General features: G+C 36.6%; 51 protein-coding genes, 3 pseudogenes and 1 riboswitch (2 of these 55 only partly in view). Of the genes and pseudogenes, 32 read left to right on the top strand and 22 right to left on the bottom strand.

Annotation, left to right across the window (positions count from 1 at the left end; genetic code table 11):
• From purL to purD, 6 genes are all read left to right on the top strand, one after another.
• On the top strand, positions 1-781 hold the 3' portion of the coding sequence (gene purL, locus WAZ07_RS14145) for a phosphoribosylformylglycinamidine synthase subunit PurL (RefSeq protein ID WP_336472962.1). 1,439 nt of this gene lie to the left of the window's left edge; only the last 781 of its 2,220 coding nucleotides appear in the window; the start codon falls outside the window, past its left edge; its stop codon occupies positions 779-781.
• The gene (gene purF / locus WAZ07_RS14140) at positions 766-2,181 is read left to right on the top strand and encodes an amidophosphoribosyltransferase (protein ID WP_336472961.1); all 1,416 of its coding nucleotides are present in this window, start codon (positions 766-768) and stop codon (positions 2,179-2,181) included. The genes purL and purF overlap by 16 nt, the downstream gene beginning before the upstream one ends.
• A gap of 328 nt (positions 2,182-2,509) precedes the next feature.
• A complete protein-coding gene (gene purM, locus WAZ07_RS14135; protein ID WP_336472960.1) occupies positions 2,510-3,550 on the top strand; it encodes a phosphoribosylformylglycinamidine cyclo-ligase in 1,041 nt (346 codons plus the stop codon).
• Positions 3,547-4,125, top strand: a complete 579-nt coding sequence (purN, locus tag WAZ07_RS14130) for a phosphoribosylglycinamide formyltransferase (RefSeq protein WP_336472959.1) — start codon at positions 3,547-3,549, stop codon at positions 4,123-4,125. The genes purM and purN overlap by 4 nt, the downstream gene beginning before the upstream one ends.
• 36 nt (positions 4,126-4,161) lie before the next feature.
• Entirely contained in the window at positions 4,162-5,697 is a 1,536-nt protein-coding gene (gene purH / locus WAZ07_RS14125; RefSeq protein WP_336472958.1) for a bifunctional phosphoribosylaminoimidazolecarboxamide formyltransferase/IMP cyclohydrolase, read from the top strand.
• Positions 5,698-5,939: 242 nt separating this feature from the next.
• Positions 5,940-7,202, top strand: a complete 1,263-nt coding sequence (purD, locus tag WAZ07_RS14120) for a phosphoribosylamine--glycine ligase (protein ID WP_336472957.1) — start codon at positions 5,940-5,942, stop codon at positions 7,200-7,202.
• A gap of 97 nt (positions 7,203-7,299) precedes the next feature.
• Here the strand turns inward: purD and WAZ07_RS14115 are convergent, their stop codons facing one another.
• The 3 genes from WAZ07_RS14115 to WAZ07_RS14105 form a co-directional block, all read right to left on the bottom strand.
• Positions 7,300-7,458 carry a type II toxin-antitoxin system antitoxin gene (locus WAZ07_RS14115; protein ID WP_336472956.1) on the bottom strand — a complete coding sequence of 53 codons (159 nt, stop codon included), beginning with the start codon at positions 7,456-7,458 and terminating at the stop codon, positions 7,300-7,302.
• Between the two features lie 15 nt (positions 7,459-7,473).
• Entirely contained in the window at positions 7,474-8,319 is an 846-nt protein-coding gene (locus WAZ07_RS14110) for an SPFH domain-containing protein (RefSeq protein WP_335514984.1), read from the bottom strand.
• A gap of 199 nt (positions 8,320-8,518) precedes the next feature.
• Entirely contained in the window at positions 8,519-8,902 is a 384-nt protein-coding gene (locus WAZ07_RS14105) for a YgaP family membrane protein (RefSeq protein ID WP_336472955.1), read from the bottom strand.
• Between the two features lie 195 nt (positions 8,903-9,097).
• Between WAZ07_RS14105 and pcrB the strand changes: the two genes are divergently transcribed.
• The 6 genes from pcrB (at position 9,098) to pruA (ending at position 17,996) form a co-directional block, all read left to right on the top strand.
• Entirely contained in the window at positions 9,098-9,787 is a 690-nt protein-coding gene (pcrB, locus tag WAZ07_RS14100; protein WP_336472954.1) for a heptaprenylglyceryl phosphate synthase, read from the top strand.
• Entirely contained in the window at positions 9,788-12,028 is a 2,241-nt protein-coding gene (pcrA, locus tag WAZ07_RS14095) for a DNA helicase PcrA (RefSeq protein ID WP_336472953.1), read from the top strand.
• A gap of 15 nt (positions 12,029-12,043) precedes the next feature.
• Positions 12,044-14,053, top strand: coding sequence for an NAD-dependent DNA ligase LigA (gene ligA, locus WAZ07_RS14090; protein ID WP_336472952.1), 2,010 nt, complete (start codon positions 12,044-12,046; stop codon positions 14,051-14,053).
• A 16-nt stretch (positions 14,054-14,069) separates the two neighbouring features.
• Positions 14,070-15,248 (top strand): CamS family sex pheromone protein, encoded by a 1,179-nt coding sequence (locus tag WAZ07_RS14085; protein ID WP_336472951.1) that lies wholly within the window; start codon positions 14,070-14,072, stop codon positions 15,246-15,248.
• Between the two features lie 270 nt (positions 15,249-15,518).
• Positions 15,519-16,289: a TSUP family transporter gene (locus tag WAZ07_RS14080; protein ID WP_336472982.1), complete on the top strand. Its 771-nt coding sequence runs from the start codon at positions 15,519-15,521 to the stop codon at positions 16,287-16,289.
• Between the two features lie 159 nt (positions 16,290-16,448).
• Positions 16,449-17,996 (top strand): L-glutamate gamma-semialdehyde dehydrogenase, encoded by a 1,548-nt coding sequence (pruA, locus tag WAZ07_RS14075; protein WP_336472950.1) that lies wholly within the window; start codon positions 16,449-16,451, stop codon positions 17,994-17,996.
• A gap of 302 nt (positions 17,997-18,298) precedes the next feature.
• On the opposite strand, the gene WAZ07_RS14070 is transcribed toward pruA, so the two are convergent.
• The 6 genes from WAZ07_RS14070 to WAZ07_RS14045 form a co-directional block, all read right to left on the bottom strand.
• Positions 18,299-18,715, bottom strand: coding sequence for a PH domain-containing protein (locus WAZ07_RS14070; protein ID WP_336472949.1), 417 nt, complete (start codon positions 18,713-18,715; stop codon positions 18,299-18,301).
• 253 nt (positions 18,716-18,968) lie between these two features.
• A complete protein-coding gene (locus tag WAZ07_RS14065; RefSeq protein WP_090917447.1) occupies positions 18,969-19,532 on the bottom strand; it encodes a cysteine hydrolase family protein in 564 nt (187 codons plus the stop codon).
• A gap of 132 nt (positions 19,533-19,664) precedes the next feature.
• A complete protein-coding gene (locus tag WAZ07_RS14060; protein ID WP_336472948.1) occupies positions 19,665-20,150 on the bottom strand; it encodes an HXXEE domain-containing protein in 486 nt (161 codons plus the stop codon).
• Positions 20,151-20,510: 360 nt separating this feature from the next.
• Positions 20,511-20,705, bottom strand: a complete 195-nt coding sequence (locus WAZ07_RS14055) for a DUF3926 domain-containing protein (RefSeq protein WP_090917451.1) — start codon at positions 20,703-20,705, stop codon at positions 20,511-20,513.
• Positions 20,698-21,879 (bottom strand): ArsA family ATPase, encoded by a 1,182-nt coding sequence (locus WAZ07_RS14050; protein WP_336472981.1) that lies wholly within the window; start codon positions 21,877-21,879, stop codon positions 20,698-20,700. The genes WAZ07_RS14055 and WAZ07_RS14050 overlap by 8 nt, the downstream gene beginning before the upstream one ends.
• 185 nt (positions 21,880-22,064) lie before the next feature.
• Complete coding sequence (locus tag WAZ07_RS14045; RefSeq protein ID WP_336472947.1) at positions 22,065-22,547, bottom strand: MarR family winged helix-turn-helix transcriptional regulator; 483 nt, start codon at positions 22,545-22,547, stop codon at positions 22,065-22,067.
• Positions 22,548-22,779: 232 nt separating this feature from the next.
• Here WAZ07_RS14045 and WAZ07_RS14040 point away from each other — a divergent pair, with 232 nt between their 5' ends.
• The 8 genes from WAZ07_RS14040 to WAZ07_RS14005 all read left to right on the top strand — a co-directional run bounded on the left by WAZ07_RS14040 (position 22,780) and on the right by WAZ07_RS14005 (position 33,576).
• On the top strand, positions 22,780-23,013 hold the full coding sequence (locus WAZ07_RS14040) for a YiaA/YiaB family inner membrane protein (RefSeq protein ID WP_336472946.1): 234 nt from the start codon (positions 22,780-22,782) through the stop codon (positions 23,011-23,013).
• A gap of 144 nt (positions 23,014-23,157) precedes the next feature.
• On the top strand, positions 23,158-23,448 hold the full coding sequence (gene gatC / locus WAZ07_RS14035) for an Asp-tRNA(Asn)/Glu-tRNA(Gln) amidotransferase subunit GatC (protein WP_020062440.1): 291 nt from the start codon (positions 23,158-23,160) through the stop codon (positions 23,446-23,448).
• Between the two features lie 15 nt (positions 23,449-23,463).
• Positions 23,464-24,921: an Asp-tRNA(Asn)/Glu-tRNA(Gln) amidotransferase subunit GatA gene (gene gatA / locus WAZ07_RS14030; protein ID WP_336472945.1), complete on the top strand. Its 1,458-nt coding sequence runs from the start codon at positions 23,464-23,466 to the stop codon at positions 24,919-24,921.
• 14 nt (positions 24,922-24,935) lie between these two features.
• Positions 24,936-26,366, top strand: a complete 1,431-nt coding sequence (gene gatB, locus WAZ07_RS14025; protein ID WP_336472944.1) for an Asp-tRNA(Asn)/Glu-tRNA(Gln) amidotransferase subunit GatB — start codon at positions 24,936-24,938, stop codon at positions 26,364-26,366.
• Between the two features lie 694 nt (positions 26,367-27,060).
• On the top strand, positions 27,061-27,963 hold the full coding sequence (locus WAZ07_RS14020; protein WP_090917462.1) for a diacylglycerol kinase: 903 nt from the start codon (positions 27,061-27,063) through the stop codon (positions 27,961-27,963).
• 475 nt (positions 27,964-28,438) lie between these two features.
• A complete protein-coding gene (gene gabT / locus WAZ07_RS14015) occupies positions 28,439-29,800 on the top strand; it encodes a 4-aminobutyrate--2-oxoglutarate transaminase (RefSeq protein ID WP_336472943.1) in 1,362 nt (453 codons plus the stop codon).
• A 396-nt stretch (positions 29,801-30,196) separates the two neighbouring features.
• The gene (locus tag WAZ07_RS14010; RefSeq protein ID WP_336472942.1) at positions 30,197-31,573 is read left to right on the top strand and encodes a sigma-54 interaction domain-containing protein; all 1,377 of its coding nucleotides are present in this window, start codon (positions 30,197-30,199) and stop codon (positions 31,571-31,573) included.
• A gap of 593 nt (positions 31,574-32,166) precedes the next feature.
• Positions 32,167-33,576, top strand: a complete 1,410-nt coding sequence (locus WAZ07_RS14005) for an NAD-dependent succinate-semialdehyde dehydrogenase (RefSeq protein WP_413788890.1) — start codon at positions 32,167-32,169, stop codon at positions 33,574-33,576.
• Between the two features lie 93 nt (positions 33,577-33,669).
• On the opposite strand, the gene WAZ07_RS14000 is transcribed toward WAZ07_RS14005, so the two are convergent.
• The 6 genes and pseudogenes from WAZ07_RS14000 to WAZ07_RS13975 form a co-directional block, all read right to left on the bottom strand.
• Positions 33,670-34,899: an aminopeptidase gene (locus tag WAZ07_RS14000; RefSeq protein ID WP_336472940.1), complete on the bottom strand. Its 1,230-nt coding sequence runs from the start codon at positions 34,897-34,899 to the stop codon at positions 33,670-33,672.
• A 95-nt stretch (positions 34,900-34,994) separates the two neighbouring features.
• Positions 34,995-36,086, bottom strand: a complete 1,092-nt coding sequence (locus WAZ07_RS13995; RefSeq protein ID WP_336472939.1) for a polysaccharide deacetylase family protein — start codon at positions 36,084-36,086, stop codon at positions 34,995-34,997.
• 134 nt (positions 36,087-36,220) lie between these two features.
• A complete protein-coding gene (locus WAZ07_RS13990; RefSeq protein WP_336472980.1) occupies positions 36,221-37,327 on the bottom strand; it encodes a polysaccharide deacetylase family protein in 1,107 nt (368 codons plus the stop codon).
• 410 nt (positions 37,328-37,737) lie between these two features.
• Complete coding sequence (locus WAZ07_RS13985; protein ID WP_336472938.1) at positions 37,738-38,649, bottom strand: sigma factor regulator N-terminal domain-containing protein; 912 nt, start codon at positions 38,647-38,649, stop codon at positions 37,738-37,740.
• Positions 38,649-38,825: pseudogene (locus tag WAZ07_RS13980) on the bottom strand (RNA polymerase sigma factor); the annotation flags it as partial. The gene WAZ07_RS13985 and the pseudogene WAZ07_RS13980, both read right to left, overlap by 1 nt.
• Before the next feature lie 257 nt (positions 38,826-39,082).
• A complete protein-coding gene (locus tag WAZ07_RS13975) occupies positions 39,083-40,279 on the bottom strand; it encodes a NupC/NupG family nucleoside CNT transporter (protein WP_336472937.1) in 1,197 nt (398 codons plus the stop codon).
• Between the two features lie 179 nt (positions 40,280-40,458).
• A riboswitch (purine riboswitch) is annotated at positions 40,459-40,560 on the bottom strand.
• Positions 40,561-40,681: 121 nt separating this feature from the next.
• On the opposite strand from WAZ07_RS13975, the gene rlmD reads away from it, so the two are divergent.
• The 4 genes from rlmD to WAZ07_RS13955 all read left to right on the top strand — a co-directional run bounded on the left by rlmD (position 40,682) and on the right by WAZ07_RS13955 (position 45,336).
• Positions 40,682-42,058 carry a 23S rRNA (uracil(1939)-C(5))-methyltransferase RlmD gene (rlmD, locus tag WAZ07_RS13970; protein ID WP_336472936.1) on the top strand — a complete coding sequence of 459 codons (1,377 nt, stop codon included), beginning with the start codon at positions 40,682-40,684 and terminating at the stop codon, positions 42,056-42,058.
• Positions 42,059-42,286: 228 nt separating this feature from the next.
• Entirely contained in the window at positions 42,287-43,249 is a 963-nt protein-coding gene (locus tag WAZ07_RS13965; protein ID WP_336472935.1) for a tRNA dihydrouridine synthase, read from the top strand.
• Between the two features lie 598 nt (positions 43,250-43,847).
• Positions 43,848-44,381, top strand: coding sequence for a YehS family protein (locus WAZ07_RS13960; protein WP_336472934.1), 534 nt, complete (start codon positions 43,848-43,850; stop codon positions 44,379-44,381).
• A gap of 247 nt (positions 44,382-44,628) precedes the next feature.
• Positions 44,629-45,336, top strand: coding sequence for a M48 family metallopeptidase (locus WAZ07_RS13955; protein WP_336472933.1), 708 nt, complete (start codon positions 44,629-44,631; stop codon positions 45,334-45,336).
• A 455-nt stretch (positions 45,337-45,791) separates the two neighbouring features.
• On the opposite strand, the gene WAZ07_RS13950 is transcribed toward WAZ07_RS13955, so the two are convergent.
• Positions 45,792-47,537 carry a sensor histidine kinase gene (locus WAZ07_RS13950; RefSeq protein ID WP_336472932.1) on the bottom strand — a complete coding sequence of 582 codons (1,746 nt, stop codon included), beginning with the start codon at positions 47,535-47,537 and terminating at the stop codon, positions 45,792-45,794.
• Position 47,538: 1 nt separating this feature from the next.
• Positions 47,539-48,246, bottom strand: coding sequence for a response regulator transcription factor (locus WAZ07_RS13945; RefSeq protein WP_336472931.1), 708 nt, complete (start codon positions 48,244-48,246; stop codon positions 47,539-47,541).
• Between the two features lie 153 nt (positions 48,247-48,399).
• On the opposite strand from WAZ07_RS13945, the gene WAZ07_RS13940 reads away from it, so the two are divergent.
• Both WAZ07_RS13940 and WAZ07_RS13935 read left to right on the top strand, forming a co-directional pair.
• Entirely contained in the window at positions 48,400-49,602 is a 1,203-nt protein-coding gene (locus WAZ07_RS13940) for a DUF418 domain-containing protein (RefSeq protein WP_336472930.1), read from the top strand.
• Between the two features lie 111 nt (positions 49,603-49,713).
• Complete coding sequence (locus WAZ07_RS13935) at positions 49,714-50,478, top strand: HD domain-containing protein (RefSeq protein ID WP_336472929.1); 765 nt, start codon at positions 49,714-49,716, stop codon at positions 50,476-50,478.
• 258 nt (positions 50,479-50,736) lie between these two features.
• Here the strand turns inward: WAZ07_RS13935 and WAZ07_RS13930 are convergent.
• Positions 50,737-51,210: pseudogene (locus tag WAZ07_RS13930) on the bottom strand (N-acetyltransferase); the annotation flags it as partial.
• Positions 51,211-51,524: 314 nt separating this feature from the next.
• Between WAZ07_RS13930 and WAZ07_RS13925 the strand changes: the two are divergent.
• Positions 51,525-52,631 (top strand): M20 peptidase aminoacylase family protein, encoded by a 1,107-nt coding sequence (locus WAZ07_RS13925; RefSeq protein WP_336472928.1) that lies wholly within the window; start codon positions 51,525-51,527, stop codon positions 52,629-52,631.
• Between the two features lie 8 nt (positions 52,632-52,639).
• On the opposite strand, the gene WAZ07_RS13920 is transcribed toward WAZ07_RS13925, so the two are convergent.
• On the bottom strand, positions 52,640-52,696 hold the full coding sequence (locus tag WAZ07_RS13920; protein WP_336472979.1) for a hypothetical protein: 57 nt from the start codon (positions 52,694-52,696) through the stop codon (positions 52,640-52,642).
• An 87-nt stretch (positions 52,697-52,783) separates the two neighbouring features.
• On the opposite strand from WAZ07_RS13920, the pseudogene WAZ07_RS13915 reads away from it, so the two are divergent.
• A pseudogene (locus WAZ07_RS13915) lies at positions 52,784-53,350 on the top strand (tyrosine-type recombinase/integrase); the annotation flags it as partial.
• A 66-nt stretch (positions 53,351-53,416) separates the two neighbouring features.
• Here the strand turns inward: WAZ07_RS13915 and WAZ07_RS13910 are convergent.
• Together WAZ07_RS13910 and WAZ07_RS13905 are read right to left on the bottom strand one after the other, a co-directional pair.
• Positions 53,417-53,650 (bottom strand): hypothetical protein, encoded by a 234-nt coding sequence (locus WAZ07_RS13910; protein WP_336472927.1) that lies wholly within the window; start codon positions 53,648-53,650, stop codon positions 53,417-53,419.
• A 12-nt stretch (positions 53,651-53,662) separates the two neighbouring features.
• On the bottom strand, positions 53,663-54,256 hold the full coding sequence (locus WAZ07_RS13905; RefSeq protein ID WP_336472926.1) for a sigma-70 family RNA polymerase sigma factor: 594 nt from the start codon (positions 54,254-54,256) through the stop codon (positions 53,663-53,665).
• A gap of 305 nt (positions 54,257-54,561) precedes the next feature.
• Here WAZ07_RS13905 and WAZ07_RS13900 point away from each other — a divergent pair, with 305 nt between their 5' ends.
• The 3 genes from WAZ07_RS13900 to WAZ07_RS13890 all read left to right on the top strand — a co-directional run bounded on the left by WAZ07_RS13900 (position 54,562) and on the right by WAZ07_RS13890 (position 55,992).
• Positions 54,562-54,810, top strand: a complete 249-nt coding sequence (locus WAZ07_RS13900; protein ID WP_336472925.1) for a glutaredoxin family protein — start codon at positions 54,562-54,564, stop codon at positions 54,808-54,810.
• An 83-nt stretch (positions 54,811-54,893) separates the two neighbouring features.
• A complete protein-coding gene (locus tag WAZ07_RS13895; RefSeq protein ID WP_336472924.1) occupies positions 54,894-55,811 on the top strand; it encodes a S8 family peptidase in 918 nt (305 codons plus the stop codon).
• Between the two features lie 22 nt (positions 55,812-55,833).
• Complete coding sequence (locus tag WAZ07_RS13890; protein ID WP_336472923.1) at positions 55,834-55,992, top strand: YvrJ family protein; 159 nt, start codon at positions 55,834-55,836, stop codon at positions 55,990-55,992.
• A 657-nt stretch (positions 55,993-56,649) separates the two neighbouring features.
• Here the strand turns inward: WAZ07_RS13890 and WAZ07_RS13885 are convergent.
• Complete coding sequence (locus tag WAZ07_RS13885) at positions 56,650-57,396, bottom strand: hypothetical protein (protein WP_336472922.1); 747 nt, start codon at positions 57,394-57,396, stop codon at positions 56,650-56,652.
• Between the two features lie 166 nt (positions 57,397-57,562).
• Between WAZ07_RS13885 and WAZ07_RS13880 the strand changes: the two genes are divergently transcribed.
• Positions 57,563-57,671, top strand: the start of a protein-coding gene (locus tag WAZ07_RS13880) for a glutaredoxin family protein (protein ID WP_336472921.1). 140 nt of this gene lie beyond the right edge of the window; the window shows 109 of its 249 coding nt (coding positions 1-109); its start codon is at positions 57,563-57,565; its stop codon lies off the right edge, out of view.

Here is a 57,671-nt window from a genome sequence, read left to right as displayed (position 1 = left end):
TGTAGCAGAAGCAGCTCGTAATATTGTATGTTCTGGCGGTGAGCCACTTGCAATTACAGATTGCTTAAACTTTGGTAACCCTGAAAAGCCAGAAATCTTCTGGCAAATTGAGAAGTCAGTAGATGGTATGAGCGAAGCGTGCCGCACGTTACATACACCTGTTATTGGTGGAAACGTATCAATGTACAATGAGCGCAGTGGGGAAGCAGTATACCCAACACCAACTGTTGGTATGGTTGGTCTTGTACATGACGTAAAGCATGTAACAACGCAAGAGTTTAAGCAAGCTGGTGATCTCGTTTATATAATCGGTGAAACGAAAGCGGAGTTTGGTGGTAGTGAATTACAAAAAATGGTGTATGGAAAAATTTTCGGTCAAGCACCAAGCATCGATTTAGAAGTAGAAGAAAAACGTCAAAAGCAATTACTAGCAGCGGTTCAAGAAGGTCTTGTCCAATCAGCACATGACGTTGCAGAAGGCGGATTAGCAGTTGCTTTCGCAGAAAGTGCAATGGGAACAAGCGGATTAGGCGCAGATGTGAAGTTAGCTGGAGAAGCGACAGCGATGTTATTTGCAGAATCACAATCTCGCTTTATTGTTACAGTAAAACGCGAGCAAAAAGAAGCGTTTGAAAATATGGTAGATGCACTTTGTGTTGGGGAAGTAACAAATACAAATCAATTAACAATTCGTAATGAAGAAAAGGAAGTATTGCTTACAGCGGATGTTGATGAAATGAGAACGGCTTGGAAAGGGGCTATTCCATGCTTAATGAAATAAAGGGGCTAAATGAAGAATGCGGCGTTTTCGGAATTTGGGGGCATGAAAATGCAGCACAAGTTACGTATTATGGATTGCATAGCTTGCAGCACCGTGGTCAAGAAGGCGCTGGCATTGTTGTAAATAATGGGGAGAAAATCACTGGTCATAGAGGGCTTGGTTTAATATCAGAAGTGTTTTCACGCGGTGAGTTAGATGATTTAAACGGAAAATCAGCGATTGGGCACGTTCGTTATGCGACAGCAGGCGGCGCTGAAGTTGCGAATGTTCAACCACTGTTATTTCGCTTTTCAGACCATAGTATGGCATTAGCTCATAACGGTAATTTAATTAACGCAAAAATGCTTCGCCGTGAATTAGAGGCAGAGGGAAGTATTTTTCAAACAAGTTCGGATACAGAAGTATTGCTTCATTTAATTAAACGCAATACAAAAGGTACATTAATTGAAAGTGTAAAAGATGCATTAAACAAAGTAAAAGGTGCTTTTGCTTATTTATTATTAACAGGAAATGAAATGATTGTTGCATTAGATCCAAATGGATTCCGTCCGCTTTCGATTGGAAAGATGGGAGATGCATACGTTGTAGCATCTGAAACATGTGCTTTTGATGTAGTAGGAGCAACATACATTCGTGATGTAGAACCTGGAGAATTACTTATCATTAATGATGAAGGAATTCAGATAGATCGTTTTACAAATGATGTAGAACATGCCATTTGCAGCATGGAGTACATTTACTTTGCTCGCCCTGATTCAAACATTGCTGGTGTTAACGTCCATGCAGCGCGTAAAAATATGGGGAAGTTGTTAGCAAAGGAAGCTCCGGTTGAAGCAGATGTTGTAACAGGTGTACCTGATTCTAGTATTTCGGCAGCGATCGGCTATGCAGAAGCAACTGGAATTCCTTATGAGTTAGGCTTAATTAAAAATCGTTATGTTGGACGTACGTTTATTCAACCTTCTCAAGAATTGCGTGAACAAGGGGTAAAAATGAAACTTTCAGCAGTACGAGGTGTTGTTGAAGGAAAACGTGTTGTTATGATTGACGATTCTATCGTACGTGGTACAACAAGCAAGCGAATTGTTCGTATGCTTCGCGAGGCTGGGGCAACAGAAGTGCATGTAAGAATTGCTTCGCCGCCTCTTAAGTATCCGTGCTTCTATGGAATTGACATTCAAACAAGAAAAGAATTAATCGCAGCAAATCATTCAATAGAAGAAATTCGTGAAATCATTGGAGCAGACTCTTTAACATTTTTAAGTGAAGAGGGTTTAATTAATGCAATTGGCCGTCCGTACGAAGGGAAATATGGCGGTTTATGTATGGCTTACTTTAATGGCGATTATCCGACGGCTCTTTATGATTATGAGCAAGAACTTTTAGCAAGTATGAAATAAGGCAAAGATATATAAGTTAAAAAACGACATAAAAAACCTTTTCTTTTTAGGGAGGGGCGAGAGCATCTGGCCGTGCATAGAAGCGGTCAGGGCCTTTTTCTACCACATGCAAGGTTTAAAACACAGGGAGCAAAAGAGTGTAAGTCATTTTTTGTCTGCACAGCATCGACCTATATGTCGGGAATTTAAAATAGATTTATATAGAGCACGATAAGAAAGCATAGCAGCTTCTACTATATGCTGTGTAGAAGCTCGCTTTTTCTTACAGTTACTACCCAGTAGACGGGAGAAATTCTTTCAGTATAAAAAGACGAGGTGTATAGAAACGATGGCGAATGCATATAAGCAAGCAGGAGTAGATATTGAAGCTGGATATGAAGCGGTATCTCGCATGAAAAAACACGTGCAAACAACGATGAGAAAAGAAGTGCTAGGCGGGTTAGGCGGTTTTGGAGGGATGTTTGATCTTTCAAAATTCGCATTAGAAGAGCCAGTATTAGTATCTGGAACAGATGGTGTAGGGACAAAGTTAATGCTCGCTTTCATGATGGACAAACATGACACAATCGGTATCGATGCAGTTGCAATGTGTGTAAATGACATTGTTGTTCAAGGAGCAGAGCCACTCTTTTTCCTTGATTATATTGCTTGCGGTAAAGCAGAACCTAGTAAAATTGAAGACATCGTCAAAGGAATTGCAGAAGGATGCCGTCAGGCTGGTTGTTCATTAATCGGCGGAGAAACAGCTGAAATGCCAGGGATGTATTCTGAGGAAGAATATGATTTAGCAGGATTTACGGTTGGTATTGTTGATAAAAAGAAAATTGTTACAGGACAATCTATTGAAGAGAATCAAGTATTAATTGGACTTGCTTCTAGCGGAATTCATAGTAATGGTTATTCTCTTGTACGTAAAGTGTTGGTAGAGGATGGACAACTTTCACTTGATCGTATTTATGGTCGTTTAGAACTACCACTTGGTGAAGAATTATTAAAACCAACGAAAATTTACGTCAAACCTATTTTAGAACTATTGAAGAAATATAACGTAACTGGCATGGCTCATATTACTGGCGGTGGATTTATTGAAAATATTCCACGTATGTTGCCAGAAGGTATCGGAGCACAAATTGAACTCGGTTCTTGGACAGTTCATCCAATCTTTGATTTACTGCAAGAAGTTGGTCAATTAAAGAAAGAAGAAATGTTCAATATTTTTAACATGGGTATTGGTATGGTAGTAGCGGTCAAAGAAGAAGATGCAGAAGGTGCTATGAACCTTTTAGAAGAACAAGGGGAAACAGCTCGTATCATCGGACGCACTGTGAAAGGTTCAGGTGTTACATTTGATGGAGGCGCGGTATCATGAGCCGATTAGCAATTTTTGCTTCAGGAAGCGGTTCTAATTTCCAAGCACTTGTGGACGCGGTAGAGGCTGGAAGATTAGATGCAAAGCTTAGTTTGCTCGTATGTGATCAGCCGGGCGCACGTGTTATAGAGCGCGCAAATAATCATCATGTTCCTTGCTTTTCCTTTTCAGCGAAAGCGTATGAATCAAAGGAAGCATTCGAACAAGAAATAGTAAAGAAATTGCAAGAGTACGAGATTGATTGGATTATTCTAGCGGGGTATATGCGTTTAATTGGTCCGACATTGCTAGCTGCTTATGGAGGGAGAATCGTTAACATTCACCCTTCACTATTGCCAAGCTTTCCTGGAAAAGATGCAGTTGGGCAAGCAATTGAAGCTGGTGTGAAAGTAACAGGTGTAACGATCCATTACGTTGATGCAGGTATGGACACTGGGCCAATTATCGCTCAAGAAGCAGTAACAGTTTCTGAAAATGATACACGAGAAAGTTTACAAAAGAAAATTCAACTTGTCGAACATAGATTGTACGTAGATACGGTGAAATCTTTATTACATTCTGAAGTGAAGTTATAAGAGCGGCAATTTAATACAACTAGGGGTGGAGAATAAATGAAAAAGCGTGCATTAGTCAGTGTTTCAAATAAAGCTGGAGTTGTAGAATTTGTAAAAGGATTACTTGAGCAAGGGATTGAAGTGATTTCAACAGGTGGGACGAAAAAGTTACTAGAAGAAAACGGCTTACAAGTAATTGGAATTTCTGAAGTAACAGGTTTTCCAGAGATTATGGATGGTCGTGTGAAAACATTACATCCAAACATCCATGGTGGACTTCTTGCTGTACGTGATAACGAAACGCATATGTCCCAAATGAATGAACTTGACATTCAGCCGATTGACTTTGTTGTTGTAAACCTGTATCCATTTAAAGAAACGATTGCAAAACCAGATGTGACATTTGCTGATGCGATTGAAAATATTGATATCGGCGGCCCGACAATGATTCGATCTGCTGCGAAAAACCACGAGTTTGTAACGGTTGTCGTGGATCCAACAGATTACGATGTTGTATTAGCAGAATTAAAGGAAAGTGGAGAAGTTTCAAAAGAAGCAAAACGTAAATTAGCAGCAAAAGTATTCCGTCATACAGCGGCATATGATGCATTAATTTCAAACTATTTAACAGAACAAACAGGAGAAGAAAGCCCTGAAACGTTAACTGTTACGTTTGAGAAAAAACAAGATTTACGTTACGGCGAAAATCCACATCAAAAAGCAGCGTTCTATAAGGCACCGTTTGCAGCAACTTCTTCTGTTGCATATGCAGAACAATTACATGGTAAAGAGTTATCTTATAATAACATCAATGACGCAGATGCAGCGCTTAGCATCGTGAAAGAATTTACAGAACCAGCAGTTGTAGCGATAAAACATATGAATCCATGCGGCGTTGGTGTTGGAGCTGATATTCATGAAGCATATGCACGTGCTTACGAAGCAGATCCAGTATCGATTTTTGGCGGCATTATTGCAGCTAACCGTGAAATTGATAAAGCTACTGCAGAAAAGCTACATGAAATTTTCTTAGAAATCATTATTGCACCTTCTTTCTCACAGGAAGCTTTAGAAGTGCTGCAAAGTAAGAAAAACTTACGTTTGTTAACTGTTGATATTGCTAAAGTTAGGGCAGCTAGTAAGAAATTAACTTCTATCCAAGGTGGTTTACTTGTACAAGAAGAGGATACTTTAGCATTAGAAGATGCAACAATCACAATTCCAACAAAGCGTGAACCAACAGAGCAGGAATGGAATGATTTAAAATTAGCTTGGAAAGTTGTAAAACATGTAAAATCAAATGCAATTGTTTTAGCGAAGGATAATATGACAATTGGTGTTGGTGCAGGGCAAATGAACCGCGTTGGCTCAGCGAAAATCGCTATTACACAAGCGGGTGAGAAAGCACAAGGAAGTGCACTTGCATCTGATGCATATTTCCCAATGCCAGATACAGTAGAAGAAGCGGCTAAAGCTGGTATTACAGCAATCATTCAACCAGGTGGATCCATTCGCGATGAAGATTCCATTCAAAAAGCAGATGAGTACGGCATTGCGATGGTATTTACTGGAGTACGTCATTTCAAACATTAATTGAGAAACGAAGGAGATGACCAAAAGTCCACTTTTGGGTCATCTTCTTCTACTTTTGAATATGATTTAGCTTGCGTGTCGAACATTGTCGAAGGGTCTTTATCCTATGTCGAATCGCCGATATATTTTAAAGAACGGTCGATATATTGTGAAAAGCGCCGATAAATGCACCACTTCCATCGATATACCGCTGGACACGTAAGAAGGGAATGGATTTTAACTTGAATAATGGAGGATGAAATATGAATGTTTTAGTAATTGGCCGTGGTGGACGTGAGCACGCGTTAGCATGGAAGTTTGCAAGGTCAGAGCAAGTAGAAACTGTATATGTAGCGCCAGGGAATGAAGGAATGAAAGACGTAGCAACGCCTGTAGCAATTGATGAAAATGATTTTAATGCGCTTATTACTTTTGCGAAAGAAAATAATGTTGGTTTAACGTTTGTTGGCCCAGAAATTCCGCTTATGAATGGTATTGTTGACCGTTTTGAAGAAGCAGGTCTTCGTGTTTTTGGTCCGAACAAAGCGGCAGCTGTTATTGAAGGAAGTAAAGCTTTTACGAAAGAGCTTATGAAAAAGTATGATATTCCAACAGCGGCATATGAGACGTTTACAAATTATGAAGAAGCAGTGGCATACATTGAAAAAGTCGGCGCACCAATCGTTATTAAAGCAGACGGCTTAGCGGCTGGTAAAGGTGTAACAGTTGCTATGACGTTAGAAGAAGCATTGCAAGCTGTAAAAGAAATGCTGCAAGACGTAAAGTTTGGAGAAGCTAGCAAAAAGGTTGTTATTGAAGAATTTTTAGATGGACAAGAATTTTCGCTTATGGCATTTGTCAACGGAACAACTGTATACCCAATGGTAATTGCACAAGATCATAAACGTGCTTTTGATGGTGATAAAGGGCCAAATACTGGTGGAATGGGTGCCTATTCTCCGGTACCGCAAATTCCAGAGTCAGCTATAGAACAAGCAATTGAAACCATTCTACATCCGACAGCTGCGGCCATGATACAAGAAGGACGTTCCTTTACAGGTATTTTATACGCAGGACTTATTTTAACAAGTGAAGGTCCGAAAGTAATTGAATTCAATGCGCGCTTTGGCGATCCAGAAACAGAAGTAATCTTACCTCGTTTAGAAAGTGATTTAGTGGATGTATGTAACCACGTATTAGATGGAAAAGAACTTACTTTAGAATGGTCTGAAGAAGCAGTAATTGGTGTTGTACTAGCTTCAAAAGGATATCCAGAAAGCTATGAAAAAGGCGCAGTCATTACAGGCTTAGAAACATTAGAGGATGTAATTGTCTTTCATGCCGGAACAGATGTGAAAGACGGGGAATTTGTAACGAATGGCGGGCGTGTGTTGTTTGTTGCTTGTAAAGAAAAGGACTTACAAGCAGCGAAAGATAAGGTGTATAAAGAAATTGCAAAAATTGAAAGCGACGGTCTATTTTATCGTAGTGATATTGGGTACCGTGCGATTGGCCAGACTCTTTAGATACTGGCGATGATATAAGGCCTCAAAGTGAAAGTACAATTTTCTTAAAAAAATATTGCTATCCCTAAAAGAAAAAAGAGTCCTACTCATTAAAAAGTTAGGACTCTTTTTTTATCTTACCTTTTTGCTTTGCCATCTCGCGAAGTAAATATTCAATATGAGCATTTACACTTCGAAATTCGTCGTTTGCCCATTTTTCAATAATTGCGTACAATTCGGGATCGATTCGTAATGGGAAGCTTTTCTTTTTAGCCATGATTACCTACAACCTTTAGTAGAGACTTCCTGTATTAATAACTGGTTGTGCTCCTTTATCTGAGACGATGGCAACTAATAAGTTATTAACCATATTTGCTTTTCTTTCGTCATCTAGATCAAGTATACCCTCTTCATCGAGCTTTTGAATAGAATCTTTCGCCATTTGTACGGCACCTTCTACAATTTCCTTTCTTGCAGCTAATACTGCTTTTGCCTGTTGACGTTGAAGCATTGCATGGGCAATTTCAGTTGCGTAAGCTAAGTGCGTTAAACGAGTTTCGATTACTTCTACTCCTGCAATTTCTAAACGTGCTTCTAACTCTCGTTTTAACTCTTCGGAAATTTCTTCTGAGTTTCCGCGCAGTGTAACGATGTTGTCATCTTGGAAATTATCATACGGATATTTCGTTGCTACGTGGCGAATTGCTGTTTCGCTTTGAATTTCCACGAAGGCATCATAATGTTCGACACCAAAGATCGCTTTTGCGGAATCAACGACTTTGTAAACAACAACAGCTGCAATTTCAATTGGATTCCCATCTACATCATTTACTTTTAATTTCTGACTATTAAAGTTTTCAACGCGTAGTGAAACCGTTTGGCGAAATGAAAATGGAACTGTTAAAAACAGGCCGCTTTCACGAATAGTTCCTAAATAGTTACCGAAAAATGTGATTACTTTTGCTTGGTTTGGCTGTACAGTTCCGATACTACTTGCTAGGATTGCTGCTAATAAAAAAGAAGGAATACCAATAGCAAATAGTTCATTAATAAGACTTAATAAACCAACTCCAATTAAAACTAAAACTGCAAGCAGTCCTAAAAATCCATTTACATGAAATACTTGTTTTTCTTTCATGATCTCGCCTCCTTTTGATATAAAAATGATATCACTTTTATATCAAAGGTGACAATAGGTTTTTGTTATAATTTTTATAAAAAATAAAATTTTCCTAAACAGAACATTAGTTCTTGTTTGTGGTAAAATAAAAGAAAACTTAGCCGCCCACTGTAGCGACTAAGTTTCTTTGAGAGCATCTTGCATGTTGACAAATGATTCAAAGCGGTTTGGACAGAAGAGCCTTTTCGAGTTCAGACTCAATTTCCTTATCAGAAGCATCATAACTTCCATGACTTGTCTTTTCGTCTTTATGAGAAGTAGGAGGTGCTTCTTGTTTATTAGACTGTCCATTCTTCATAAAATCCATGCCTGGCATTTTTAAATCGGGCATGTTCATATATTTACTAAATTTGCATGCTTCGACAATAGGACAGAAACGAATGATGCCTTCTGCGATTCTCATTGCTCCGACCCAAAGCATAATCTTTGACCAAGTACACCATGGTTTTCTTACGAGCTTTGCAGTGCTGCAGCTAAGCAGAATAAAACCAAGTGTAATACGAATAAGAGCATTGATTGTGCCGATGTTTTGCTTGCCCAAGACATTCACTCCTTTTCATCAGCTTTGAAATAGGTTTATCCATTTCAAGAGTTATTGTTCCTTGCATGCTTTTTCTGTATACAATCCAACATTTGACGTAGAAAAAGATGTTGCATGGAACGTGTGTCAGCAGCTCATTTTTTGTTATAATGAAAGAATGCGTAAAGACGATTAGAGAAAAGAAAGGGTGTTTTCATGTACGATATTTCACAGTGGAAACATGTATTTAAGCTTGATCCGAATAAGGAGTTAAGCGATGAACATTTAGAGCTTATTTGTGAATCGGGAACGGATGCTGTTATTGTTGGCGGAAGTGACGGGATCACAATTGATAATGTATTACACATGCTAGTAAGCATTCGTAGATATGCGGTTCCTTGTGTATTAGAAGTTTCAACGCTGGATTCGATTACACCAGGATTCGATTTTTATTACATCCCAAGTGTATTAAACAGTCAAAAGGTAGACTGGGTAACAGGTCTTCATCATGCGGCATTGAAAGAATATGGAGATATTATGAACTGGGATGAAATTTTCATGCAAGGATATTGTGTGTTAAATCCAGAAGCGAAAGTAGCAAAGTTAACGGAAGCAAATTGTGAACTATCAGAAGACGATGTGATTGCATATGCACGTATGGCAGATAAACTTCTCCATTTACCAATTTTCTATTTAGAATACAGCGGCACATATGGAGATGCGGAACTTGTAAGAAAAGTGAAAGCTGAGCTGCAGAGTGCAACATTATATTATGGCGGCGGGATTGCAAATGCAGACCAAGCGAAAGAAATGGCGCAATATGCGGATACAGTTGTCGTTGGAAATTTAATTTATGAAGATATAAAGAAAGCTTTAGCAACAGTACAAGCTGTAAAAGGAAAGTAGGTGGCCGAATACATGAGTATAACAGAAAAATTATTAACAGGATTAAATCCGCAGCAACAAAAGGCTGTCCAAGCAACGTCTGGACCATTGTTACTTATGGCGGGAGCAGGTAGTGGTAAGACGCGTGTGTTAACGCACCGCATTGCTTATTTACTTGGCGAAAAAGGTGTTGCACCGTGGAATGTACTTGCGATTACGTTTACAAATAAAGCGGCGCGTGAAATGCGTGAGCGTATTGATAAACTCGTTGGGCCAGAGGCAGAGGATATTTGGATTTCAACATTCCATTCTATGTGTGTGCGCATTTTACGACGAGATATTGATCGCATTGGTATTAATCGTAACTTTACGATTTTAGATGCAAGTGATCAATTAACAGTTGTGAAAAAAATTATGAAAGAGCGCAATATTGATCCGAAGAAATTTGAACCGCGTTCTATTCTTGCGGGAATTAGCAATGCGAAAAATGAATTGTTATCTTCAGAAAAATATGCAAAAAAAATCTCAATTGCAGATCCATACGAAAAGTTGACGAGCGATGTGTATACAGAATACCAAAAGCGTCTTCTTAAAAATAGTGCACTTGATTTTGATGATTTAATTATGACGACGATTCAATTATTTGAACGGGTGCCAGAAGTACTGGAGTTTTATCAACGTAAATTCCAATATATTCACGTTGATGAGTATCAGGATACGAACCGTGCTCAGTATATTCTTGTTAATCAATTGGCGGCACGTTTTAAAAATCTTTGTGTAGTTGGTGACTCAGATCAATCGATTTATCGTTGGCGCGGAGCTGATATTTCGAACATCTTGTCATTTGAAAAAGATTATAACAATGCACAAGTTATTTTATTAGAACAAAACTATCGCTCAACGCAAAGTATTTTAAATGCAGCAAATGCGGTTATTGAAAATAATACAAATCGTAAACCGAAAAAGTTATGGACGGATAATCAAGTAGGAAGTAAAATTTCGTATTACCGCGCTGCAACTGAAAAAGATGAAGCATATTTTGTTGCGAAAAAAATTCGTGATGAAATTCAAATGGGAAATCGAAAGTATACAGACTTTGCAGTACTGTATCGTACGAACGCCCAGTCTCGTATGGTCGAGGAGATTTTCTTAAAATCAAATATTCCATACAAAATTGTTGGCGGCATTAAGTTCTATGACCGTAAAGAGATTAAAGATATGCTGGCGTATTTACGTTTAATTGCAAACCCAGATGATGAAATTAGCTTTGCACGTATTATTAATGTGCCAAAACGTGGTGTTGGAGCAACATCTATTGATAAGATCATTAATTATGGCGTGCAAAATGGTCTTTCATTGACAGCTGTATTAGATGAAATTGAGCATGTCGGTGTAAGTGCCAAAATTGCGAAGACAGTAGCAGAATTTGCAAAGCAGCTTCATAATTGGGTAAACATGCAAGAATATTTATCGGTAACAGAACTTGTAGAAGAAGTATTAGAAAAAACAGGTTACCGTGATGCGCTGAAGAATGAACGTACGTTAGAATCAGAGGGACGTTTAGAAAACTTAGATGAGTTTTTATCTGTTACACAAACGTTTGAATCACAAAGTGAAGATAAGAGTCTTGTTGCGTTCTTAACAGATTTAGCACTTGTTGCTGATATTGATCGTGTAGATGAAGATCCAACTGCTGGTGAAGAAGTCATTTTAATGACGATGCACTCTGCAAAAGGATTAGAATTCCCTGTTGTCTTCATTTTAGGATTAGAAGAAGGGATTTTCCCGCATACTCGTTCTTTAATGGAAGAAGATGAAATGCAAGAAGAACGCCGCTTAGCATACGTTGGGATTACACGTGCCGAAGAAGAACTGTACGTAACGAATGCCCAAATGCGAACGATATTTGGTAGAACAAGCATGAATAAAGAATCTCGTTTCATCTCGGAAATTCCTGAAGATCTTATTGAAACGCTTCATGAAGTAAAACCAAAGCGTGAAACTTTTGGTGCAAAGTCTAAGCCTGTAACTACAACAACAGTTCGTTCCCGTTCAGCTTTTGTTCGGCCGGCTGCGAAAACAACAGGCGGTGAGCAAATTGGCTGGTCAGTTGGTGATAAAGCATCACATCAAAAATGGGGGATTGGCACTGTTGTAAGTGTGAAAGGCGAAGGAGATGGGAAAGAATTAGACATTGCGTTCCCAAGTCCAATTGGCATTAAACGATTAATGGCAAAATTTGCCCCAGTGACGAAAGTGTAAGAAAGGAATGAGGTCATGTCGAAAGAAGCAGTACAAAAGCGTATTGAAGAGCTTCGTGGCATTTTAAATAAGCTTAATTATGAGTATCACGTGCTAGATCAGCCTTCTGTATCAGATGCAGAGTATGATCGTCATATGCAAGAGTTAATTAAATTAGAAACAGAACATCCGGAATTTTTTACAGAAGACTCTCCAACTGTCCGTGTTGGCGGAGAGATTCTTGATATTTTTGAGAAAGTAACACATAAATCACCGATGTTAAGTTTAGGAAATGCTTTTAATGAAGGTGATTTACGTGATTTTGATCGCAAGGTACGTCAAGGAATTGACGATCAAAATGTAAGATATGTGTGCGAATTAAAAATTGACGGACTGGCGGTTTCCCTTCATTATGAAAAAGGACGCTTCGTTCAAGGAGCAACTCGTGGTGATGGTATAACGGGTGAGGATATTACGCAAAATTTAAAAACGATTAAAGCGATTCCGCTGCGTTTAACAGAAGAAATGACGCTAGAAGCGCGCGGAGAAGCGTACATGCCGAAACGTTCATTTGTGAAATTAAATGAAGAAAAAGAACAGAACGGAGAAGCTGTTTTTGCGAACCCGCGAAATGCAGCTGCGGGTTCATTGCGTCAATTAGATCCAAAAATTGCAGCAAAGCGCAATTTATCTTTATTCGTATATGGACTTACGAATTTAGAAGGAAAGACGATTACATCGCATAGTGAATCGTTAAACCTTTTAGGAGAGCTTGGATTTAAAACAAACCCGAATCGCCGAGTTTGCGAAACAATTGATGAGGTCATTCATTACGTGCAAGAGTGGCAAGAAAAACGTCCACATCTTGATTATGAAATTGATGGTATCGTTATTAAAGTAGATGATATATCCTTTCAAGAAAGCTTAGGAACTACAGCAAAAAGTCCAAGATGGGCTATTGCATATAAATTCCCAGCTGAAGAAGTTGTTACAAAATTGACGGGTATTGAACTAAGCGTTGGACGTACAGGTGTTGTAACCCCAACTGCTGAGTTAGAGCCAGTACGCGTGGCAGGAACGATTGTCCGCCGTGCTTCCTTACACAACGAAGATTTAATTCGTGAAAAAGATATTCGTATTGGCGACTATGTTGTTGTAAAGAAGGCTGGAGACATCATTCCTGAAGTTGTAAATGTGATTGTAGACCGCCGCACAGGTGAAGAAGAAGAGTTTCGTATGCCAACGCATTGCCCGGCATGTGAGAGTGAACTCGTTCGTTTGGAAGAAGAAGTTGCGCTTCGCTGTATCAATCCAGCATGCCCGGCACAAATTCGAGAAGGATTAATTCACTTTGTATCACGTAATGCGATGAATATTGACGGACTAGGCGAACGGGTAATTACGCAGTTATTTGATGCGGATTATATTCGTACATTTGCAGATCTTTATACATTAACGAAAGAACAGTTATTACAACTAGAACGTTTTGGAGAAAAATCCGCTTCAAATCTCGTACAAGCGATTGAAACTTCAAAAGACAATTCGTTAGAGCGATTACTGTTCGGCCTTGGTATTCGCCATGTTGGGGCAAAGGCTGCTCGTACATTAGCGGAACATTATGAAACGATGGATAACATAGTGAAAGCTTCAGAAGAAGAGTTGACAACTATTAATGAGATTGGCGAAAAAATGGCGCAATCTATCGTTACGTATTTTGATAATGAAGATGTACAAGAGTTATTACAACAATTTAAGTCATATGGCGTAAATATGACTTATAAAGGGATAAAACGAGCGGACTTAGAAAACATTGAGTCTTATTTTGCAGGAAAAACAGTTGTGTTAACAGGAAAGCTAGAAGTGATGGGCCGAAGTGAAGCGAAAAAGAAAATTGAAGCGCTTGGCGGGAAAGTCACAGGCAGTGTAAGCAAAAGTACAGACTTAGTCATTGCAGGAGAAGCTGCTGGCTCTAAGTTAGCACAAGCACAAAAACATAACGTTGAGGTTTGGGATGAAGAGAGGTTCTTACAAGAGCTCAATAATTAAGAGGTGCAAAGTTACCATGAAAAAAGTTATATTAGCAGCGTTAAGCCTTGGATTACTTCTTAGTGGATGTAGTATGGGGTTAAAAAAAGAAGAAAAAATTGTAGAAAAATCAGGGAATTCGAAAGATAAATCAATTATTTCGAAATACTCGATTTCCGATGATTATTATAAAACGGCAGTTCCATTTGAAAAAGGATCGGCACGCGGGTTAGCTGTGCAAGGATTAAATAGCCGTTTAGATGTTGATGAATTTGAAACAGGGTTAATGCGCATTGCAAAAGAATCATTTAGTACGAAAGATTATATATTTCAAGGCGGAAAGTATTTAGATAAAGATACGATACAAGCATTAATCGGGAGAAAACGTTCATCTGAGCAGCAAAGTAATTTAGAAAAGGCGTTGAAGAAGAGGTTGCCGAATGGTTTAAATCCAGAGTTACCACCAGGAGAGCCAGAAACATTAGAAGCGAGAAATGAAAAGAGTCCAATGTATTTATCGCAAATTTTAGAACAGGATTACTTAAAAATAAAAGATGAGAACCAAGTAGAGTTAGGTGGAGTTGTTATCGGCCTTGCGATGAATTCTGTTCATTATTACACAGAACAACATGGTTATCCGCGTGAACAAAAAATTGATGATAAAACATTGCTAGAAGAAGGGAAAAAAATGGCGCAAGAAATCTTACCAATTCTGCGCAAGAAAGATGAATTAAAAAATGTTCCAATTACTTTTGCGATCTACAGACAGGAAGCGAAATCTTCACTTGTACCAGGATCCTTTTTATCGTATACAATAGTTGATAAAGGTAACGATAAAGTAGACGATTGGAAAGCACTAGACGAAAAATATTATTTATTCCCTTCTAATGAAGCAGAAAGAGACTATCGTGATGATGCAACAAGTGTAAAGAACTTCAATGCGAAAATAGCGCAGTATTTTACAGGTGATTATACTGCAGTTGTGGGTAGAGGATTCTATAAAGATGGTCAATTAAAAGAATTGAAACTTGAAATTCCAGTTCAGTTTAGTGGAAAGGCAGAAGTCATTGGATTTACACAATATATAGCTGGAGCTGTTATGGATTTCCCTAATTATATTAAAGTGCAAGTTACAATTAAATCTGTAGAACGTCCAGAAGCAATCATTATTCGTGACGTGAAACAAGATAAGCCGTTTGTTCAAGTGTTAGATTAAGAAAAGTCGTTCCTTTTATGAGGAACGGCTTTTTTGTATGTAAGTTACTGCTCTATACAGAATAAAAAGTGGCATGTACTTGCTTTCTCTTCTTGTCTTCGTATTGCACGTGGCAGGAAAAGGCTCTGACCGCTTCTATGCATGGTCAGATGCTCTCGTTCATTTAAAAAGAAAGGGGGTTTTATGTTTTTTAATTTATATTTATATAGTAAAAATTTTGTTATAATTTTTAATGTTGTTAATATACAAGGGGATCGAGGGAAAGTACAGATGGAAGATTTAAGTTTGCAAGTCATTATACTACTCATTGCTTTCGGTTTTTTAGCATCATTTATCGACTCTGTTGTTGGAGGTGGCGGTTTAATTTCGCTTCCGGCACTTATGTTTGTAGGTTTACCTCCTGCTTCGGCAATCGCAACAAATAAATTGGCGGCAACAATGGGTTCATTTACGAGTACAATATATTTTATTCGTTCTAAAAAAGTAGACTTTCGCATTGTAGGAAAACTTATTCCGTTCACAATTGTTGGGGCAATTGCAGGTGCATTTGTTGTAAAATTCATTCCACCGGATGTTTTGCGTCCTCTTATATTAGTTTTACTTGTGTTAATTGCTATTTATATTATTGTAAAAAAAGATTGGGGTAGTGTATCTACTTATAAAAAAATGACGAAGGGAAAAACATTTTTATTCTATTTAGTCATTTTGATTATTGGATTTTATGATGGTTTTTTTGGACCAGGTACAGGTTCATTTTTAATTTTTGCATTTTTATTAATTGGTTTGGATTTTATCCGTGCGGCTGCCGCTGGTCGGATTTTAAATTTTGTTAGCAATATTGTATCGCTGATTACATTTTTATTTTTAGGAGCAATTCAATTTAAATATGGTTTAATTATGGGTCTATCAATGATTGCAGGTGCATATTTCGGTTCGAGATTTGCTGTTCAAAAGGGCGTAGGGTATATACGGATTTTATTTTTGGTAGTAACAATTTTATTAATTGGTAAAAATTTCTGGGAATACATTCATATTTCATAACATGATGCATATGCATCATGTTGTTTTTTTATTTATTATATTCGAAAAATTATTTAATTTTAAAAATGTAAGTCTAAGAATATTTGAACAAATCGGAATTATCGTGTAGAATAATATTGTATTTATGTAAACGTTTTTTTCTAAGGGGAGGCTAAAATAATGGTAGTAGCATACAAACATGAGCCATTTACAGATTTTACAGTAGAGGCAAATAAAGTTGCGTTTGAAGAAGGTTTAAAGAAAGTAGAATCTTATCTTGGACAAGACTATCCATTAATTATTGGGGGAGAAAAGATCACTACAGACGATAAAATTGTTTCTGTAAACCCAGCAAATAAAGAAGAAGTCGTTGGCCACGTTTCAAAAGCAAGTCGTGAATTAGCAGAGAAAGCAATGCAAGTAGCGGATGAAACATTCCAAACTTGGAGAAAAACGAAACCAGAAATGCGCGCAGACATTTTATTCCGCGCAGCTGCAATCGTTCGCCGCAGAAAACATGAGTTTTCCGCAATTCTTGTAAAAGAAGCAGGTAAGCCATGGAATGAGGCAGATGCTGATACAGCAGAAGCAATTGACTTCATGGAGTATTATGGTCGTCAAATGTTAAAATTAAAAGATGGCATTCCAGTAGAAAGCCGTCCAATTGAATATAATCGTTTTTCTTATATTCCATTAGGAGTAGGTGTTATCATTTCTCCTTGGAACTTCCCATTTGCAATTATGGCAGGTATGACAACAGCTGCATTAGTGTCTGGTAACACTGTATTATTAAAACCAGCTAGTACAACACCTGTAGTAGCAGCGAAGTTTATGGAAGTATTAGAAGAAGCTGGCTTACCAGCGGGCGTAGTAAACTTCATTCCTGGTAGCGGCTCTGAAGTTGGTGACTACTTAGTAGATCATCCTCGTACACGCTTCATCAGTTTCACTGGATCACGCGATGTGGGTATTCGTATTTACGAACGCGCAGCAAAAGTAAATCCAGGACAAATTTGGTTAAAACGCGTTATCGCTGAAATGGGCGGTAAAGATACAATTGTTGTTGATAAAGAAGCAGATCTTGAATTAGCGGCAAAATCTATCGTTGCATCTGCATTTGGATTCTCAGGACAAAAATGTTCTGCATGTTCTCGCGCAGTAATCCATGAAGATGTATACGATCACGTATTAAACCGTGCAATTGAATTAACAAATGAATTAACAGTAGGAAACCCAGCGGAACAAGGCACAAATATGGGACCTGTTAACGACCAAGCTGCATTTGATAAAGTAATGAGCTATGTTGCGATTGGTAAAGAAGAAGGTAAACTTGTAGCAGGTGGCGAAGGTGATGATTCTAAAGGCTGGTTCATCAAACCAACAATCATCGCTGACGTTGCTGAAGATGCTCGCCTTATGAAAGAAGAAATCTTCGGACCAGTTGTAGCATTCTGCAAAGCAAAAGACTTTGATCATGCACTTGCAATTGCGAACAATACAGAATACGGTTTAACAGGAGCTGTTATTTCTAATAATCGTGAACATATCGAAAAAGCACGTGAAGACTTCCACGTTGGTAACTTATACTTCAACCGTGGATGTACTGGTGCAATCGTAGGTTACCAACCATTTGGTGGCTTTAACATGTCTGGTACAGACTCTAAAGCAGGTGGCCCTGACTACTTAGCACTTCACATGCAAGCAAAAACCACTTCTGAAACTCTATAAGAAGTATAAGAAAGACCTTCTCGTAACCGAGAAGGTCTTTAATTATTAGTAAATATAAAATGGAAAAATGACATGATACCAGCGATTTTTAAAATATATCGGCGATTTGACACAATATAAAGTGAAACTTCCATCAGTGACGACTTTCTCACTGCTGGAAAGCCCCTCCAATCGGGCTTTTACGGGCAGTCTTCTTCTCCATGCTTCCACAACCTGTACTGCCCGTTAATGCGGGATAAAGACCGTTCGGCAGCATTCGACATGCGTGCGCAGAAAGAAACTAACCTTAAAAGGCTTCTAGGTCAGATCCTATTCTTGTTTAGAAGAGGACATTTCTCTTGCATTGTTCTCATAAATAAATCGGGGTCCTTTGGTAACGATATAAGAGCCATATTATAATTGCTATAAGTAATTTCTGCGCGCTTAAATGTCCAGGCAGGTGCAGAAAGTAAGTTGTAAGTGTATCTGATGCTAGTTATTTCATGGAGCGGAATCATAATTTTGATGAAACCAAATATAGCAACGAGATGTGTGCTTGTAATCTCGTGATAAGAATGAAATAGTGCCCATAGAAGCATACCGATAACAGGTACTATGATGACACCTATTATAATAGAGCCTGCATCAGCTTCTTTTGCAAAAAAGAGAATAAAAGGTATTGGGCATAATGCAATAATAAGTAGAGAAAGCAGTGGATTTCGCTGAATTGGAATTTTCATTAGTTGTACCTCCTTTGTTATCAGTTTACCTTATTTTGGTTTTTTGTGCTTAGTTTAAATAAAAACACACAAAATTACTAGAAAATTTGCCCCATTCGTCATATTTCCTTGTATAAATTTTATAAATTTCCTGTATAATACAATTTGAAGGAAAATCTATGATTAGACAAGAAGACACCGCTTTCAGTTTGCTCGCTGAAAGCGGTGTTTCTTTTTGGATACATTTCACGAAAAAGTGAAATAACCTCTTTTGTTAAGTTTGAAGGGATTGCTCACGTTGTAAAAATTCCGCCTGGCTAATTACCTCAGCGTATACGTCATTTAAGGAAGCGAGAATGGTGTTGTGAATATATACAGCGGGAATCGAAACATTTTTAAAGATTAAATCTTTCGTTGCACACGCGTCATGCACTACTGTACATGTAAAGCCAAAATCAAAGGCAGCTCGTACTGTAGCATCAATGCACATATGGGTCATCATGCCGCATACAACGACTTGTTCAATTTGTAAATTTTGTAATTCTTGTAATAGCGGTGTCTCTCGAAAACTATTAGGAAAATGCTTAAGTATGACCGTTTCCTGTTGAAAAGGACGAACACTTTCATGGATATGTACGCCTTCTGTATTCGGAAGAAAGAACGTTGCATTTTCCTGTACGGAAACATGTTGAATATGAAAAATAGGCTGATTTGTTTCACGGAAATGTTGAAGTATGCGCTTTGCATATTCGCTTGCTTCATCGGCGTTTCGCAGTTCCATCTTTCCATTTGGAAAATAATCATTTTGGATGTCAACGAGTAAAAGAGCAATTTTCATTTCAGTTGCAGCCTCCAGTTTTTAATTTTATATTCATTTAATTATTCCATTACTTTAGAGAGTTTTCCTTTAAAAAAATGTAAGATGAAGAAATTTACACTAAATTAAAATTAATTTATTTCAGTTTAGTTTTTAATAAACCTGTTTAGAAACAAATTTTCCTGTTTTAAATAAAATGGGAATTAAAATTGCTAATACTCCTGCTACTATAAGTGTGGATAAAAATAACTCTCTAAAAGTTAATTCGTTGTTTTTAAAAAAATGATAAAGAATGAAACTATTAATAGGAATATTCAATAACATACCAGTTAAAAGTCCTGGTGCATATCTTTTTAACACAATGCTTGCAAGTAAATGAGGAAAAATAGCATTAATAATCATTGAACCCATGAAGCCAATAAGAATATATTTAGCCAGACTTGAATTGGGGAAGGATAGATAATAAAAAGTTGAAAGGTAAGCCAATGAAGTAATAACAATAACTGCAAAATAAAATTCGTTTTTCCCTATAGGTTTATGGAATTTTGAGGCGTGATTTGACCACGTTGGTAACCATACTGCTTCTTCTAAATTATGCAATGTAATAGCAAATAAAAATAAAATAACCAATTCTTTCAATAGAAAACCCTCCTTTGTCTAATCTGTTTTATCCCGCTATTCGTGGGCAGTTTATCTCCCACCTCAAAATTCAGCGAAAGCAAAGAAGTTAGGTGGGAGATAAACTGCTGGCATGCGCCCGATTGGTTCAACTAATAATCAGTGGGGAATGAAGAAAACCCCCACTGATTAAAGTTTCACTTTATTAAATAATTATTGTGTGTTGTGAGGATAATACATTATTTTTTAAAAAAAATATGCCTTTTTTTAGTTGAATAATGGAAGTCTTAATATGGATACATTCTTAATTTCTCATAAAATTAAAGCTAAGAAGTTTTAAGTAGAAGAGACTAGGACATTTCCTGGTCTCTTCTTATATAATCATTCAATTGTTATAGGCTTTAAAGAGGTTTCTGCAGGCTGTTTCTGTTCCTGTATATAAGAAGTGAGTTCTTCTTGAAATATGTTTAATACCCCTTTTGCTCGCTGCTGAAGCGGGGCAGGTAATTCGTTTATCATATACGCTCCAATCTCAATTTTCGTCCGAATCATTTTGTGTAGTAAATCTTCATGCATGAATGACACCTCCAAATCGAATGTTGAGGACATCACCTTCAAATTTTGCACCTTGAATGGATAAATGCGTTAATGTTTTTGGTAATGTAATGTTTCGTTTTACGGAACCGGCGCGAATAATAAGTTCGTCACCTTTCTGATTTAAAGAGAGTTCACTTTTATCAGAGAATGGGATCGAAAGAACAAAGGTATATTCATCTCCGTTTTTTGTGACATACTGCGTCCGGCCGTTGAATTTTACCGCAGTTGGATCCGGATCATTTTTAAATAAAGCATCGCCAACACGCTCTAGCATAGATAAGCCCACTACTTCTTGTTCAAACATAGGTGCCTCGTAAATAGGGAGCGGCTGAAAACTATCCTGAATTAATGCTTTATATTTCTTTTGAGCATCTTTCCATGCTTGAAAATACGAATCTGTTACAGTATCAGGAATGACGCGATTAATCATGATAGCATCAACATTGTAGTCATATAAGTTTAAATATGTGAAGCTGCGCTGTGCCTCTTTAATAACCATTTTTTCTGGATTTACAACAACGCGAATGCTTGTTATTTCTCGGTTGGATAAAATATCTCTCATTTCGCCAAGTTGCTCTAGTGTATTTGTTAACTCTCCCATGACATCATCGGTAGGGAGTGGGATTCCTAAAAGCGGCTGAGCAACAGGGCGCACTACGTTTAATACTTTCCGCTTAATTGGGAACAGTTTTTCCATCCACCAGCCGAGCATATCAGGGAAGCTTAACATCGCTAACGTTTCACCGGTTGGGGCACAATCAATAATGATGACATCGTACGTTTTTTGTTTATAGTAGTCTAATACACGCAGTAAACTAATTAAATCTTCCATACCTGGGAACATCGTAAGTTCCTCTGTAGTAATATCGTCAGCCGCTTTTGATGTAAATAGCAAGGTAATATATTTTTGCAGTTTCCCCCAACCCTTTTCCATTTCATAGATTGTATTAATTTCTTGCGCCCATAGGTTTTCACAAATTTCTTGCGGTTCTGATGAAAGTTTCATACCAAAGGAATCTCCTAAGCTATGTGCAGGGTCTGTGCTCATGACTAACGTTTTTAATCCTTGCTTTGCACTTTGCATTGCTGTTGCTGCTGAAATACTTGTTTTTCCTACGCCACCTTTACCTGTGTATAAAATAATTCTCATCATCATATCCCCTTTGTTTCGATAATCGAATATTACGAGAGTCGAAATATATGTTTGAATAAAAAACCCATAAAGGGTTTTATCCCGCATTAACGGGCAGTAATATCTTCGCCTCAGAGTTTGGCGGTGCACAAAAGCTAAGTGGGAGATAAACTGCCCGTAAAAGCCCCACTGATTAAAGTTTCACTTTATTCGATCGGAATGTTTTTCATTTTAGGTGAAGTAAGCTTTTCTTCTGTTTTTTGTTGTGATGTAGCAATATGATTTATGATTTTTTGGAAGATCTGCAGTAAAAATGCTTTTTCTTCTTCTGATAGTGCTTCTGTTACAAGGTTAAAGTAATAAGCAGCATTTTGTTTTACTTCTTCTACAAGCCTTATACCAGTTTCCGTTAAACGAATCAATACAATGCGACGATCACTTTCACTTCGGTAGCGCTCAATATATTCCTTTTTTACGAGACGATTGACTACACCTGTTGTTGTACTCATTGGAATATCGAGAAGTTCCGCAATTTTACTCATCGTAATGTCTGTATTTCGCTCCATCCATAGTAGACAAAATACTTCCGTTTTTGAAAGTGATAAATCAAGGCTTACCCATTCTTCTGGATAGAAAAGCTTCTTGGCGTTATCAAGCAGTAAGTCTAAAAAATGTTCGTATTGCAGCAAAAATTTCCACTCCCGTATATTTCGAAGTTCGTAATATATTTTCATTCTATGTTCAATTGTAATAAATGTCAAATATTTTTCGATTTTTCAGACTAAATCTATTTTATTCTTTATAAAGAACTATATATATGCTAGAGTAATACAAAAGATAGGTTATTTTACATATTCCTGCATAATATGGATAATAGTTCCCTATTCAATGGTGAATTGAGCAATGATAAGGAGGATAATAATGAGAAAGAGAAACACCCAAGCGTTCACGTTTTTAGCATGGACATCTTTCGTTTGTGCGCTTTCTGGTATGTTAATTGGTATTTATACGTTAGAGGAACCACTTAGTGTAAAAGGCTATTATTTAATTGGTACATTATTTTTAACAATGTCTAGTTTTGTACTGCAAAAAACAATTCGTGATAATGAGGAAGATAATGCACACCTTCCAAAGAAAGAACCAATTGAAAAGTAATAAAATGATAAGGAAGGCAAAAGCCTTTCTTTTTTTATGTAAAAATGCTGTAAGTCTTATGTGCTCACTTGCTTGAACTACTGAAAATTTGGTATCATCAATAGTATTGTAGATTGTACGATATATTATGGAGGTGGCCTAGCCGTGTCAAGAATTTCCGTTGAGAATGTAAAGCACGTTGCCCATTTAGCACGTCTTGCGATTACAGATCAAGAAGCAGAAAAATTTCAAAAACAACTCGATGCAATTGTTACATTTGCAGAGCAGTTAAATGAATTAGATACAACAAACGTAAAACCAACAACTCACGTACTAGATATGAAAAATATTATGCGTGAAGACGTACCTGAAAAAGGTTTACCAGTTGAAGAAGTATTAAAAAATGCACCGGATCACAAAGAGAATCAAATCCGTGTTCCAGCAGTATTAGAATAGAGGAGGGGAATTTCGATGTCATTATTTGATCATTCTGTATCAGAGTTACATAAAAAATTACATAGCAAAGAAATTTCCGTTACGGATTTAGTGGAAGAATCTTACAAACGTATTGCGGATGTTGAAGGTAACGTACAAGCTTTTCTTACATTAGATGAAGAAAATGCACGTGCAAAAGCGAAAGAACTCGATGCGAAGTTAGGCGCTGAAGATAATGGTTTACTATTTGGTATGCCAATCGGTGTGAAAGATAACATCGTAACAAAAGGTCTTCGTACAACATGTGCGAGCAAAATTTTAGCAAACTTTGACCCAATTTATGATGCAACAGTTGTGCAAAAGCTAAACGCTGCTGACACAATTACAATCGGTAAATTAAACATGGACGAGTTTGCGATGGGTTCTTCTAACGAAAACTCTGGTTTTTATGCAACAAAGAATCCATGGAATTTAGATTATGTTCCAGGTGGATCTAGCGGTGGTTCTGCAGCAGCAGTAGCGGCAGGAGAAGTATTATTCTCTTTAGGTTCTGATACAGGTGGTTCGATCCGTCAACCAGCTGCATATTGCGGCGTTGTTGGTTTAAAACCAACATATGGTCGTGTATCTCGCTTCGGTTTAGTAGCGTTTGCATCTTCTCTTGACCAAATCGGACCGATTACGCGTACAGTAGAAGACAATGCATACTTACTACAAGCTATTTCTGGTGTAGACCGTATGGATACAACTTCTGCAAACATTGAAGTTGGAAATTACTTAGCTGGTTTAACTGGCGATGTAAAAGGTTTACGCATCGGTGTACCAAAAGAATATTTAGGTGAAGGTGTTGGCGAAGAGGCTCGTGAGTCTGTACTAGCGGCTTTAAAAGTGTTAGAAGGCATGGGCGCAACTTGGGAAGAAGTTTCGCTTCCACACTCTAAATATGCATTAGCAACGTATTACTTAATCTCTTCTTCTGAAGCGTCTGCAAACCTTTCACGCTTTGACGGCGTACGTTACGGCGTTCGTTCTGATAATGTGAATAATTTAATAGACCTTTATAAGAATACGCGTAGCGAAGGCTTCGGTGACGAAGTAAAACGTCGTATTATGCTTGGTACATTTGCACTTAGCTCTGGTTACTATGATGCATATTACAAAAAAGCACAACAAGTACGTACACTAATTAAAAATGATTTTGAAAATGTATTTGCGAACTATGATGTTATTATTGGACCAACAACGCCAACTCCAGCGTTTAAAGTGGGCGAAAAAATCGATGATCCGATGACAATGTATGCAAATGATATTTTAACAATTCCAGTAAACTTAGCAGGTGTTCCAGCAATTTCTGTTCCATGTGGATTCGGTGCAAATAACATGCCGCTTGGACTGCAAATTATCGGTAAACACTTCGATGAAGCAACAATTTATCGCGTTGCACATGCGTTTGAGCAAGCAACAGATTATCATACAAAAAAAGCAAGTCTGTAAGGAGGCGAGCATAGATGAATTTTGAAACAATTATCGGTTTAGAGGTTCACGTTGAGTTAAAAACGAATTCGAAAATTTTCTCTGCGAGTCCAACAGAATTCGGAGCGGATCCAAATACACAAACAAGTGTAATTGACTTAGGATATCCTGGGGTGCTTCCAACTCTAAATAAAGAAGCAGTTAACTTTGCAATGAAAGCTGCAATGGCATTAAACTGTGAAATCGCAACGGAAACAAAATTTGACCGTAAAAACTATTTCTATCCAGATAACCCGAAAGCGTACCAAATTTCTCAATATGATAAACCAATTGGGGAAAATGGTTGGATTGAAATTGAAGTAGACGGCAAAAAGAAACGCATCGGTATTACACGTCTTCATTTAGAAGAAGATGCAGGTAAATCAACGCATACAAGCGAAGGCTACTCATTAGTTGATTACAACCGTCAAGGTATGCCGTTAATCGAGATCGTATCTGAGCCAGATATGCGTACACCAGAAGAAGCGTATGCATACTTAGAAAAATTAAAATCAATCATTCAATATACAGGCGTATCTGATTGTAAGATGGAAGAGGGTTCACTTCGTTGTGATGCGAACATTTCCCTTCGTCCAGTTGGACAAGAAAAGTTCGGTACAAAAGCAGAACTGAAAAACTTAAACTCTTTCACTTATGTTCAAAAAGGTCTTGAGTTTGAACAAGTGCGTCAAGAAAAAGAGCTATTATCTGGTGGTATCATTCAACAAGAAACACGCCGCTATGATGAAGCGACGAAGAAAACGATCTTAATGCGTGTAAAAGAAGGATCTGACGATTATCGTTACTTCCCAGAGCCAGATTTAGTCGAACTTTACATCGACGATGAGTGGAAAGAGCACGTTCGTGCTTCTATTCCTGAGCTTCCAGATGCTCGTAAAGTACGTTATGTTGAAGAGCTTGGCTTACCAGCTTATGATGCACACGTATTAACATTAACGAAAGAGATGTCTGATTTCTTTGAAGCAACAGTTGCAGACGGTGCAGACGCGAAATTAACATCAAACTGGTTAATGGGTGAAGTATTAGCATACTTAAACAAACAACAAAAAGAATTACAAGACGTAGCATTAACACCAGCTGGTTTATCTAAAATGATTCAATTAATTGAAAAAGGTACAATTTCGTCTAAAATTGCGAAAAAAGTATTTAACGAATTAATTGAAAAAGGTGGAGACCCAGAAGAAATCGTAAAAGCTAAAGGTCTTGTTCAAATTTCTGACGAAGGAGCGCTTCGCAAAGTCGTAACAGAAATTCTTGATAATAACGAACAATCTATTGAAGATTTCAAAAACGGTAAAGACCGTGCAATTGGCTTCTTAGTTGGTCAAATCATGAAGGCAACAAAAGGACAAGCAAATCCGCCGCTTGTTAATAAAATCTTACTTGAAGAGATTAACAAGCGATAATAAAGAAAAGCGGAGCTAGATATATAAATCCAAATTGAAAAAACAACATAAAAACCACTTTTTTTAGCTAGGCGAGAGCGGCTGGCCATGTTTAGAGCGGTCAGGGCCCTTTTCTGCCACAGGCAATGTTAAAACAAAGAGAGGTAGCATATCACTTTTTGTTTTACATACCAGCAACTTGGATTTTGAAAAATTAGAGTGGATATATATAACGAAAGGCAGAGGTGGCTCGATTAGAACGGGAAGGCGTTGGAGCTTTCGACAGAGAAGTGCTTTTTGCTTCGTCGGAGGAGGCGAAACGACTGACTGTTCTAGCCACTGGAGCTAGACAGTAACAACAACGATTAATCAGAAAAACATCCATATATGGGTGTTTTTCTGGGTTAATCAAACGTTTGTTTAAATGGTATTTCGTTTAAACAAACGTTTGATTAACTGACAAATATAAGCAAAATGCTGTCATGTTAAGTATGGTAAGATGGTTGCAAAAAACTTGTAATAATGATAAATCTAAATTTAGAGAGAATTTTTTCATCAGATGAAATAAATAGTTCCTTAATGTGAAAAATGAAGTTATAGGGCTTAGTGAGAGTGAAAAATGGAAGGAGGGTATGCATAGGAATGCTAAGTAAGTGTTTAGCGGCTATTCCTTTCCCTTTTTTGATGAATGAGGGTTTTCCTGTGCTAATGTTATATGAAACGAGCAAGAATTATTTATAATCCAACTTCTGGTCGTGAGTTGTTTAAGAAAAACTTACCGGAAGTACTGCGAAAATTAGAACAAGCAGGGTATGAAACGTCATGTCATGCGACAACAGGTCCTGGAGATGCAACTGTGGCAGCGAGGCAAGCGGCAGATCGTAAGTTTGATGTTGTTATTGCAGCAGGTGGCGACGGTACATTGAATGAAGTTGTGAATGGGTTAGTTGGAAATGAATATCGTCCAAAGTTTGGAATTATTCCAGTTGGAACAACAAATGACTTTGCTAGGGCGATTGGTGTACCTCGTACAATTGAAGAAGCTGTTGATATCATTTGTGCTGGTCAAACGGTACCTCTCGATCTTGGAAGAGCAAATGATACATACTTTATTAATATTGCAGGCGGTGGCCGCATAACTGAATTAACATATGAAGTGCCAAGTAAGTTAAAAACTGTACTTGGACAGCTTGCGTATTATTTAAAAGGTATTGAAATGTTACCATCCTTACATCCGACATATGTAGAAATTGAATATGATGGAAAATTACTGCAAGAAGAAATTACAATGTTTTTAATTACAAATACACGATCAGTCGGCGGCTTTGAAAAAGTAGCGCCGTATGCATCTATTAATGATGGTTTGTTTGATTTGTTAATATTAAAAAAAGGATCGATTGCGGACTTAATTAAAGCAGCGACACAAGCGCAGCGCGGTGAGCATATCAATAATCCAAAAGTGTTATATACACAAGCAAATCGAATTAAAGTACATTCAACAGAAAAATTAATGATTAATTTAGACGGTGAATACGGCGGTGATGCACCGATGGAGTTTGAAAATGTGTATCACTGTTTGGAATTATTTGTTCCAGAGCAACAAGAAGCTACCTTGTAAAAGGTAGTTTTTTTGTGAAGGATGGAAAATTACTAGTTATATAAATACAAATTGAAAAACCGATATAAAAAACCTTTCTTTTTTGAGTGGTCGAGAGCAGCTGGTCATGTATAGAAGCGGTCAGTGCCTTTTCTTGCCACGTGCCATGTTTAAAACAAAAGGAGAAAGCGAGAGTAGATCATGTTGTGTTTTGCATTGCAGTGATTTGAATGTTGGAAAATCAAAATGGGTTTATATATAAGTAAAAAAATTGACATAAAAACTGCCTTTTTTAGAGGAGCAAGAGCAACTGGCCAGGCGTAGCAGCGATTTATATAGAGAAATCTTTTAGACAAGTCCTTGAAGACTCGGAATGAGTCTTCAAGGACTTATTTTTGTATCAAGATGCACGGAAACATAAGAGAATCGTACATTTGTAAGTTGGCACAAATTTTGCATTATAAAAAGCAAATGACTAAAAGAGGTGGAGAATATCATGAGAACAAATTTTGCTAAAGTTAATCAAAATATTCCGGGTTCAAAAGCAGCTTCATTATTTGAACGCCGTCAAAATATTGTACCAAGAGGAGTAAGCAATGGAATTCAAACATTTGTGCAATCGGCTCAAGGAGCACTTGTGACAGATGTGGATGGGAATCAATTTATCGACTTTGCGGGGGCAATCGGTACAATTAACGTCGGACATTGTCACCCGACCGTTACAGAAGCTCTTCATAAGCAAATCGATCAATATATCCATACAGGTTTTAACGTAATGATGTATGAGTCGTATATTGAATTGGCAGAAAAGCTAGCTGCATTAGCACCGGGTGAATTTGATAAGCAAGTTTTGTTTTTAAATAGCGGAGCTGAAGCGGTTGAAAATGCAGTGAAAATTGCTCGTAAGTATACGAAACGAACAGGGATTATAGCCTTTACAAAAGGGTTTCATGGCCGCACGTTAATGACGATGACAATGACAAGTAAAGTAAAGCCATATAAAAACGGATTTGGTCCATTTGCACCAGAAGTGTATAAAGCTCCATTTCCTTACGAATATCGTCGCCCAGCGGGATTAACAGAAGAGCAATATGAAGATTTCATTATTGAAGAGTTTAAAAATTTCTTAATCACAGAAGTAGCACCAGAAAGTATTGCTGCTGTTGTGATGGAGCCTGTACAAGGAGAAGGCGGCTTTATTGTTCCAGGTAAAAAGTTTGTGAAAGAAGTACACCGTTTATGTGCTGAACATGGTATTTTGTTCGTTGCTGATGAAATTCAAACAGGATTTGGCCGTACGGGGAAATACTTTGCGATTGACCATTACGATGTCGTACCGGATTTAATTACTGTATCGAAATCGCTAGGGGCAGGCGTGCCAATTAGCGGTGTAATTGGCCGGAAAGAAGTAATGAATGAGGCTGCACCTGGTGAACTAGGCGGAACGTATGCCGGAAGTCCATTAGGATGCAGTGCTGCATTAGCTGTTCTTGAAGTAATGGAGAAAGAAAATTTAAATGAAAGAGCTGTGCAGATTGGAAAAGTAGTGATGGATCGTTTTCATCAAATGGCTGGAAAATATGAATGCATTGGTGATGTTCGCGGATTAGGAGCGATGTGTGCCTTTGAATTAGTGAAAGACAAAATGACGAAAGAACCGAATAAAGAACTAGCTGCAAATCTTACTGCAGAAGCAAATAAAAGAGGTTTGCTGCTATTAACGGCAGGTACGTACGGAAATGTCGTTCGCGTACTAATGCCGCTTGTGATTACGGATGAGCAACTTGAAGAAGGGCTGATGATTTTAGAAGAGTCGCTGCAATCTTGTTATGGAAAAGTAGATAAAGCGCACGTGTAAGCTGTATATATATTGGCGTAAAAACCTCCTTTTTTAGAGGGGTGAGAGCGACTGGCCGCGCATAGAAGCGGTCAGGTCCCTTTTCTGCCACATGCCAGGTTTAAAACAAAAGGAGGAAGCAAGTAGCGGTCATGTTGTATTCTGCGAGGCCGTGGCTTATGTGTTGGGAAAATGATAAAACCTTTAATATGGCGGCCGTGCATAGAAGCTGTATTAAATCTATATTTTAAAAACTTGTTTGCCACTGTTCCCATGCTCCCTGTTATATAATGATATGAAAGCATTATATAAATTGGACGTGTTTGCATATTATGCCTATTAAAAGGTAAACTCTGCGGTATTTCAAAACAGGGTTATGAAACTTTTAAAATATTTAAACCTCAGGGAGTGACTGGGATGGTGGCGGAAAAGGAACGAGCGTTTATGGATTTAAAAGATGTATTTGAATACGCTTTTGATGAAATTTTTGTAACAGATGAGAAAGGGATTGTCGTTCGTGTAAACAGCATGTGTGAAAGACATTACCAGTTACCGGCGGAACAATTAATTGGTAAGAGTGTAAAAGAGCTGCAAAAGGAAGGGATTTTTTATCCGTCAGCAACTCTTGAAGTGATTGAAAAACAGAAGCCGATTGAACTTGTACAAACAACAAAATCGGGAGAATATTTACATGTTCGCACACGGCCAGTTTTTGATGATCAGAGCAATTTACGAAGGGTTATTAGCTACTCGCGTGATTTAACAGAGCTCTATCAATTGCGCCAAAAGGTAGAGACAATGACCGATCAATTAAAAACGTATAAAAAAGAATTACGAGAAACATATGAACATGAAGGACTTATTTTTAAAAGTGCAGCTATGGAGAGAATAGTTGAAACAATAAAAAAGGTATCTGTAGTCGATAGTACAGTTCTTGTTTTAGGAGAGACTGGAGTTGGAAAAAGTCGATTAGTACGCCATTTACATGAACTGAGTCATCGGAAAAACGAAATGTTTTATGAAATCAATTGTGCGGCTTTGCCAATGAATTTAATTGAATCCGAATTATTTGGATATGCAGGCGGTTCTTTTACAGGTGCGCATCGTGAAGGGAAAAAAGGAATTTTAGAACTGGCTCATAAAGGAACGCTCTTTTTAGATGAAATTGGAGAAATGCCTCTTGAAATTCAGGCGAAACTTTTACAAGTATTACAGGAAAAAACGTTTCGCTTGGTGGGGGGCAGAGAATTAAAAAAAGTAGACGTTCGCATTGTAGCTGCAACGAATAGAAATTTGCAAGAGATGGTGAAACAGGGAACGTTTCGAAAAGATTTATACTATCGCCTTAATGTTATTCCAATTTATATTCCTCCTTTACGTGAGAGGCAGGAAGACATTTTACCGCTCGTTTATTATTACTTGCATCATTTTAACGAGAAGTATGGACGCAGTGTGACATTATCCCCGCATGTGTTACATGCATTTTTAGAATATCCTTGGGAAGGAAACAACCGAGAAATAGAAAATGTAATGGAACGTGTTGTCATTACTGCAGATGAGCTTGTTACAATGGAGGATTTACCGTTATCTATGCAAAAGTCGACAATTGAGCAATCGGGGAAAAGTTTGTATGAAATGTTAGAAGAAGTAGAGCGCAGTATTATTTTGAAGGCGTATAAAGTACACGGGTCAAGCTATAAAGTAGCGGAAGCGCTAAAAATTAGTCAGTCTGCAGCAACGAGAAAAATTAAAAAGTTTATTGAAGAGGAAGAAGTATCGATAAATACGAATTGAAAAACCAAACATAAAAAAACTTTCTTTTTTGAGATGGGCGAGAGCAACTGGCCGTGCGTAGAAGCGGTCAGTGCCTGTTCCTGCCACATGCTAGGTTTAAAACAAAGGGAGGAAGCGAGTGCGGATCCGGTTTTATTTAGCATGCAGCGGTTTGGATGTTGGGAAATTGAAAAGGATTTACATGATTAGAAAGTATCTTTGACTACCTCTTGAAAACCCTTTCTTTTTTTGGGGGAGCAAGAGCGTCTGGCCATGTATGGTAGCGGTCAGTGCCCTTTTCTGCCACATGCAAGGTTTAAAACAAAGGGAGAAAGCGAGTACGAGTCATGTCGTGTTCTGCATGGCAGCGATTTATATGTTGAAAAGTTCGCCATAAAAACCTTTCTTTTTTGGATGGACCATGCGTAGAAGCGGTCAGGGCTTGTTTCTGCCACATGCCAGGTAAAACAAAAGGAGAAAGCGAGTGCGGGTCATGTAGTGTTCTGCGTAGCCGCGAGCATCTTATTTTTTAGGTTACATAAAAAGGTATATCATAGTAAAGATAAAGGAGGACGAACAAATTGGATAAAAAAGCAATGTTAGAGAAGAAAGCGATGTACATAAATGGAGAGTGGATTCATTTGCATGAGCAAATTGAAATTAACAATCCTGCTACACAAGAAGTGTTTGCTACTGTTCCAAAAGGCGGGGTAACAGAGGCGAAGCAAGCAGTTGATGCTGCACATGAAGCATTTAAGGCTTGGTCGAAGTTAACAGCAGCAGAGCGTGCGAACAAATTGAAAAAGTGGTTCACATTAATTGATGAGCAGAAAGAAGAAATCGCAGCTATTATGACAAAGGAACAAGGAAAACCGTTCCCGGAAGCACTTGGTGAAGTAAACTATGCAAATAGTTTTGTAGAGTGGTATGCGGAAGAAGGAAAGCGTGTATATGGCGAAATGATTCCTGCTTCTCACCCTAATAAGCGAATCCTTGTATCGAAACAACCTGTTGGTGTCATAGCAGCAATTACGCCGTGGAACTTCCCGGCAGCTATGATTACAAGAAAAGTAGCACCTGCATTAGCAGCTGGTTGTACGGCAGTTGTGAAACCAGCAAGCCAGACGCCATTAACAGCATTAAAACTAGCTGAGCTAGCGCATGAAGCCGACATTCCAAAAGGTGTTTTAAATATTGTAACAGGCAGTGCGAAAGCAATTGCTGATACATGGATGAATGATGGACGTGTGAGAAAGGTATCCTTTACGGGATCAACGGAAATTGGTAAAGAGTTAATGCGCAGTGCTGCAGAAACAGTGAAAAAAGTTTCTCTAGAATTAGGTGGCCATGCACCGTTTATTGTGATGAATGATGCGGATTTAGATAAAGCTGCAGAAGCAGTAATCGGTTCGAAATTCCGTAATGCTGGTCAAACTTGCATTTGTACGAATCGAGTATTTGTTCAAGAAGATGTATATGAAAAATTCATAGAGAAGTTCCAAAAAGCTGTAGAAGAATTAAAGGTAGGTGACGGTTTTGCAGAAGGTACAACTGTCGGACCGCTTATTGATGGGTCAGCTATTGAAAAAGTGCAAGAACATATAGAAGATGCAATTCAAAAGGGTGGAAAGGTACTGAACGGAGGACAAAAGATTGAAGAATTAAATGGTCACTTTGTTCAGCCAACTGTAATCGGTGAAGCGAATGATGAGATGTTATGTATGACAGAAGAAACATTTGGGCCGGTTGCACCTGTTGCCAAATTTAAAACAGCTGAAGAAGTAATTGAGCGTGCGAATAACACACCGTATGGCTTAGCAGCATATGTCTTTACAACAAATATTAGCCAAGCGTTTCAAATTAGTGAAGCATTGGAATATGGAATTATTGGTTTAAATGACGGTCTTCCATCGGTTGCACAAGCGCCATTTGGTGGATTTAAAGAAAGTGGTATCGGCCGTGAAGGTGGTCACTTTGGAATTGAAGAGTATTTAGAAATTAAATATATTTCATTAGGACTATAAAAAAAATCGCATCAACGAAACCGTTGATGCGATTTTTTATTCTTATCCTGCATTAATGGGCGATAAGCCCCTACTGATGGAAGTTTCACTCTATTAAAACGCCCAATTCCCTTTACGGAAGATTGGTTCATGAGTACCATCTGCTGTAATACCATCAATATCTAGTTCGCCGGAGCCAATCATAAAGTCTACGTGTGTAATACTAGAGTTTGCACCGTTTTCTGCAAGTTCTTCTTTTGACATTGTTTTACCGCCGTCTAAGTTGAAAGCATAAGCATTACCGATTGCTAAATGGCAAGATGCATTTTCATCAAATAATGTATTGTAGAACAAAATATTTGTATTAGAAATAGGTGAATCGTGAGGTACTAATGCAACTTCTCCTAAGAAGTGAGAACCTTCATCTGCTTCAACTAAGTGTTTTAATGTTTCTTCGCCAACTTCAGCTTTGTAGTCTACAATGCGTCCGTTTTCAAATGTAAGTGTGAAGTTATCAATCACATTTCCGGCATAAACTAATGGCTTTTTACTTGCTACATAGCCGTTTACACCTGTTTTTAATGGCATTGTAAATACTTCTTCAGTTGGAATGTTTGCCATGAATGGTACATTCTTTTCGTTAACGCTGCCAGCGCCAACCCATAAATGTTTTTCAGGAAGTTCGATTGTTAAATCTGTGCCTGGTCCTTTATAGGATAATGCTTTATAGTGTTTATCGTTTAAGTAGTGTACTTTCGTATGTAAGTTATCGTTATGTTCGTTCCATGCTTCAACAGGGTTTTCTAAGTTCGCACGAGTAGCCTGGAAAATAGCATCCCATAATTTTGCGACTTGTTCTTCTTTCGGGACATCTGGGAATACTTTTGCTGCCCATTCTACTGTTGGAACAGAAATCACACACCAGCTTACTTTGTCAGCTTGCATATATTCGCGAACTGTTTTCATCGCTTCCCCAGCTGCTCGGTTTGCACTCGCAATACGCTTTGGATCCACACCTTTTAATAAATCTGGATTTTCTGCGTAAATAGACATAAATGCTGCGCCTTCTTTTGCTAGTTCCTCACGTGCACGTGCTTTCCAAGCAGGGAATTCAGCAAACGCTTCTTCTGGTGCTAAATCAAATTTTAAGCGTGATAATTGCTCATCTACAAAGTCAACGTATACATGTTTTGCTCCAGATTCATAAGCTTTTTTTGTAACAAGACGAACGAACGGGGCAGCTTCAATTGGTGCGCCAATACTTAATGTTTGTCCCGGTTGAATATTTACTCCGACATTTACGGCTAGTGCAGCATACTTTTCTAATGTTTGTTCAAATGACATATGTATTCTCCTTTGTTTCAATATTTATTATATACATAATACAGGAAAATTCTGAAATTATAAATAGAACCCAATTGTAATCGGGTTCTATTTTCTTATTTAATTGCTAACGCAAACTGTTCTACAGTCGTGTTGTTATGAATACGGACACGTTTCATACGTAATAACTCATCTTGTTCACCTTTTGTAATAAATTGTCCAGGTTTCGTTGTTGTCGCAAATTGATAGTATTTTTTCGTTTCTGCAACAACTTGATCATTTACATGGCCGAATGGATAAGCAATAGCAATAACGGGTTTTCCAGTAATTTTTTCGAGTTTCTCCTTTGAACCTTTTAGCTCTTCTTCATAGTTTGTGATTTTTGGTAAATCCGCATGTGTTGCTGTATGAGATTGAACAGAGAAGATTCCGGAATTCACCATTTCTTTTATATCAGCTGTAGATAGAGAACCATCTGTATCGATGGAATTGATAATCATATATTCTGTTGCAGTTGGTCTGAATTTGTCATCTTTAAGCTTTTGTAAAATATGAAAAGCGTTTAGATTATTTTTCATACCATCATCAAATGTAACGAAAATTGGTTTGTTCACTTTGTTAATGTCGTTCCAACGTTCAAAGGTTAAAAGTGTATAGCCATTATCTTTTAAATACTTCATTTGCGCTTCAAAGTTGGCAGGGGAGACGAAAAGGTCTTTAATACCGTCGCCTGCTTTATAATCATCAATCGCATGGTACATTAGAATCGGTACATGCTGCTGAAAGACAATTGCTCCTTTTGTAAGTGGAACTATTTTTCCATCTTCTTTTACACCATTTGCTTCAATTTGATATTCTCCGCGCTTTCCTTCAAATTCTTTCAGATCGAACGGTAAAGAAAAATGATTTGCTTTTTCTTTAGAAGAAAATGTTTTTACACTTTCTTTTCCGTCAGCAGTGCGCCAAATTTTATATTGCACCTCTGTAAGGGGATCTTTTACATCTTTTGTATAGATAACAGTATTTGTTGATTCGTGTGTAATTGGATTCGATGAAATAGCCCCTTGAGGCTGCACTTTCGCCTCTGTTTTCTTAGCGGTTTGCTGCTTGGAAGCTGCTGCTTCTTTTTTCGGTTCTGTTTGCGTCGAATTACTACAACCAGCGATGAACAGAGTAGAGAGTAGTATAGTAGAAATATATTTTTTCATAGTATAAGCATCCTTTAATCAAAGTATAAGAAGAGGCTGCTTTATTCATAAAAACAGCCTTACAATATATAAATTCATTTTCATTTTTCCACATAGCAGTCGCTGTTATGCGGCAGGAATTTGTATTTATATTATTAATTGCGCTCTCTTACCAATGCCGTAAATTCACCCATTGTTGTTTTAGGTCCAACAAAATGGCGTTTAATTAAATATTGCTCGTTCGGTAAACCTTTGGTCAGATGATTGCCATGATCTGTTGTTACTGCAAATTCGTAATATTTTTTTGTTTCTGCAACAGCTTGATCGTTATAAGAACCTACTGGATACGCAAGAGCAATGATTTTCTGACCAGTAAGACTTTGAATTTTCTCCTTTGAAACCCGTAATTCTTCATCGTAATTGTTTGAAAAAGCCATCATTGCATGAGTAGATGTATGCGATTGGATAGAGAAAATACCAGAATCGACCATCTGTTTAATTTCATCTTTTGAAAGACGATTTGGTGCATCAATATCATTGGCAACGATAAACTCTGTTGCTGCTGGGTGAAATTTGTCATCTTTTAAACCTTGTAAAATTTTAAGGGCATTCATATTATTTTTTCGGCCGTCGTCTAACGTTATAAAGATAGGTTTATTAACACGATTTATATCACCCCAACGTTCAAAAGTCAGCATTGTATACCCATTATCTTTTAAATATTTCATATGTAATTCGAACTGTTCTGGTGGTACATACAAACCTAATTCACCGTCACCGGGTCCTGAGTATTTTTCAATTGCATGATACATTAGAATTGGTACAGATTGTTGGAATGTAATTGTAGATTTAGCAAGAGGTACTTGTGTGCCATCTTCTTTTAATCCTGTTGTTTCAATTTGATATTCCCCGCGTTTCAAATTGAAAGCTTTTAAGTGGAATGGGAAAGCAAAGTTACGTTCTTTTTCATGTGATGAAAATGTTTGTTTGCTTTCAGGGCCATCAGCAGTGCGCCAAACGTGGTATTGTACTTCTTTAAACGCATCTTTTAAATTGTTCATATAGAGCACGGTATTTTTTGCATCAGGTGCAAAAGGCTCCCATGTTATATTCCCTTGTGCTAAGGGAACGTCGACTGTTTTCGCTTCAACTTTTTTCTTCTCGGTAGCTGCTTCTTTTTTCTGTTTATCACTAGTTACGCTAGCGTTGCAGCCTACGAGAATAGTAGAAGAAAGTAAAGCCAATAGTGCGTATTTCTTCATCATATCCATCCTTCTATTGTGTATTATATCCTTGTTAATCATATCATTCTCGAATGGAGAGGGGAATATCCTTTTTTGGATAATTACGACAAAGATGCTGGATTTTTATAACTTATCAGGAAGATGTATATGTATCAGAAAAAACGATATAAAAAACATCCTTTTTTAGGGAGACGAGAGCATTAGGCTGTGTATAGAAACGGTCAGTGCTTTTTTCTGCCACATGCGACATTTAAAACAAAAAGGAGAAAGCGAGTAGCGGTCACGGTGTAGTTTGTATGGCAGCAACTTGTATGTTAAAAAAACGGTATGAAATGGGATGTTCATACTGTATTTTTTGTTTGTCTGTTATAACAAAAGGACAGATTAACAAATAAAAGAGACCAAATGTTCATCTGGTCTCTTGCTTATTATTTCTTCGGCTTAATATAAGGGACGATTTGTGCAGTAGCCCCTACAGAAGCACCACGAATAAAATCTTGATTTTCTAAGGCCTTAAAATTTTTGGTTTGACCAGTCAGCATTACCCCTAAAATTTTCACCTCATCAAACTGTTTATTTTTATTTGATTTTAAAAACTTCTGGATTGTTTCGTCACTACCATCTGTATCATATTTTTTAAGTGCATCAATAAAGCTATTGTATGCCTTTTTCGGTGAATCAGATGGATCGAATCCATAAACAGGCACACCAGCAGGTCCCTTACTTTCATCTGCAATTGGTGATGTCATATATAACCATGCGATGTTTAAGTTATCGGGAATCTTTGCTTGAATTTCTTGTAATGTATAAGGCTGATCGAAAGAAATTGCAACTTCCGCAACGTGATTTTCCATTTGTGAAATTTCACCTAGTTCATTTTGTACACCATCATAGTACTTTTTAATAGATGGATGATAAAATGTCGCAACTTTCTTCTTTGTTTGTTTATCATACTCATAGAACTCTGTATCGGACCAATAAAATCCTGGTATTAACTCATTGTGATCGATATTAACGCGAAGCCAATCATACGAACTTGTAAGTGTGCTCCATTGTACTAAATAACCATTAATATTTTTAGAGCGATTCGTCACAATGTTACCACCAAACATGGAGGAGTTACTCGTAACTTGAGAGTTGATTTTGATATTAGGTTCGGCAATTTCATTATGTAAAAAGAGTTGTTCGTGAAGTCTTGTAGAACTTTTTGCCGCAAAGTAATTGCCAGCTTTATAAAAGATTAGTAATAGAATAGGTACAACGATAATAGAAGTAATGACGATTTTTAGTAATTGTTTTCGTTTAGCTTTTTTTAAAGCATCTTTTAACGAAGTGTCCATTAATGTTTTCCTCCTATTTTTGACTGAATAAATTTACGTGCACGATATAATTTTTGTTTTACACTGCTTACTTTAATGTCCAAAATAGTCGCAATTTCTTCATATGAAAAATCATAGTAATACTTTAAAAAGAAAGCCTCTTTATATTCTTTTTTGACATCTTTTAATAAAATGAATCAATTATATTGAAAAATCGACATAAAAACCCTCTTTCTTTTTAGGAGAGGACGAGAGCATCTGGCCGTGCATAGAAACGGTCAGGGACTTTTTCTGCCACGTGCAACGTTTAAAACAAAAAGGAGAAAGCAAGTAGCTGTCATGGTGTGTTTTGCATAGTGGTGAGTTGTATGTTGAAAGAATGAAACTATATATAGGTTTTGTGAAGAAAATAAAAAATAGCTTCCTATTTTTAAAATAGGAAGCTATCTGCTAGTTAAATGAATAATCCTGCGATTGTCGCAGATAAAATAGAAGCTAATGTTGAAGCACAAAGGAGTTTCCATCCAAAGCGTGATACAACGCTCCCTTGTTTTTCAGATAGAGCACGAATTGTACCAACGATTGCGCCAATCTGGCTAATGCTTGCAAAGCTAATTAAGAATACTGTTACAATCCCAACTGTGCGAGGGGATAATGTTGTCATGATTTTCTTTAAATCTAAAATCGCAACGAATTCGTTTAATGCAATCTTCGTTCCCATAATACCGCCAGCAGAAATAACATCATGTGCTGGAATTCCCATTAAGAAAGCAAATGGTGAAAGAATGTAACCGAAAATTTGTTGTAATGTAATTTTATGACCAATTGCACCTGAAGCGGAAGAGATTACGAAGTTTACAACTTCCATTACACCGATAAAAGCAATCATTAATGCCGCAACAATTCCGGCTACTTTTAAACCGTCTAATGCACCGTTAATCATTGCATCGATTAAGCTGTTACCAAACATATTTTTATCGAACTTTTGGAGCTTTTCATCCTCTTGTGCCGTATCAACTGGTGTTAATAATGAACAAACGATAAGACTGGAGAATAAGTTTAGCGGCAAGGCTACTAATACGTATTTTGTATCTAACATCATCACATAAGATGCTGTGACAGAAGCTGATACAGAGCTCATTGCCGAGCAGCAAATGATAAACATACGGTTTGCATTAAAATGCTGCAGGTCATTTTTAATAACAAGTAATGCTTCACTTGATCCAAAGAAGACTGAGTTTACAGCGTGGAACGATTCCACACGCGGCAAACCTGTAATTTTTGAAATCGCACCGCCAGCAACGCGAACGATAAAAGGTAAAATGCCAAGATAACTAAAAATAGAAAGTAGTGCAGAGAAAAAGACAATAATTAATAATACATTAAAGAAAAAGACAAAATCTTTATGAATGCCGTTAAATAAAAAGTCTACACCTGTCGTACCAAGTTTAATTAATTTATTGAAGACTTGACCGATAAAAACAATAATTTGCTGACCAATCTTTGTTCCAAATACAAACCAACCAATTAAAATTTGGAAAATAAGCATAATAATAATAGCGCGGAAATTCACTTTTGCTCTGTTGGTAGAGAAAGCAAAACAAATTCCTAATACGGCAAGAATGCCGATAATACTCATTACATAGTGCACAAAATTTTCTCCTTTCAGATGTTGTTAAGTAAATAGAGGAGTTACCCTCAAAGGTTTCAAGTCATACGTATGATGTCTGACCTTTAAAATAAAAATAAAAAAAGACCCATACAGATCGACTTCCTTCTATGCGAGAAAGCTAATCAATATGAGTCTTTATATATATAATAAAAAAGCTACTATTCATTAGTTTTCCCCATAGTCCAACAATTTCCGGTTGCCGGGTAGAGACTCTCGATCCATATCATCAAGTATATATGAGGTAACACCATCCGTATGCAATTAGTAGTAGCGTAACATTTATAAAGAATTGTCGTCAATAGATTTTTTCTTCCAATGGCTAAAGAGCGAGGGAGTATGGTAAAATGTAACGCAGTGTTATGAAAAAAGAGAGGTCGGAAAATGAGTAATAAAATGACGCCACCAGTTGAAAAAAACGAGTTTATAGATGTAGTGTTTGAAGATTTAACACATGACGGCGCCGGTGTTGCGAAAGTGGAGGGCTATCCTATTTTCGTCAAAAACGGATTACCAGGTGAAGAAGCGCAAATTAAAATTATTAAAGTAAAAAAGAACTTTGCTTTTGGTCGTTTAATGAAGCTTCATAAAGAAAGTCCATATCGCAAAGACGCAGAATGCCCAGTATACAATCAGTGCGGCGGTTGTCAGCTTCAGCACCTAACATATGAAGGACAACTACAAGCAAAAGAAAAACAAGTACGTGACGTGATGCAGCGCATCGGCGGACTACATGATGTACCCGTTCACCCTGTACTTGGTATGGAAAACCCATGGGTATATCGAAATAAAGCACAAGTACCAATTGGCGAACGTGAAGGCGGACTTGTCGCTGGCTTTTACCGCCAAGGAACGCATGACATCATTAATATGGAAACATGCTTAATCCAAGCAGAAGAAAACGATACATTAATTCAAGAAGTAAAACGCATTTGTGAAAAGCACGGCATAACAGCGTACAACGAAGAGCGCCACAAAGGAACACTTCGTCACGTTATGGCTCGCTACGGACAAGTAACAGGGGAAATTATGCTTGTCTTTATTACACGCACCGCAGAACTTCAAAACAAACAGGCAATCATCGACGAAATCACAGCGAAGTTCCCAAGTGTAAAATCGATCGTCCAAAACGTAAACAACAAACGGACAAACGTCATTTTCGGCAGCGCGACAACAGTCCTATACGGATCAGAATATATTTATGACTTTATCGGTGACATTAAATTTGCGATTTCAGCACGTTCTTTCTATCAAGTAAACCCAACACAAACGAAAGTGCTATATGACAAAGCACTCGAGTACGCAAAACTAGATGGAAACGAAACAGTCATCGACGCATATTGCGGCATAGGAACAATCTCCTTATTCCTAGCGCAAAAAGCAAAAAAAGTATACGGCGTTGAAATCGTTCCAGAAGCAATCGAAGACGCAAACCGAAACGCAGAATTAAACAACATGACAAACGTTGAATTTGGCGTAGGAGAAGCAGAAGTAGTTATCCCAAACTGGTACAAACAAGGTATCATCGCCGACACAATCGTCGTCGATCCGCCTCGTAAAGGCTGCGATGAAGCACTATTAGACACAATCATCGACATGAAACCAAAACATGTTGTATATGTATCATGTAACCCAGCGACACTTGCTCGTGATTTGAAGGTGCTTGAAGAAGGTGGGTATAAGACGCAGGAGGTTCAGCCTGTGGATATGTTCCCGCATACTACGCATGTGGAGTGTGTGGCTTGGTTGAAGTTGGTATAATAGAAAAGCAGTTGATATAGAAAAAATCTATGCCACCTGCTTTTTTGTTTATAAAAATACCATTCAGGACCGATTTTAGTTAAAATAAACATTGCCGATTTTCACAATAGTTTTTCACAAATTATAAATGTCCAAATGTACTTGTGTTTGATAATAAGTTATTAAGCATAATATAAGTGTAAAAGAAGTGGAACATTTGGCTTCATAGTGAGAGGATTTGAGTTTGAAATGATAGATAATTTTTGGCGTGATTTACCACGACCATTTTTTGTACTTGCACCAATGGAAGATGTGACAGATGTTGTTTTTCGTCACGTAGTAAGTGAAGCCGGTCGACCGGATGTATTTTTCACAGAGTTTACAAACTCGGATAGTTATTGTCATCCAGAGGGTATGAAAAGTGTGCGTGGCCGTTTGATTTTTACAGAAGATGAACAGCCAATGGTGGCACATATTTGGGGGGATAATCCCGAATATTTCCGTCAAATGAGTATCGGCATGGCAGAGCTAGGATTTAAAGGCATCGATATTAATATGGGCTGCCCTGTACCGAATGTGGCATCGAGAGGGAAAGGTAGTGGCCTTATTCTGCGTCCAGACGTTGCGGCAGAACTTATTCAAGCAGCAAAAGCGGGCGGGCTGCCTGTCAGCGTGAAAACACGACTTGGCTATAAGGATGTAAATGAGTGGGAGGAGTGGCTAACGCATATTTTAAAACAGGATATTGCGAACCTTTCTATTCATTTACGTACAAGAAAGGAAATGAGCCAAGTAGATGCGCATTGGGAGCTAATTCCGGAAATCAAAAAATTACGTGACCGTATCGCACCAAATACGCTACTAACAATCAATGGAGACATTCCTGATCGTCAAACTGGGCTGCAGCTTGCCCAGCAATATGGTATTGATGGCGTTATGATCGGGCGAGGTATTTTTAAAAATCCTTTTGCTTTTGAAAAAGAGCCAAAAGAGCATAGCAGTAAAGAATACCTTGATCTTTTAAGACTGCAGCTTGATCTTCAAGATCAATATGCGGAAGTACTGCCACGTTCAATCACAGGGCTTCATCGCTTTTTCAAAATTTATGTCAAAGGATTCCATGGAGCTGCTGAATTAAGAAATCAATTGATGAGTACGAAATCAACAGATGAAGTGCGTGCATTGCTTGATAACTTTGAAAAAGAATGTTGATGGGACGGGGACAATGAACTGTGGAGGCTGAATGCGGGAAAGTCGTCTTTCGTAAAATAAGTTTTGGGCAGGAAACGGGCAGTGTTTTTGAGAAATCAAAGCACTGCTTTTTCTTTTAGTCAACGCTTCGGGTTATTTTACTACAAGCATGATTTATAGAGATGTACTTGAATTCATGGTACCGAGGCAATGTCTATGGTTGCTATCTCCAGTTCTGTACAAATGGCAGCATTTTAATGTTGCGGCGGAAAGAATCTTATAAGCGTACTTCCGGGTTTAACAAATATAGACCAAATCCACAGGCGTAATGAAAGAGACAAGAATGAATCAAAAAATCATGTTAATCTTTCTTCAGACTCAAGGTCTTCTTGGGGTTTTTGGTATAACCTTCACAAGTATTAATTCGGGTAAAACTATAAAACATGTCTTTAAAGTGTTAAAGTATTAATTTAGTGGGCATTAGCTTAAAAGTGTTGGGGAATACAATCTTAAGGACGATTCTTGGTGATACGATTTTATTTAACATGATAATTTAGAGCATGTTAGAGTATACACTTTGACTGCTGGATAAATAATCAACATTTTAGGAGGATTAACAATGGGTATGAGCAATAATGATATATTAAAGAGAGTAAGATATTCTATGGATATAAAAGATACAGATATGGTGGAGATATTTAAACTTGGTGGCATTGAAGTAACGAAAGAAGAAGTAGTTGGGATGCTTACAAAATTAAAGAAAAGTCCTCAGAATGAAGCTGACAATGATGGTGATGTAGTTGAAAGTGATTACGTACTAACATGCGATAATATTATGTTAGAGTCATTTTTGAATGGCTTTATTATTTTTAAAAGAGGAAAACAAAATCCAAAACCAGGGCAACCGGATAGACAAGCGATGCCTTTACAAAGTAATGAAAGTGCCAATAACCTTCTTCTAAAGAAAATAAAAATAGCACTATCATTAACGAGTGAGGATGTGCTTGATATATTAGAAGAAGTAGGAGTCAAGGTAACAAAAGGAGAATTAAGCGCTTTATTAAGAAAAGAAGGCCATAAGAATTATAAAGAGTGCGGTGATAGATACGCAAGGAATTTCTTAAAGGGATTAGCTGTAAAATATAGAGGATAAGGAATTGCGAATTCTTTTACACATAAATGATGTGGAAGAAAATTATCTCGAAGCAACAAGTGTTGTAACTAATTAATATTACATGTATTTGCATGGTGAGTGCACATGTGTATTCATGTTAAGAAAGGAAACGATACGATGGATGGAGTAGGAAGTTTTTATCCTACTCTTATTTTTTAATCATTTTTAATACATCATGCATAGGCATAATGCAAAAATAACACGAACGAATACTCTAGGTGATGAAATGATACATACATACTCAGGTGAGACAATTAATTTTCATATAAATTACAAGAAGAAAAAATCCGTACGTATTTACATAGATTCTTACGGAAATGTTGAAGTTCAGGCTCCTAAAGGAACGCCTGTTGAATACGTAATCCAATTGCTAGAGGAGAAGTGGGATTGGATTCAGAAAACACGCAAGGAAATGAAGGATAGAATGCTTGGGCCACAGGAGAAAATCTATGATCAAGGGGAGAGCTTTTTATATTTAGGGAATACATATCCGATACAGATTTCTCAAGACGCAAGTATTGGGCAAGACAGTGCAGTGTTTGAAGAAGGTAAGTTGCATATATATGTGAAACAGCTTGAGGATGAGAAAATAAAGCAGGCTTTGAAACGATTTTATTATCAGCAGTGCAAAGGGTTAGTAGAGAAGAGTATAAAATCGTATCAAAGTAACTTTAAAACAAAGCCGCGTTCAATCCGTATTTCAGATAGTAACCGTACCTGGGGAACCTGTGATTCAAAGCTGCAGTTAACATTTAATTGGAAGCTAGCAATGGCACCGCCGAGGGTAATCGATTATGTAGTCGTTCATGAAATGTGCCATATGGTCCATCTAAATCATGATCGATCCTTTTGGCGCCTTGTTGGGAAAATAATGCCTGATTATAAGGAACTGGAAAACTGGTTAGCATTATCAAGCTGGAAAATGACTATTTAACAGTGACATCGTTGGAGCAATTACTATTGCACTACAGTTTTAGTTTATAATTGCTTCTTTTCTTATAACTGAACTCACAAACACCCTATTGTATTGCCGCATATAATCTGGACATGTGGAGTGTGTGGCTTGGCTTGAAAAGAGCGAGAAGTAAACGGGGAAATTGTTATAAATAAAAGAAAGGTGAGCGCTACTACTAGTAGTGTCTCATCTTTCTTTTATATAGAATGAGTAAGAATTAAATATCGATCTTTAATGGAAGGCGCCAAAAAATAAGTAATTGTTAAAAAGCATAATAAGTCAAAAGTAGCTAAGTTTCTCGACATTAGCCGCTAGCCATTACATAGAAAATAGTGAGATCAGCTAATAAATGTGCAATGGAGCATAAGAAATGGGGAAGTCAATCTCCGAGATAATAGTTTTTAAGCCGTTATACATAAAGAAAAGCTTCCTCATTATAACGAGGAAGCTTTTGATAAGTATATATCCACTTTTGTTCCCTTTCCAATTTCAGATTGTACTTCTAATGTAGCTCCATGGAGAGTAGCGATTTGTTTGGCGATACTCATACCAAGGCCGACTCCTTCTATTTGTTCATCGGTGTTCGTTCCGCGGTAATAGCGTTCAAATAACTGGCCCATCGTTTCTTCATCCATGCCGACACCGTTATCTTCAATACAGATTTGTAGTCCTTTTGGAGATTCAGAGGCCCCAATGGTGATAGTTGTTCCGCTAGGATTATGTTTAATGGCATTAAAAATTAAGTTGTCCATCATTCGCTCGAACCATTTTCTATCTGCCTCAATTTCTACTTGTTTATGAATAGGCTTAAAGTGAAAGCGATAGTCTTGTAATGTTCGATCATCGGAAAATCTATTAAAAATTGTTTCAAGGAGATTATTCAATTGATATGTTTCTTTAGAAAGAAGGAGATTATTATTTTTTAGCTGAAACGTAAGTGAAAAATCTTCAATTAGGTGAAGCATGTAATCTCCTTTTTCGCGAATCGTTTTTCCTATTTCTTCAAGTTCTTCGGCTGACCAATCATAATGCCCACTTTCTAATAAATGTCCATATCCTTGGATGGAAGACAGGGGGGTACGAAGGTCATGAGAAATACCGGTCATCCATTCTTCTCGTGTTTTTTCCAGCTTTGCTCGTTCTTTTACCGATGCATCTAGTTTTTCCGCCATTTTGTAGAAAGCATTGATAACTTCTTTATACAAACGATAACGCATTCTTACTTTACCGTTTTTGCGGTAAATTTTTTTTCTTTCTTTTTCAGTTAATACTTCATCATAATTGCCTTGTTCCATTCTTTCCAACCAACTTGTAAAAAGAAATAGCGGTCTGCCATAACGGAAACCGTTCCAAGAAGAAAGGGTAATTGTAATTAACAACACGATGGCACCTACGATACCAAAACCAATAAGATATTCCTCCATGATAGATAGTGTTTGATTTTTATCTTTCTTTTTTGGTGTATGTAAAATCCAAATCTTATCGGAAGAAGGATCATTATAAACAGACATCTTCGTTGAATGAATACCAGGTGCGGTTTCTCTTGAAACAATATCTAAAGGATCATATTTTTTTAGATTCATTGGCTTCCCAATATTCTCGATAATATCCCCTTGTTTGTTAATAATATGAAGTGTGCCGTTTGTTTTTTTGAGCTGTTCTTCAAATTCAGCTCTATTTGTTTCGGAAATCTGACCATGTAAGCTGTAATTTTTTACAAATCCTTCCAATACATCCTGTTGTGTATCTTTATATCCAACCATAAAAATATGGTCTTTTTTATATGTATTATCAACTTTAGTTAAAACGGTAAATTCACTAAAATGTTTCGTTTCTTTTATTTCTAAAATGTCGCCTACAGAATAGTGTTCAGGCAGGGAGGAAGGCGCATTGCTTGATGTAATCACATGTCCTTGATCATTGACAATTTGTGCCCACATTTGTCTTTCACTAAGAAATTTTTCCCATTTCTTATCAATTTTTGCCTCGCCATTTTCGATTATCGTATCGGTCGTAATACAATCTAGTATCCCGGCTTGAAAGTTCCGTCTTAATTCTTGGCTACTAATTTGTTGAATCAATAAAAAAAATAGAGCAAAAACTAATAAAATCATCCCAATTGATAAGGTAATAAATTGAAGAGAGAAGTGAAAAATTAACCTTCTTCGTAATGGTTTCATATTATTTCTCCTGAACCAGTTTGTATCCGAGGCCACGGACCGTTAATAAAAATTGCGGTTGACTTGGATCTTCTTCAATTCGTTCTCGAATTCGTCTTACATGGACAGATACGGTATTATCATCTACGTAATGGGTAAATCCCCAAACGGCTTCTAGAAGTTCGGATTTTGAGAATACTTTGTTTGGGTGTTTGCACAAATACAATAAAAGTAAATATACTTGGGTCGGGCAAGAAACTGGCTGACCGTTCACAAATAATTCTCCTTTGTCTTCATCTATTAAAAACCTTCCGAAGTTATATTGCTTCTTCTTGTTAAGGATTCGTGAAATTTCTACGGATGAAGTTCTACGAAAATGCGCTTTAATTCTCGCTGCAATCTCGAGTGGGTTAAATGGCTTTGTGACGTAATCATCTCCGCCAATCGCAAATCCAGTTAAGACGTCAAGATCCGATACTTTAGCTGTTAAGAATAAAATATAAGCATTTGAAATTGCACGGATTTTTGGGCATAATTCAAATCCACTATAATCAGGAAGCATAACATCTAGCACGATCATATCAATTGAATTTTTTTCTAGAATTGCTAAAGCATCTGTAGCTGTATGTGCAGTATAAATATGGCTGAATCCTTCTTTTCTTAACACCATTTCAATCATTTTTACAATAGCTTTTTCGTCGTCTACAAGCAAAATACTTTTGTTTTCCATTCTTATCCACCTCGGTAACTATATTAGCATACGAACATTACGAGAACTTGAACGGAAGTAAAAAAGGTTTATGAAATGTTAATCTCTTGTTTCGTTAATAGAAAGGTTAAAATTGTAAATTAAAAGTAGCAAAAACATGTAAGGGGATAAAAAATGGATAAATATCGAGTTTCTACAGTTGATGGTATAAGGGGATTTAGTTTATTAGGTATATTGTTGGCTAATATGTTGATTTTTCAGTACGGAATATTTGGTAAGGATGAAATTAATTTTTATTCATTATCTACGGCAAATCTAGGAGTTTATAAAGCTGTAAAAGTTCTGATAGAAGGTAGTTTCATGCCTATTTTTACGTTTCTATTTGGTTATTCAATGATTAAAATGAAGGAAAGTCTTGAGCGAAAAGGGGTAAAGGTAAAACGGTATTTTGTGAGACGCTTTTTATTTCTTTTTGTTCTTGGATTGTTACACGGTCATTTTTTATGGGAAGGAGATATTCTTTCCTTTTACGGATTGATGGGTTTTTTCCTATTACTATTTTTAAACCGCAAGAAGAAAACATTGATGATTTGGGGAATTATTCTATTAGTCCTTACTTCATTCATGGGGTATGGACATATGGAAGAGACGGCCAAGGAGAAAGAAAAAATGGCCCATTATATTGAACAAACGAAGAAGGTTTATGGAAGTGGAAGTTATGCAGAAATTAAAGAGCATCGACTCAATGAAGATCCGTTAGATTTGCCAGATGAGTTTTACTTATTTGTTTTCTTGTTTTTGCCATTTATGTCTGCACCATTATTTTTATTCGGGATGTATGCGGCAAAGGTAAATTGGTTTGCGAATCCGATAAAGGAACGCTCGTTGTATGTGAAAGGGATTTTTCTATTCATCCCAATCAGTCTTGTTTTAAAGCTGATGCCTTACTTAGCGCCTAAAAACGATTGGGTAGGTGTAGGTGATATGCTTGGAAAGAATTTGTTGTCACTTGGGTATATTTTTCTGTTTGCCTATTTTTATACAAAATCATCTAAATGGATGCTTCGAAGGGTCTTTGAAAATATCGGAAAACTGTCGCTGACGAATTACTTAATGCAAACGGTTATTTGTACATCCATTTTTTATGGATATGGTCTTGGGCAATTTGGTAAGATGGGCATGATTTTGAGCGTTATTTTAGCGATTGTAATTTATGCCGTTCAGGCGGTTGCCAGCCACTATTACTTGAGAAGATTTAGTAGAGGCCCAGTAGAAACATTGTTAAGAATGTGGACAAACTTCTCATGGGATGGGCGTGTCCGAGTTAAGGAAGTGTTAACTGTAAAAGAAGTTTCTAGTAAAGTTGAAGGGCTTTAATGATCGGAAGAAAATGTAAATTAACATGTGGTTGGAGAAGTAAACACCGCTCGGAAGATTTTATTCTGAGCGGTGTTTATGTTATGAATATAAATAAAGGAGATGAGGTACATGAGCAGATTAATTGAGAAAGCGATGCAGTTTGCTGCGATTAAGCACAAAGGCCAAATGCGCAAAGGTACTAACATTCCATATATTATCCATCCATTTGGAGTAGCACTCATTTTACAGAAAGCAAAGCAGCGTGATGAAGTGATTGCTGCAGGGTTATTGCACGATACTTTAGAAGATACGAATACAACCGTGGCTGAGTTGTGTGAGCATTTTGGCGAAGAAGTGTTGAAATTGGTTCAGGCGGCTTCAGAGCCAGAGAAATCGTTGCCATGGGAAGAAAGAAAAAAACATACTATCCTATCTCTTCCACACCGTTCGAATGAAGAGATTACTTTAATCATCGCAGATAAATTACATAACTTACGGTCCATTCAAGAGGACGTAGAAAGAGAAGAAGATCAAGTATGGTCACGTTTTAAGCGTGGAAAACGTGATCAATCATGGTATTACATGAGTATCTTGCATGCTTTGAAAGAAAAAAAGCGGGACATTCCAATTATTCGGGTGTTCGAAAAAGAAACACAAAATTTATTCATTGGAAAAGAAGCACTTACGTTGAAGGACATCGATGTATTATTCAGTTGTGCGTATGGCATTTATGAGTCACAAAAAGCGAAATTGCATGAAAGAGGTCTATTAAAATTTGTGAAGGAAGTTTCTATTGCTGGTGAGGCGATTTATCGTAGTGGAAATATGGAAATGATCTGCAAGAAAGAGGAGTTTCTTTTGAGTTCAATTCAGATGGTCCATTTATTTTATTAGCATATTTAACTGAGCTAAAGCATCGAATGGGGTGGTCTGATGAATTATTTTATCAGTATTACTTAAGAAGCTGTTCGAAGTTATAGAGAGGGCATACAACTAAAAGAGTAGGGAACAAATTATCAAGCTCTCTCTATGTTTTCTAAGAAGGACGTCTCATTGAAAAAGGTGATACACTACAGATAGTAGTATCTCACCTTTTTATTTCTTCGGATAAATAATATTAGAAAATGTGCTATTGTTATTTTACTTCCCAAATCAAACCCAATACTCCCCACTACAAAACTCCATCTCATACCCACGATAACCTTTCGCCAGCAACCTTTTCTGCCCAGCAATATCACTTATAAGAAGCCTTTCTATATTCACCCATTCTCTTTGTCTCTCACCCGACAACTCTTTCACAAACACATACCGCAACCGATCGTTATATTTTTCTTTTAGCGTAGCAACTTCCATACCTTGAGCAAATTTATCTTTTAAACTAGGGATATTAAACGGCGCAACGGTGCAGCAAACATACTCATAGTTGTGATCAGACTGTTTTAATTGCTCCATAATCACTTTCGCTAATATTTTTTGAAGTCCGTTTCCTTGGTAAGTTGGATGAACATTTGAAACTTCTTGATAGATGACACGTTCTAGTTCCTCATCTGTTAAGCCGATATCTAATCCTAAATGTTCTTCATCAAGAGGCGGAACTAAGAGCGCACGAAAGGCAATGAGTTTGTGAATTTGAGATAGCTGATGTTACATAGTTACATGAGTGAGATTATGGAGATAAAACCTTATAAAGGAATGATGGAATAAAACGGTGATGTTAATTTCTCTTCTGGTACTTTCTTACATTATATTTCAAAAAAACGTGAGAACAATTGTGAATTATCTGTTTCTTTTTGTGTTCTTCTCCAAGTAGAATTTCTTGACATTTGAAAGAATATTCAATATGTTTTTGGGAAGCAGAATTGTTATCAATAAAAAAGGTTGTTTAGCGTCCAATATAGTTTTAAAAGAATAGTTGCGATTTTAGAAGGGAGAGCAAGACGTTGAAAAAAATAGATTTGCAGGATCGGTTAAGTGAGATTTTTCAACATTTACATGAGAACCCTGAAATAAGTTGGAAGGAATACAATACAACGGCCTATATTACTAAATTTCTTGAAGAAGAAGGAATATCATATAAAATATTTGATGATTGTCCAGGTGTAATCGCAGAAATGGGGAGCGGGAAACCGGTTGTCGCGGTTCGAGGTGATATGGACGCATTATGGCAAGAAGTAGATGGAGAGTTTAAAGCAAATCATTCATGCGGCCATGATGCACATATGACGGTTGTGATGGGGCTCATTTTACAGTTAAAACAGGCGGATTGGAAAACAGGAACAGTTCGATTTATTTTCCAGCCTGCAGAAGAAAAGGGAAGTGGAGCTCTGAAAATGGTGGAGAAAGGTGTTGTGGATGATGTCGATTTCCTATTTGGTATTCACTTACGACCGGTAGAGGAATTATCATTGAAGCAAGCAGCACCATCTATCCGGCACGGGGCGGCTGACTTCTTAGAAGCTCATATAATTGGAACTGACGCTCATGGTGCACGGCCACACCAAGGTACGAACGCAATCGATGTCATTACGATGATTAATATTGGATTGAAAAATATATGGCTTTCACCGCAATATTCCTATTCCGTTAAAATGACGAGATGCCAAGCAGGCGGTGAAAGTTTAAATATCATTCCAGGGAACGCTCATTTTGCTTTAGATGTAAGGGCAGAAAGCAATTTACTGTTGGAAGAGTTAAAGAAAAAGATAGAAAAAGTTATTCAATCAGCTGAATCAATGAGTGTAAAGATTTCTTATGATTGGGTCGATTATGTACCTGGGGCAGTGGTATCGGAGGAAGCGGAACAGTTCCTTCGTAAGGGGATTCTGCAAACATATGGAGTAGAAGGTTGCACCGCACCGCTTCGCACAGCGGGAAGTGACGATTTTCATTATTATACGGTGAAAAGGCCTCATTTAAAAGCGGTCATGCTAGGATTAGGTGCGAATTTAAAACCAGGGTTACACCATCCTCATATGACGTTTGACCGAGGTTGTATATTAGATGGCGTACAAATCTTGAAGCAAACGGTATTGGAAGTTTTGAAATAGTATTGTTTTTAAAAAATGAAAGTATAGATTGCAACAAATATAATAAATCCTGATGCTAAAAAAATGTATATGCTGAAGCTTTTCGATTTTCTTTTAAATCAGAAAGAAAAGTATACATTCAAAACACTATAAATAAAGAGATGCAGAAACCCATGGATAAAAAACCACATCTCATTGATGTCCAACCCATCCGAAGTAAAGAACAAATTGAAGATATGAAATGGGCTCTTAAACGTCACTGTTCAGAAAGAGACTACATCTTATTCATGATTGGGATCAATACAGGTCTACGAGTAAGTGATCTACTTCAATTAGAAACTCATATGATTTTAAAATTAAAACGAAAACGTAGAAAAGAATTAAAAATAAAAGAAGGAAAAACCAAGAAAGAACGGATGGTTAATCTTACTTCTATTTTTAACGAAGTATATCAATACGCCCAAACAGTAGAAAATACCTGGTTATTCCCTTCTCGTAAAGGAGATTGACCCATTAGTAAAATCCAGACCTATCGACAATTGCAAAAAGCCGGAGATTTTGCTGGTGTAGAATCCATTGATACCCACACCATGCGCAAAACCTTCGGCTATTGGTTCTATAAACAAACAAAAGATGTGGCGATGTTACAAGATATACTGAATCACAGTACACCACAAATTACCCTTAAATATATTGGGATTAATAAAGAAGAAAAAGACCATGTGTTAGATACATTTTATACTTTAATCCAAACTGATGATTTTAATCTATATAAAATCATCAGTTCCTATATTATGAAAATAAACCTAAAATTTAGATTCTCCGGTAATTCCCTCTATAAAGTCAAAGAAACCAGGTGCTGAAAAACCATTAAAAACATCTATCTTTTCATATATCTTTAGTTTAATTTCTTGTTCTAAATCTTCTCTTTCTTGAAGTGGTGTATTTCTTAAACTTTTTTTTATTTTAGGTAAAAATAAATTTAAAATTTCTTCGAAATTATCGTCACTTGAAAATTTAAAATTTGGCATTACCATCATTCTAATTACACCTCATCTTTTTAAATTCATAGACTGTCTTAATTTTTCAATGGCTTTTTTATGATTATAAGAAACAGTTTGTTCTGACTCACCTAGCAATTCAGCAACTTCCTTGTTGTTATAATTAATTATATAAAGTAATTTTAAAATCTTCAGTTGCTTGTCTGATAAAAAATTTAAAGATGCAAATAAAACTTCGTTAGAAATATGCTCTTGAATATCTTCCTGTATATTTTCAAATTCTAAATAAGTTAAATCCTCTTTTGAAGATGCCAAAACATCAAGTTTTGAAGTAATATTATTTTCTTCTGTAGAAATGGGGGTATCAAGATTTAATAATTGTCTTTGTTTATTAAGAGAAATCTTCTTATCAAAATCAATTGAATAAAAATATATAAGTTTACTAATGTAACTAATCATTTTTACCTTTTTATAATGTTGTTTAAAAACTAAATCTAACCTTTGTTTATTTTTTTCAGTTGGATCTATAATTGCATTTTTAAACAAAACATAATTTTCATCTTCTCTCAAAAAACTTTCAACAATGGGCTGATTTAATTTATCTTGATACTTCTCATAAAATACATCAAGTTGATTATTCCCCATAAAACTCCCTCCTCATAACTCCCTACAACAATAAAAGAGAAATGAAACATATAAAAATCAAAAATAGACACAAAAAAACGAACAAATGTTCCTGTTCTATTTCTATATTATCCCATCTTTTCATTAGAAAGAAAAGAAAAGAATTCATAATTTAACAGTATTTCATTTAATAATTTCTATATCTTAAAAAACAGAATCCGAATCAACAAAAATTATAATTTTTTTAACGATTTTTTTGATTTTTTAAGATGTTTCTCCTCTTTTAAAAATGTATATAGGATATATGTAAACAAGGAGGAAATACAATGAAAAAAACAGTCACTGTATATGGTAATGATAACTGTCACTTTTGTATAATGCTAAAAAATTGGCTAGAAAAAAAACACATTAAATATGCTATGAAAGACGTAAATCAAAATGATGTTAAAACTGAATTCCAAACATACAATGCACAAGGTATTCCACTTATAATTATTAAAGACTTTGAAACAAAAACAGAACAAAAAATTGTTGGTTTTAATAAAGAAAAACTAGAAAAAACATTTATAAAATAAAAATCGGCACAAAAATGTGCCGATTTTTATTTTTTCCATTTTAACTTCACTTTTACAGATAAAAAGAAGAAGGAGAAATGACTATGACAGAAATCACATTAAAACCAATACAGACTAAAACTCTATATGAAAATACACAAAAAATACCTGAAGGTATTGAAATGATCAAAGCAATAGATGTTTGGGGAATTAGTGAAAAAGGAAAAGGTATTGTAATAGCAATTATTGATACAGGTTGTGAAATAAATCACCCAGATTTAAAAGAAAATATCATAAGTGGATATAATTTCACAAAAGATGATAATAACAACCCAAATATCTACAAAGATTATCGAGGACATGGAACTCACGTAGCAGGAATTATTGCAGCAAGTGATAACGGAAAAGGAATTGTAGGTGTAGCTCCAGAAAGTAAATTACTCATTTTAAAAGTAATTGATAAAAATGGTATAGGAAGTTATGAAAATTTAATCAAAGCAATTGAGTTCTCAATAAACTGGGAAGGCCCAAATAAAGAGAAAGTATCCATAATAAACATTTCTTTAGGTGGTTCATTACCTGATAAAAAGCTTTATACAACAATAAAAAGAGCAAAGAAAAAAGGAATTTTTCTAATAGCTGCATCTGGAAATGAAGGAGATGGAGATGAAAATACAAATGAAATTTCATATCCTGGATTCTATAAAGAAGTAATTCAAGTAGGATCAATTACAAAAGATAAAAAACCTTCCAAATTCTCTAATACAAATATTAATTTAGATTTTGTTGCTCCAGGAGAAAATATTATTTCCACTCATCTAAATAACAACTATGTTCAACTATCAGGTACATCTATGGCCGCACCTCATGTAACAGGAGCAATAGCACTTATAATAAAAATAATAGGTAAACAAGAACCCGAAATACTTCCCTATCTGGTAAAATCCTACCTAATTGTTCATTCTCAACGACTAGGATTTCCAAATACACAAGAAGGTTATGGATTAATCCAATTAAAATAACTAAACAAAAAGGAGAATGAAAATGGATATGCTAGAAATAAAAACATTAATAATGATTATTAGTAATTTTGGTTTTCCAGTTGCACTAGCAATTTATTTATTAGTAAGATTTGAAAAGAAAATTGAAACATTAACAGAAGCAATTGATCGATTAAAAGAAGTCATTCGAATAAGAAATTAAAAAAGGCAACTAAATATAGTTGCCTTTTTATGGTGTATTCCAAAATATTAAAGAAACAGCAAAATACACAAGAAAAATGATAAATAACAGTACAGATATAATACATGAAACCTTTTGAAAAAAGTCTTTCTTCGAAAATAATGACGTGATAAATGTTAAGATCAAAACTAATAAGGTTGTAGACATTAAAAAATTATCATCAATTATTCTATTTCCTGTAAATAAATATAACCCCAATAAAACTATAGCCACTAATAACAAAATAAAAGGAACCAAACTTGATAGCTTTTTAATACAAATCCCACCTTTCATAAAATAATATTACAACTAACAAAAAACTAATACAAAAAAATTCCTTTTTAAGTAGGGATAGCATCAGGATTTTGCGGATTTACAACGTTAAGGTAGAAACCCTTGTATCAATAAGGTTTACTCTATTGATACTCAATTGATTTTGCTTGAAGTAAGGCTTAAGAGTGTCTCATATGACTTGTTTCAAAATCCTTATCGTTGTTAAATTATTCGTTTTTAATGATATAAACAACTTACCGTTGTAAATCCGCATTTTCGGGACGCTACCCTAAGTAATAAATACATTCATTAAAACATAATAAAAAAACCGCTGATTAATCAGCGGTTTTTTATTATGTTTAATTATTAGCACAACCAACCTCTAGGCTGGAAATAAGAATTAATTTGTAACCAACTCCAATAATCTTGATTTTGGTACGGGTCAATACAACTTGCAAGAGTTTTATCACAACATTTATCACCGTTACCAAAATTACTCCAACAACGATCATGAGCACGACAGCAACTATCAATTGAATTAATAGGCGTTCCTCCACCTAAACCCATGCCATCTCCGCAACCTGGTCCACAATGACGATAAAGCTTTCCAGCATCTTCATTATCTAAACAAAACTTACCATCAATCCAATCAAATGCTTTTTCAACTGTAATTTTACCAGCTTCATATCCTGGATTATTTGGAACATCTAAAGAAATTTGATAATCTAATTCACCTTCATAAGGTCTAGAGAAAGAAAGTTGAACTTGTCCATCTTGCGCAATAAAACCTTTATACTCATCAGTATCTGTAACTACTTTCCCATTAAATACTTCTGATACCTTATCAGCTGTTGTAACTTGAATATAAGAAACTGAAACAGTACGGTCTTTTGTTTCTAAAGTAACAACTTTAATATGAGCTAATTCAGTAGCATAGTTAAGTTGATCAAATTCGTAAGATACTACTACTCCTAATTGATTTGCTGAAAAATTTTGTTGATGCTTACTCAACATATCAACGATTAAACCAAACTCCTTTTTTTCTTTCACTTTCTCCATCAAAAAAGTTGTTTCTAATGGAGATATAAACTTTCCATCTAAAATACCTTGCATAAAACATGCTCCTTTTCTCTATTAAATTTGAACTCTATTGCCCGTTCATTTATTAAAGAGAAAATTAACAATCCAAAATCAAAAGATAATATAGATTTTTTAAACTTTGATTTTTACATCCTAGAATTCTCTTTTAAATATATAAAAGTAAAAAGGAGATAAAAAAATGATAAAAAAAGAAATTATAGCTTATATAAGTCCTTCTTGTATGTACTGTTATGGATTAAAAACATTCTTCCAAAAACATGATATTGAGTTCACTTCTAAAAACATAA

This window comes from Bacillus bruguierae, assembly GCF_037104725.1.
GTDB classification, from domain to species: domain Bacteria; phylum Bacillota; class Bacilli; order Bacillales; family Bacillaceae_G; genus Bacillus_A; species Bacillus_A bruguierae.
Note: the sequence above shows the minus strand (reverse complement) of the source record. Positions and strands in the feature narration are given on the sequence as shown.

Bases quoted from the DNA above. Each gene is read 5' to 3' on its own strand.
- purF (WP_336472961.1), top strand. From the start codon at position 766: ATGCTTAATGAAATAAAGGGGCTAAATGAAGAATGCGGCGTTTTCGGA.
- purM (WP_336472960.1), top strand. From the start codon at position 2,510: ATGGCGAATGCATATAAGCAAGCAGGAGTAGATATTGAAGCTGGATAT.
- purN (WP_336472959.1), top strand. From the start codon at position 3,547: ATGAGCCGATTAGCAATTTTTGCTTCAGGAAGCGGTTCTAATTTCCAA.
- purH (WP_336472958.1), top strand. From the start codon at position 4,162: ATGAAAAAGCGTGCATTAGTCAGTGTTTCAAATAAAGCTGGAGTTGTA.
- purD (WP_336472957.1), top strand. From the start codon at position 5,940: ATGAATGTTTTAGTAATTGGCCGTGGTGGACGTGAGCACGCGTTAGCA.
- WAZ07_RS14115 (WP_336472956.1), bottom strand. From the start codon at position 7,458: ATGGCTAAAAAGAAAAGCTTCCCATTACGAATCGATCCCGAATTGTAC.
- WAZ07_RS14110 (WP_335514984.1), bottom strand. From the start codon at position 8,319: ATGAAAGAAAAACAAGTATTTCATGTAAATGGATTTTTAGGACTGCTT.
- pcrB (WP_336472954.1), top strand. From the start codon at position 9,098: ATGTACGATATTTCACAGTGGAAACATGTATTTAAGCTTGATCCGAAT.
- ligA (WP_336472952.1), top strand. From the start codon at position 12,044: ATGTCGAAAGAAGCAGTACAAAAGCGTATTGAAGAGCTTCGTGGCATT.
- WAZ07_RS14085 (WP_336472951.1), top strand. From the start codon at position 14,070: ATGAAAAAAGTTATATTAGCAGCGTTAAGCCTTGGATTACTTCTTAGT.
- WAZ07_RS14080 (WP_336472982.1), top strand. From the start codon at position 15,519: ATGGAAGATTTAAGTTTGCAAGTCATTATACTACTCATTGCTTTCGGT.
- pruA (WP_336472950.1), top strand. From the start codon at position 16,449: ATGGTAGTAGCATACAAACATGAGCCATTTACAGATTTTACAGTAGAG.
- WAZ07_RS14070 (WP_336472949.1), bottom strand. From the start codon at position 18,715: ATGAAAATTCCAATTCAGCGAAATCCACTGCTTTCTCTACTTATTATT.
- WAZ07_RS14065 (WP_090917447.1), bottom strand. From the start codon at position 19,532: ATGAAAATTGCTCTTTTACTCGTTGACATCCAAAATGATTATTTTCCA.
- WAZ07_RS14055 (WP_090917451.1), bottom strand. From the start codon at position 20,705: ATGCATGAAGATTTACTACACAAAATGATTCGGACGAAAATTGAGATT.
- WAZ07_RS14050 (WP_336472981.1), bottom strand. From the start codon at position 21,879: ATGATGAGAATTATTTTATACACAGGTAAAGGTGGCGTAGGAAAAACA.
- WAZ07_RS14040 (WP_336472946.1), top strand. From the start codon at position 22,780: ATGAGAAAGAGAAACACCCAAGCGTTCACGTTTTTAGCATGGACATCT.
- gatA (WP_336472945.1), top strand. From the start codon at position 23,464: ATGTCATTATTTGATCATTCTGTATCAGAGTTACATAAAAAATTACAT.
- gatB (WP_336472944.1), top strand. From the start codon at position 24,936: ATGAATTTTGAAACAATTATCGGTTTAGAGGTTCACGTTGAGTTAAAA.
- WAZ07_RS14020 (WP_090917462.1), top strand. From the start codon at position 27,061: ATGAAACGAGCAAGAATTATTTATAATCCAACTTCTGGTCGTGAGTTG.
- gabT (WP_336472943.1), top strand. From the start codon at position 28,439: ATGAGAACAAATTTTGCTAAAGTTAATCAAAATATTCCGGGTTCAAAA.
- WAZ07_RS14010 (WP_336472942.1), top strand. From the start codon at position 30,197: ATGGTGGCGGAAAAGGAACGAGCGTTTATGGATTTAAAAGATGTATTT.
- WAZ07_RS14005 (WP_413788890.1), top strand. From the start codon at position 32,167: ATGTACATAAATGGAGAGTGGATTCATTTGCATGAGCAAATTGAAATT.
- WAZ07_RS14000 (WP_336472940.1), bottom strand. From the start codon at position 34,899: ATGTCATTTGAACAAACATTAGAAAAGTATGCTGCACTAGCCGTAAAT.
- WAZ07_RS13995 (WP_336472939.1), bottom strand. From the start codon at position 36,086: ATGAAAAAATATATTTCTACTATACTACTCTCTACTCTGTTCATCGCT.
- WAZ07_RS13990 (WP_336472980.1), bottom strand. From the start codon at position 37,327: ATGAAGAAATACGCACTATTGGCTTTACTTTCTTCTACTATTCTCGTA.
- WAZ07_RS13985 (WP_336472938.1), bottom strand. From the start codon at position 38,649: ATGGACACTTCGTTAAAAGATGCTTTAAAAAAAGCTAAACGAAAACAA.
- rlmD (WP_336472936.1), top strand. From the start codon at position 40,682: ATGAGTAATAAAATGACGCCACCAGTTGAAAAAAACGAGTTTATAGAT.
- WAZ07_RS13965 (WP_336472935.1), top strand. From the start codon at position 42,287: ATGATAGATAATTTTTGGCGTGATTTACCACGACCATTTTTTGTACTT.
- WAZ07_RS13960 (WP_336472934.1), top strand. From the start codon at position 43,848: ATGGGTATGAGCAATAATGATATATTAAAGAGAGTAAGATATTCTATG.
- WAZ07_RS13955 (WP_336472933.1), top strand. From the start codon at position 44,629: ATGATACATACATACTCAGGTGAGACAATTAATTTTCATATAAATTAC.
- WAZ07_RS13950 (WP_336472932.1), bottom strand. From the start codon at position 47,537: ATGAAACCATTACGAAGAAGGTTAATTTTTCACTTCTCTCTTCAATTT.
- WAZ07_RS13945 (WP_336472931.1), bottom strand. From the start codon at position 48,246: ATGGAAAACAAAAGTATTTTGCTTGTAGACGACGAAAAAGCTATTGTA.
- WAZ07_RS13940 (WP_336472930.1), top strand. From the start codon at position 48,400: ATGGATAAATATCGAGTTTCTACAGTTGATGGTATAAGGGGATTTAGT.
- WAZ07_RS13935 (WP_336472929.1), top strand. From the start codon at position 49,714: ATGAGCAGATTAATTGAGAAAGCGATGCAGTTTGCTGCGATTAAGCAC.
- WAZ07_RS13910 (WP_336472927.1), bottom strand. From the start codon at position 53,650: ATGATGGTAATGCCAAATTTTAAATTTTCAAGTGACGATAATTTCGAA.
- WAZ07_RS13905 (WP_336472926.1), bottom strand. From the start codon at position 54,256: ATGGGGAATAATCAACTTGATGTATTTTATGAGAAGTATCAAGATAAA.
- WAZ07_RS13900 (WP_336472925.1), top strand. From the start codon at position 54,562: ATGAAAAAAACAGTCACTGTATATGGTAATGATAACTGTCACTTTTGT.
- WAZ07_RS13895 (WP_336472924.1), top strand. From the start codon at position 54,894: ATGACAGAAATCACATTAAAACCAATACAGACTAAAACTCTATATGAA.
- WAZ07_RS13890 (WP_336472923.1), top strand. From the start codon at position 55,834: ATGGATATGCTAGAAATAAAAACATTAATAATGATTATTAGTAATTTT.
- WAZ07_RS13885 (WP_336472922.1), bottom strand. From the start codon at position 57,396: ATGCAAGGTATTTTAGATGGAAAGTTTATATCTCCATTAGAAACAACT.